The 55,842-nt window shown below is 67.4% G+C and carries 52 protein-coding genes (2 of these 52 only partly in view); 32 read left to right on the top strand and 20 right to left on the bottom strand.

Annotated features, from left to right (window positions below; all coding sequences use genetic code 11):
• Both PI990_RS14125 and PI990_RS14130 read right to left on the bottom strand, forming a co-directional pair.
• Positions 1 to 117, bottom strand: the start of a protein-coding gene (locus PI990_RS14125) for a copper chaperone PCu(A)C (protein ID WP_271661012.1). Its footprint begins 351 nt before the window's first position; only the first 117 of its 468 coding nucleotides appear in the window; the start codon lies at positions 115 to 117; the stop codon falls past the left edge of the window.
• A gap of 59 nt (positions 118 to 176) precedes the next feature.
• Complete coding sequence (locus PI990_RS14130; RefSeq protein ID WP_271661013.1) at positions 177 to 1,190, bottom strand: hypothetical protein; 1,014 nt, start codon at positions 1,188 to 1,190, stop codon at positions 177 to 179.
• A 168-nt stretch (positions 1,191 to 1,358) separates the two neighbouring features.
• On the opposite strand from PI990_RS14130, the gene PI990_RS14135 reads away from it, so the two are divergent.
• On the top strand, positions 1,359 to 2,165 hold the full coding sequence (locus PI990_RS14135) for a dienelactone hydrolase family protein (RefSeq protein WP_271661014.1): 807 nt from the start codon (positions 1,359 to 1,361) through the stop codon (positions 2,163 to 2,165).
• A gap of 19 nt (positions 2,166 to 2,184) precedes the next feature.
• On the opposite strand, the gene PI990_RS14140 is transcribed toward PI990_RS14135, so the two are convergent.
• Complete coding sequence (locus tag PI990_RS14140) at positions 2,185 to 2,349, bottom strand: hypothetical protein (RefSeq protein WP_271661015.1); 165 nt, start codon at positions 2,347 to 2,349, stop codon at positions 2,185 to 2,187.
• Positions 2,350 to 2,629: 280 nt separating this feature from the next.
• Here PI990_RS14140 and edd point away from each other — a divergent pair, with 280 nt between their 5' ends.
• The 4 genes from edd to PI990_RS14160 all read left to right on the top strand — a co-directional run bounded on the left by edd (position 2,630) and on the right by PI990_RS14160 (position 7,769).
• Positions 2,630 to 4,456, top strand: coding sequence for a phosphogluconate dehydratase (edd, locus tag PI990_RS14145; protein WP_021222500.1), 1,827 nt, complete (start codon positions 2,630 to 2,632; stop codon positions 4,454 to 4,456).
• A complete protein-coding gene (locus tag PI990_RS14150; RefSeq protein ID WP_271661016.1) occupies positions 4,453 to 5,412 on the top strand; it encodes a glucokinase in 960 nt (319 codons plus the stop codon). Before edd ends, PI990_RS14150 begins: the two co-directional genes overlap by 4 nt.
• Positions 5,413 to 5,602: 190 nt before the next feature.
• On the top strand, positions 5,603 to 6,334 hold the full coding sequence (locus tag PI990_RS14155) for a response regulator (protein ID WP_021222502.1): 732 nt from the start codon (positions 5,603 to 5,605) through the stop codon (positions 6,332 to 6,334).
• Positions 6,335 to 6,350: 16 nt separating this feature from the next.
• The gene (locus PI990_RS14160; RefSeq protein ID WP_021222503.1) at positions 6,351 to 7,769 is read left to right on the top strand and encodes an ATP-binding protein; all 1,419 of its coding nucleotides are present in this window, start codon (positions 6,351 to 6,353) and stop codon (positions 7,767 to 7,769) included.
• Between the two features lie 20 nt (positions 7,770 to 7,789).
• Here the strand turns inward: PI990_RS14160 and PI990_RS14165 are convergent, their stop codons facing one another.
• Complete coding sequence (locus PI990_RS14165; RefSeq protein ID WP_271661017.1) at positions 7,790 to 8,743, bottom strand: phytanoyl-CoA dioxygenase family protein; 954 nt, start codon at positions 8,741 to 8,743, stop codon at positions 7,790 to 7,792.
• 136 nt (positions 8,744 to 8,879) lie between these two features.
• On the opposite strand from PI990_RS14165, the gene PI990_RS14170 reads away from it, so the two are divergent.
• From PI990_RS14170 to PI990_RS14200, 7 genes are all read left to right on the top strand, one after another.
• The gene (locus PI990_RS14170; RefSeq protein ID WP_271661018.1) at positions 8,880 to 9,776 is read left to right on the top strand and encodes an AraC family transcriptional regulator; all 897 of its coding nucleotides are present in this window, start codon (positions 8,880 to 8,882) and stop codon (positions 9,774 to 9,776) included.
• A 148-nt stretch (positions 9,777 to 9,924) separates the two neighbouring features.
• Positions 9,925 to 11,178 (top strand): ABC transporter substrate-binding protein, encoded by a 1,254-nt coding sequence (locus tag PI990_RS14175; protein ID WP_271661019.1) that lies wholly within the window; start codon positions 9,925 to 9,927, stop codon positions 11,176 to 11,178.
• 143 nt (positions 11,179 to 11,321) lie between these two features.
• Positions 11,322 to 12,230 carry a carbohydrate ABC transporter permease gene (locus PI990_RS14180; RefSeq protein WP_263403046.1) on the top strand — a complete coding sequence of 303 codons (909 nt, stop codon included), beginning with the start codon at positions 11,322 to 11,324 and terminating at the stop codon, positions 12,228 to 12,230.
• Positions 12,223 to 13,068 (top strand): carbohydrate ABC transporter permease, encoded by an 846-nt coding sequence (locus PI990_RS14185; RefSeq protein WP_021222508.1) that lies wholly within the window; start codon positions 12,223 to 12,225, stop codon positions 13,066 to 13,068. Before PI990_RS14180 ends, PI990_RS14185 begins: the two co-directional genes overlap by 8 nt.
• 46 nt (positions 13,069 to 13,114) lie before the next feature.
• Positions 13,115 to 14,275: an ABC transporter ATP-binding protein gene (locus PI990_RS14190; protein WP_021222509.1), complete on the top strand. Its 1,161-nt coding sequence runs from the start codon at positions 13,115 to 13,117 to the stop codon at positions 14,273 to 14,275.
• An 83-nt stretch (positions 14,276 to 14,358) separates the two neighbouring features.
• The gene (locus PI990_RS14195; RefSeq protein ID WP_442969326.1) at positions 14,359 to 15,579 is read left to right on the top strand and encodes a maltoporin; all 1,221 of its coding nucleotides are present in this window, start codon (positions 14,359 to 14,361) and stop codon (positions 15,577 to 15,579) included.
• A gap of 22 nt (positions 15,580 to 15,601) precedes the next feature.
• Entirely contained in the window at positions 15,602 to 16,498 is an 897-nt protein-coding gene (locus tag PI990_RS14200; protein WP_271661020.1) for a D-hexose-6-phosphate mutarotase, read from the top strand.
• Positions 16,499 to 16,806: 308 nt separating this feature from the next.
• Here the strand turns inward: PI990_RS14200 and PI990_RS14205 are convergent, their stop codons facing one another.
• Entirely contained in the window at positions 16,807 to 17,676 is an 870-nt protein-coding gene (locus tag PI990_RS14205; protein ID WP_021222869.1) for a MurR/RpiR family transcriptional regulator, read from the bottom strand.
• Positions 17,677 to 17,850: 174 nt separating this feature from the next.
• Here PI990_RS14205 and zwf point away from each other — a divergent pair, with 174 nt between their 5' ends.
• The 5 genes from zwf to PI990_RS14230 all read left to right on the top strand — a co-directional run bounded on the left by zwf (position 17,851) and on the right by PI990_RS14230 (position 22,932).
• Entirely contained in the window at positions 17,851 to 19,320 is a 1,470-nt protein-coding gene (zwf, locus tag PI990_RS14210; RefSeq protein WP_271661021.1) for a glucose-6-phosphate dehydrogenase, read from the top strand.
• A complete protein-coding gene (gene pgl, locus PI990_RS14215; RefSeq protein WP_271661022.1) occupies positions 19,307 to 20,029 on the top strand; it encodes a 6-phosphogluconolactonase in 723 nt (240 codons plus the stop codon). The genes zwf and pgl overlap by 14 nt, the downstream gene beginning before the upstream one ends.
• A gap of 55 nt (positions 20,030 to 20,084) precedes the next feature.
• Positions 20,085 to 20,723: a bifunctional 4-hydroxy-2-oxoglutarate aldolase/2-dehydro-3-deoxy-phosphogluconate aldolase gene (locus PI990_RS14220; protein WP_442969334.1), complete on the top strand. Its 639-nt coding sequence runs from the start codon at positions 20,085 to 20,087 to the stop codon at positions 20,721 to 20,723.
• 185 nt (positions 20,724 to 20,908) lie between these two features.
• Positions 20,909 to 22,531 carry an NADP-dependent glyceraldehyde-3-phosphate dehydrogenase gene (locus tag PI990_RS14225; protein ID WP_271661024.1) on the top strand — a complete coding sequence of 541 codons (1,623 nt, stop codon included), beginning with the start codon at positions 20,909 to 20,911 and terminating at the stop codon, positions 22,529 to 22,531.
• The gene (locus PI990_RS14230) at positions 22,531 to 22,932 is read left to right on the top strand and encodes a DUF4952 domain-containing protein (RefSeq protein WP_271661025.1); all 402 of its coding nucleotides are present in this window, start codon (positions 22,531 to 22,533) and stop codon (positions 22,930 to 22,932) included. Before PI990_RS14225 ends, PI990_RS14230 begins: the two co-directional genes overlap by 1 nt.
• A 416-nt stretch (positions 22,933 to 23,348) precedes the next feature.
• On the opposite strand, the gene cra is transcribed toward PI990_RS14230, so the two are convergent.
• Positions 23,349 to 24,338 (bottom strand): catabolite repressor/activator, encoded by a 990-nt coding sequence (gene cra / locus PI990_RS14235; protein ID WP_271661026.1) that lies wholly within the window; start codon positions 24,336 to 24,338, stop codon positions 23,349 to 23,351.
• 210 nt (positions 24,339 to 24,548) lie between these two features.
• On the opposite strand from cra, the gene ptsP reads away from it, so the two are divergent.
• From ptsP to PI990_RS14260, 5 genes are all read left to right on the top strand, one after another.
• Complete coding sequence (ptsP, locus tag PI990_RS14240) at positions 24,549 to 27,410, top strand: phosphoenolpyruvate--protein phosphotransferase (protein ID WP_271661027.1); 2,862 nt, start codon at positions 24,549 to 24,551, stop codon at positions 27,408 to 27,410.
• Positions 27,410 to 28,366, top strand: coding sequence for a 1-phosphofructokinase (pfkB, locus tag PI990_RS14245; protein WP_271661028.1), 957 nt, complete (start codon positions 27,410 to 27,412; stop codon positions 28,364 to 28,366). Before ptsP ends, pfkB begins: the two co-directional genes overlap by 1 nt.
• Positions 28,363 to 30,078, top strand: coding sequence for a fructose-specific PTS transporter subunit EIIC (locus PI990_RS14250; protein WP_271661029.1), 1,716 nt, complete (start codon positions 28,363 to 28,365; stop codon positions 30,076 to 30,078). The genes pfkB and PI990_RS14250 overlap by 4 nt, the downstream gene beginning before the upstream one ends.
• A 109-nt stretch (positions 30,079 to 30,187) precedes the next feature.
• Positions 30,188 to 31,006: a shikimate 5-dehydrogenase gene (locus tag PI990_RS14255; RefSeq protein ID WP_271661030.1), complete on the top strand. Its 819-nt coding sequence runs from the start codon at positions 30,188 to 30,190 to the stop codon at positions 31,004 to 31,006.
• A 22-nt stretch (positions 31,007 to 31,028) separates the two neighbouring features.
• Entirely contained in the window at positions 31,029 to 31,424 is a 396-nt protein-coding gene (locus PI990_RS14260; RefSeq protein ID WP_271661031.1) for a GFA family protein, read from the top strand.
• Between the two features lie 236 nt (positions 31,425 to 31,660).
• Here PI990_RS14260 and PI990_RS14265 read toward each other — a convergent pair whose 3' ends face one another.
• The gene (locus tag PI990_RS14265) at positions 31,661 to 32,560 is read right to left on the bottom strand and encodes a hypothetical protein (protein WP_271661032.1); all 900 of its coding nucleotides are present in this window, start codon (positions 32,558 to 32,560) and stop codon (positions 31,661 to 31,663) included.
• A 210-nt stretch (positions 32,561 to 32,770) separates the two neighbouring features.
• On the opposite strand from PI990_RS14265, the gene PI990_RS14270 reads away from it, so the two are divergent.
• Both PI990_RS14270 and PI990_RS14275 read left to right on the top strand, forming a co-directional pair.
• Positions 32,771 to 33,994, top strand: a complete 1,224-nt coding sequence (locus tag PI990_RS14270) for a hypothetical protein (RefSeq protein WP_271661033.1) — start codon at positions 32,771 to 32,773, stop codon at positions 33,992 to 33,994.
• Positions 33,995 to 34,382: 388 nt separating this feature from the next.
• The gene (locus tag PI990_RS14275) at positions 34,383 to 34,712 is read left to right on the top strand and encodes a hypothetical protein (RefSeq protein ID WP_173174168.1); all 330 of its coding nucleotides are present in this window, start codon (positions 34,383 to 34,385) and stop codon (positions 34,710 to 34,712) included.
• Between the two features lie 132 nt (positions 34,713 to 34,844).
• On the opposite strand, the gene PI990_RS14280 is transcribed toward PI990_RS14275, so the two are convergent.
• The 6 genes from PI990_RS14280 to PI990_RS14305 all read right to left on the bottom strand — a co-directional run bounded on the left by PI990_RS14280 (position 34,845) and on the right by PI990_RS14305 (position 39,868).
• Positions 34,845 to 35,354, bottom strand: a complete 510-nt coding sequence (locus tag PI990_RS14280; protein WP_271661034.1) for a demethoxyubiquinone hydroxylase family protein — start codon at positions 35,352 to 35,354, stop codon at positions 34,845 to 34,847.
• Positions 35,355 to 35,392: 38 nt separating this feature from the next.
• A complete protein-coding gene (locus PI990_RS14285; protein WP_271661035.1) occupies positions 35,393 to 35,860 on the bottom strand; it encodes a hypothetical protein in 468 nt (155 codons plus the stop codon).
• Between the two features lie 76 nt (positions 35,861 to 35,936).
• A complete protein-coding gene (locus PI990_RS14290; RefSeq protein WP_333945558.1) occupies positions 35,937 to 36,443 on the bottom strand; it encodes a DUF2931 family protein in 507 nt (168 codons plus the stop codon).
• Between the two features lie 219 nt (positions 36,444 to 36,662).
• Positions 36,663 to 37,295 carry a DUF2931 family protein gene (locus tag PI990_RS14295; RefSeq protein ID WP_271661036.1) on the bottom strand — a complete coding sequence of 211 codons (633 nt, stop codon included), beginning with the start codon at positions 37,293 to 37,295 and terminating at the stop codon, positions 36,663 to 36,665.
• Positions 37,296 to 37,385: 90 nt separating this feature from the next.
• A complete protein-coding gene (locus PI990_RS14300; RefSeq protein WP_271661037.1) occupies positions 37,386 to 38,021 on the bottom strand; it encodes a DUF2931 family protein in 636 nt (211 codons plus the stop codon).
• Positions 38,018 to 39,868, bottom strand: a complete 1,851-nt coding sequence (locus PI990_RS14305) for a PAAR domain-containing protein (RefSeq protein WP_271661038.1) — start codon at positions 39,866 to 39,868, stop codon at positions 38,018 to 38,020. Before PI990_RS14305 ends, PI990_RS14300 begins: the two co-directional genes overlap by 4 nt.
• A 425-nt stretch (positions 39,869 to 40,293) precedes the next feature.
• Between PI990_RS14305 and PI990_RS14310 the strand changes: the two genes are divergently transcribed.
• The 6 genes from PI990_RS14310 to PI990_RS14335 all read left to right on the top strand — a co-directional run bounded on the left by PI990_RS14310 (position 40,294) and on the right by PI990_RS14335 (position 48,351).
• Positions 40,294 to 40,998 (top strand): ABC transporter ATP-binding protein, encoded by a 705-nt coding sequence (locus tag PI990_RS14310; RefSeq protein WP_031288220.1) that lies wholly within the window; start codon positions 40,294 to 40,296, stop codon positions 40,996 to 40,998.
• The gene (locus tag PI990_RS14315) at positions 40,995 to 42,206 is read left to right on the top strand and encodes an ABC transporter permease (protein WP_271661039.1); all 1,212 of its coding nucleotides are present in this window, start codon (positions 40,995 to 40,997) and stop codon (positions 42,204 to 42,206) included. The genes PI990_RS14310 and PI990_RS14315 overlap by 4 nt, the downstream gene beginning before the upstream one ends.
• Positions 42,199 to 43,686: a TolC family protein gene (locus PI990_RS14320; protein ID WP_043244721.1), complete on the top strand. Its 1,488-nt coding sequence runs from the start codon at positions 42,199 to 42,201 to the stop codon at positions 43,684 to 43,686. The genes PI990_RS14315 and PI990_RS14320 overlap by 8 nt, the downstream gene beginning before the upstream one ends.
• Positions 43,676 to 44,929 carry an efflux RND transporter periplasmic adaptor subunit gene (locus PI990_RS14325; RefSeq protein ID WP_271661040.1) on the top strand — a complete coding sequence of 418 codons (1,254 nt, stop codon included), beginning with the start codon at positions 43,676 to 43,678 and terminating at the stop codon, positions 44,927 to 44,929. Before PI990_RS14320 ends, PI990_RS14325 begins: the two co-directional genes overlap by 11 nt.
• A 1,280-nt stretch (positions 44,930 to 46,209) precedes the next feature.
• Positions 46,210 to 46,695, top strand: coding sequence for an alkane oxidation protein activator PraA (gene praA, locus PI990_RS14330; RefSeq protein WP_271661041.1), 486 nt, complete (start codon positions 46,210 to 46,212; stop codon positions 46,693 to 46,695).
• 195 nt (positions 46,696 to 46,890) lie between these two features.
• On the top strand, positions 46,891 to 48,351 hold the full coding sequence (locus PI990_RS14335; protein WP_271661042.1) for an outer membrane protein transport protein: 1,461 nt from the start codon (positions 46,891 to 46,893) through the stop codon (positions 48,349 to 48,351).
• 266 nt (positions 48,352 to 48,617) lie between these two features.
• Here the strand turns inward: PI990_RS14335 and PI990_RS14340 are convergent, their stop codons facing one another.
• From PI990_RS14340 to PI990_RS14365, 6 genes are all read right to left on the bottom strand, one after another.
• On the bottom strand, positions 48,618 to 48,839 hold the full coding sequence (locus PI990_RS14340; protein WP_021220774.1) for a DUF3203 family protein: 222 nt from the start codon (positions 48,837 to 48,839) through the stop codon (positions 48,618 to 48,620).
• Between the two features lie 78 nt (positions 48,840 to 48,917).
• Positions 48,918 to 49,688: an alpha/beta hydrolase family protein gene (locus PI990_RS14345; protein WP_021220773.1), complete on the bottom strand. Its 771-nt coding sequence runs from the start codon at positions 49,686 to 49,688 to the stop codon at positions 48,918 to 48,920.
• Entirely contained in the window at positions 49,675 to 50,787 is a 1,113-nt protein-coding gene (locus tag PI990_RS14350) for a DUF3182 family protein (protein WP_271661043.1), read from the bottom strand. Before PI990_RS14350 ends, PI990_RS14345 begins: the two co-directional genes overlap by 14 nt.
• Before the next feature lie 27 nt (positions 50,788 to 50,814).
• Positions 50,815 to 51,240, bottom strand: a complete 426-nt coding sequence (locus PI990_RS14355) for a hypothetical protein (protein ID WP_271661044.1) — start codon at positions 51,238 to 51,240, stop codon at positions 50,815 to 50,817.
• A 39-nt stretch (positions 51,241 to 51,279) separates the two neighbouring features.
• Complete coding sequence (locus tag PI990_RS14360; RefSeq protein WP_271661045.1) at positions 51,280 to 51,540, bottom strand: hypothetical protein; 261 nt, start codon at positions 51,538 to 51,540, stop codon at positions 51,280 to 51,282.
• A 71-nt stretch (positions 51,541 to 51,611) separates the two neighbouring features.
• A complete protein-coding gene (locus tag PI990_RS14365) occupies positions 51,612 to 51,989 on the bottom strand; it encodes a Rho termination factor N-terminal domain-containing protein (protein WP_184490209.1) in 378 nt (125 codons plus the stop codon).
• A 328-nt stretch (positions 51,990 to 52,317) separates the two neighbouring features.
• Here PI990_RS14365 and PI990_RS14370 point away from each other — a divergent pair, with 328 nt between their 5' ends.
• Positions 52,318 to 52,713, top strand: a complete 396-nt coding sequence (locus tag PI990_RS14370; protein ID WP_271661046.1) for a DUF2513 domain-containing protein — start codon at positions 52,318 to 52,320, stop codon at positions 52,711 to 52,713.
• 32 nt (positions 52,714 to 52,745) lie between these two features.
• Positions 52,746 to 55,214: a glycogen/starch/alpha-glucan phosphorylase gene (locus tag PI990_RS14375; protein WP_271661047.1), complete on the top strand. Its 2,469-nt coding sequence runs from the start codon at positions 52,746 to 52,748 to the stop codon at positions 55,212 to 55,214.
• Between the two features lie 389 nt (positions 55,215 to 55,603).
• Here PI990_RS14375 and PI990_RS14380 read toward each other — a convergent pair whose 3' ends face one another.
• Positions 55,604 to 55,842: the 3' portion of a hypothetical protein gene (locus PI990_RS14380; RefSeq protein ID WP_271661048.1), read on the bottom strand. The gene runs 196 nt beyond the window's last position; the window shows 239 of its 435 coding nt (coding positions 197–435); its start codon lies beyond the right edge, outside the window; it ends in the stop codon at positions 55,604 to 55,606.

A 55,842-nucleotide genomic window follows, 5' to 3' on the forward strand; every position in this document is an offset into this window, starting at 1 on the left:
CGCCCGCGCCTCGCCAAGCGACAGCTCGCCCGCCTGGCTGGTGGTGCAGGCCAGCAGCGTCAGCAGGAGCAGCGCGTGGCGTTTCCAGGGCAGTGAACGAAAGGGAAGAGGGCGCATCGGCAGAGTCCGGCAGGCGGTGGTGGCTGCGCACGATACCACCGCCATGCCCTGGGGCCTCAGGGCGCCGCCGGCAGGGCGACTTCCGAGAACGGTACCGGCATCACCACGGGGGTGCCTTCAGGCAATGCGGCGCGGGTGCGCGCCACCATGCCCTGTTCGTCCAGCAGGCGGATGGTCTGCGGCCGCTGCGGGTCGTTGCCGAAGAAGTCCTCCCAATGGCCAAGCACCACCAGGCGTGGGCGGCTGACCTTGAGCAGGGCGTCGGGGTAATGCTGCACCTGGTTCCAGGAGCCGACGCAAAGAATCTCCACGTCGATGGCCTTGCCGTCTTCGAGTATCGGCGGGAAGCCATAGGGTGGGGTGCTGGCGGAATCCTGGTAGTGGATGCGGTACACGGGCTTCCCGGCTTCATCCAGCAGGTCCACCAGCCAGGCCAGGGTCTGGCCTTCCTTCCAGTTCCACACCGCGGTCGGCAGCTCCTTCAGGTCCTGGTCGTAGCTACCGCGCAGAAAGGTGATCCCGGCGAAATGCGGGGCGTGCATGCTCTGGATAGGCATGGCGCGGAAGCGTCGGTCCCTGGAATAGAGCCAGGTTCCCGGTTGCGCGGCTTTCCCGGGCTCCCCGGCTTCCTTGACGTTGGCCATGGCCGGCTCGGCGTTGACGATGCGTTCCGCCGGCAGCACCGCGCGGAGGATGTGCCCGGCGGTGGCCGAACCGTAGGCGATGGCGTTCGGCGCCTGCTTCTGCATCACCCGGGGCACGTCCAGCAGGTGGTCGTAATGCGCATGGCCGATCAGCAGCATGCTGACGTCATCGGCGGGCGGCATGCGCGCATCGATGGTCGCCTCGTCGGCCTTCACCCGCAGCGGTGGCAGGCCCAGGAATGACGGGTTGCTGAAGGACGGGGCGATCAGCAGCCCCTCGCCGCGCCAGTGCATCAGGTAGCCGCCCACGCCCAGGTACTGCAGCTTCGGTGGCGGGGCGTCGCGCTCGGTGGTCAGCGGCAGGCCGACCGGGGCGCGGGCGCAGCCGGCCAGTGCAAGCAGGAGCAACAGGGCGTATCGGGGCATGCGGATTCCTCCAATGGGCGCGCGAGTATGGAGTCTCGCCGCTGCGCTTTCACCTGTCATAAGGAGGGTGCTACGCGGGTGCGACCCTATCGGCGATTGGCGAATGCCGGGAAAACCGCGACACTGCATGCTTTCCAAGCGCTTCGCTTCACCCAGGGAGAGATAGAAATGCCCAGATTGCCGCTCATTTTCGCCTTGCTGGCCTGCGCGGGTATCGCCCAGGCGGAAATCCGCACTCAGGAGATCCCCTACAAGGCCGCCGACGGCACGGCGCTGGTGGGCTACTACGCCTACGACGACGCCGTCGAGGGCAAGCGCCCCGGTGTGGTGGTGGTGCACGAGTGGTGGGGCCTGAACGACTACGCCAAGCGCCGCGCCCGTGACCTCGCCGAGCTGGGCTACAGCGCCCTGGCCATCGACATGTACGGCGAAGGCAAGAACACAGAGCACCCGGCCGACGCGCTGGCCTTCATGCAGGCCGCCCTGAAGGACGCCCCCGCCGCCAAGGCGCGCTTCCTCGCCGGGCTCGACCTGCTGAAGAAGCAGCCGCAGACCGATGCCACCAAGCTCGCCGCCATCGGCTACTGCTTCGGCGGCAAGGTGGTGCTGGACGCCGCGCGCCAGGGCGTGCCCCTGGCCGGTGTGGTCAGCTTCCACGGCGCCCTGGCCACCGCCACCCCGGCTACCAAGGGCAGCGTCAAGGCCAAGGTGCTGGTGGAGCACGGCGGCCAGGACAGCATGGTCACCAAGGCCGACGTCGCCGCCTTCAAGGAGGAGATGGACAAGGCCGAGGCCGACTACCGCTTCGTCCTCCAGGCCAAGGCCAAGCACGGCTTCACCAACCCCGATGCGGATCGCCTCAGCCACGCCGGCCACGGCAGCGAGAAGGGCCCGGATATCGGCTACAGCAAGGTCGCCGATGAAAACTCCTGGGCCGACATGCAAAGCTTCTTCAAGGACCTCTTCCCCCGCTGATACCGGGTTTGCGCCGCCCTCAGCGTGACGGGCGGCGCAGGCGCGGCGTATGCCCCTGGTTGTCGTTGCGCTGGCCGGTGCGGTCCTGTTCGCGGCGCGCTTCCTCTATCAGCGCCTCGTGATCGGCGACTTCCGTCGGTGTCTGTTGCGGGTCGTTCAGGTTGTTGCGCTTGCGCTCTGTCATCGAAGCCTCCTCGCCATGCTCTCTGTGCGCCCGTGAGCCCGTCGCGGCTGTGAGGGGCATGGTGGTGGAGTACAAGGGGCTGGGTCGGGTTCAACCTATGCTTTGACAAGGCCCCGGTTGGGCGCACCTTCGCCCCGAGCACCGGTCCAAAGCAGGACCTGCACGCCGAATCTGCTTAATGTTGTTCTAATAACAAAATAGCGCTTATGAAATGGCGTGATTCCGTGATTTTGAGTTATCTTGATGCGATTAAAACAAGATATCGCCTGGAGCCGCTGATATGCATCCCCGCATTATCGAAGTAACCGAACGCCTTATCGCCCGCAGCCGCCCCACCCGCGAGCGCTACCTGGCGATGATCCGCGAGGCCGCCAGCAAGGGCCCGCAGCGCGGCAAGCTGCAGTGCGCCAACTTCGCCCACGGCGTGGCCGGCTGCGGTGGCGAGGACAAGCAGCGCCTGCGCCTGATGGACGCCGCCAACGTCGCCATCGTGACCGCCTACAACGACATGCTCTCCGCCCACCAGCCCTACGAGCACTACCCCGAGCGCATCAAGCAGGCGCTGCGGGAGATCGGCTCCGTGGGCCAGGTCGCCGGCGGGGTGCCGGCCATGTGCGACGGCGTCACCCAGGGTGAGCCGGGCATGGAGCTGGGCATCGCCAGCCGCGAAGTCATCGCCATGTCCACCGCAGTGGCGCTGTCGCACAACATGTTCGATGCGGCGGTGTTCCTCGGCATCTGCGACAAGATCGTCCCCGGCCTGATGATGGGCGCGCTGCGCTTCGGCCACCTGCCCACGCTGTTCATCCCCGCCGGGCCCATGCCCTCGGGGCTGTCGAACAAGGAAAAGGCCGACGTCCGCCAGCGCTATGCCGAAGGCAAGGCCACCCGCGACGAGCTGCTGGAGTCGGAGATGGCGGCCTACCACGCCCCCGGCACCTGCACCTTTTATGGCACCGCCAACACCAACCAGATGCTGATGGAGATGATGGGCCTGCACCTGCCCGGTGCCTCCTTCGTCAACCCCGGCACGCCGCTGCGCGACGCCCTCACCGAAGAGGCCGCGCGCCAGGTCACCCGGCTGACCCAGCAGGCCGGCGGCTTCATGCCCATCGGCGAGCTGATGGACGAACGCGTGCTGGTCAACTCCATCGTCGCCCTGCACGCCACCGGCGGCTCCACCAACCACACCCTGCACATGCCTGCCATCGCCCAGGCCGCTGGCATCCAGCTCACCTGGCAGGACATGGCCGACCTCTCCGAAGTGGTGCCGACCCTGGCCCACGTCTATCCGAACGGCAAGGCCGACATCAACCACTTCCACGCGGCGGGCGGCGTCGCCTTCCTGGTGCGCGAGCTGCTCGATGCCGGGTTGATGCACGAAGACGTCAACACCGTCGCCGGTCCCGGCCTGCGTCGCTACACCCAGGAGCCCTTCCTCGAAGACGGCCGCATCGCCTGGCGCGATGGCCCGGCGGCGAGCCTGGACGAAAACATCCTGCGCCCCGTCTCCAATCCGTTCTCGCCGGAAGGCGGGTTGCGGGTGATGGAGGGCAACCTCGGGCGCGGGGTGATGAAGGTGTCCGCCGTGGCGCCGCAGCACCAGGTGGTGGAGGCGCCGGCGCGGGTCTTCCATGACCAGCAGGCCCTCGCCGATGCCTTCGCCGCGGGTGAGCTGGAGCGCGACATGGTGGCGGTGATGCGCTTCCAGGGCCCGCGCTGCAACGGTATGCCCGAGCTGCACAAGATGACTCCCTTCCTCGGTGTATTGCAGGACCGCGGCTTCAAGGTGGCGCTGGTCACCGACGGGCGTATGTCCGGTGCCTCCGGCAAGATCCCGGCGGCCATTCATGTGTGCCCCGAGGCATACGACGGAGGTCCACTGGCGCGCGTGCGCGACGGTGACATCATCCGTGTCGATGGCCAGGCCGGAACCCTGCGGGTGCTGGTGGATGCCGACGCGTTCGCCGCCCGCGAGCTCGCGCCGATCCAGCACAACGCCGAGATCGGCTGTGGCCGCGAGATGTTCGCCTTCATGCGTGCCGCGTTCAGCACGGCGGAGCAGGGGGCGAGCGCCTTTACATCCAGCCTGGAGAGCCTGAAGTGACCTTGGCGCTGGTCGGCGATATCGGAGGTACCAACGCGCGTTTCGCCCTGTGGCGTGACGAGCGGTTGGAGTCGGTCAAGGTCCTGGCGACGGTGGATTTCGCCACCCCGGAACTGGCCATCGAACACTACCTAGCGGGCCTCGGCCTGGCTCCGGGTGCCATCGCCGCCGTCTGCCTGGCCTGCGCCGGGCCGGTGGGGGGCGAGGATTTCCGCTTCACCAACAACCACTGGCGCCTCAATCGCCGCAGCTTCTGCGCAACGCTGAAAGTCGAGCGGCTGCTGCTAATCAATGACTTCTCCGCCATGGCCCTGGGCATGACCCGCCTGCAGCCCGGCGAGCGCATGACCATCTGCGCGGGCGAGGCCGATGCCGAGCGCCCGGCCGTGGTCATCGGTGCCGGCACCGGCCTCGGCGTCGGCACCCTGTTGCCCCTGGGCGAAGGGCGCTGGGCGGCGTTGCCGGGGGAGGGCGGCCATGTCGACCTGCCCATCGGCAGTGCCCGCGAAGCCGAATTGTGGCGCCACCTGCACGAGCGCCATGGCCATGTCAGCGCCGAGAACATCCTCAGCGGCGGCGGCCTGTTGCAGCTCTACCGCGCCAGCTGCGCCCTCGATGGCGTCGAGCCGCACCTGGACAGCCCGGCCGCCATTACGTCGGCGGCCCTGGCCGGGGACAGCGAGGCGAGGGCGGTGCTGGAGCAGTTCTGCGTCTGGCTCGGCCGTGTCGCCGGCAACAACGTGCTGACCCTCGGCGCCCGGGGCGGCGTCTACGTGGTCGGTGGCGTGGTGCCGCGTTTCGCCGAGTTCTTCAAGGCCAGTGGCTTCGCCGCTGCCTTCGCCAGCAAGGGCTGCATGAGCGACTACTTCAGCGGTGTGCCGGTGTGGCTGGTCACCGCCGAATACCCGGGCCTGGAAGGCGCGGGCGTGGCCTTGCAGCAAGCGTTGCAGCCCTGAGGCGCAAACACGGGAAGCAGACGCGTTGCACGTTCCTGCCACGGCGCCTGATGTAGGGTGGACCACGCTTCACCGGTCCACCGATGGTTATGCACCGACGCCGACAGGTGGATGAAAAGAGCATCATCCACCCTACGCCAACGCCCTGCATCCAAATGGACATGACCCATAACAACAAAGGAAGGCCCACGTGAGCCAAGCCGGTAAAACCATCCTCCTGGTCGATGACGACGAGGAAATCCGCGACCTGCTGCACACCTACCTGAGCCGCGCCGGCTTCCAGGTGCGCACCGTGGGCGACGGCGCCGCCTTCCGCCAGGCCATGGGCGAGGTGGCCGCCGACCTGGTCATCCTCGACGTGATGCTGCCCGACGAAGACGGCTTCAGCCTGTGCCGCTGGGTGCGCCAGCACCAGCGCCTGGCCCAGGTGCCGATCATCATGCTCACCGCCAGCTCAGACGAGGCCGACCGGGTGATCGGCCTCGAACTGGGCGCCGACGACTACATCGGCAAACCCTTCAGCCCCCGCGAGCTGCAGGCGCGCATCAAGGCGCTGCTGCGTCGCGTCGGCTTCGCCCAGGAGCGCGGTGCCGGCGAGGCCCAGGTGCTGGCCTTCGACGAGTGGCGGCTGGACATGGTCAGCCATCGCCTGTTCCACATCGACGGCGAGGAGGTGATCCTCTCCGGCGCCGACTTCGCCTTGCTCAAGCTGTTCCTCGACCGCCCGCAGCAGATCCTCGACCGCGACACCATCGCCAACGCCACCCGGGGCCGCGAGGTGATGCCCCTGGAACGCATCGTCGACATGGCCGTGAGCCGCCTGCGCCAGCGCCTGCGGGACACCGGCAAGGCGCCACGGCTGATCCGCACCGTGCGCGGCTCGGGCTACCTGCTGGCGGCCCAGGTCTCGCCCCATGCCTAAACGCCGCTGGAACCCCATGCCGCGCTCGCTGCTCGGGCGCATGCTATTCCTCACCCTGCTGGTGGTGCTCATGGCCCAGGCGCTGTCGAGTGTCATCTGGGTTTCGCAGCTGCGCGCCAGCCAGATGGAAGGCCTGCTCACCAGCGCGCGCAGCCTGGCCCACTCCATGGCCGCCAGCGTCGCCTACTTCCGCTCGCTGCCCCTGGGCTACCGGCCGCTGGTGCTGGACCAGCTGCGCAGCATGGGCGGCACGCGCTTCTTCGTCTCCCTCAACGACAAACCGCTGGACATGCAGGTGCTGCCCGCCACGCCGCGCAAGGCCGCGGTGCTGGATGTGGTCGACGACGTGCTGCGCGAGCGCCTGGGCAAGCAGGTGGACCTCTCGGTGCAGTTCGTCAGCCCCGACGACCTGCGCATCTTCAACGGCGAGCTCAAGCTCGACGAGCTGCCGCGCTCCTGGGCCCACTACGCCCTGAGCCTGGAGCCGCTCAACCCGCCGGTGCTGGTGACGCAGATCCAGATCGCCCCCAACGAATGGCTCTACCTCGCCTCGCTGATGCCGGCACCTTACGTCAGCCTCGAAGACCAGGGCCTGCCGGCGCAGCAGCTGTGGTTCATCATCCTCACTAGCAGCTTCCTGCTGCTGTTCATCGGCCTGCTGGTGCACTGGCAGAGCCGGCCGCTCAAGCGCCTGGCGGCAGCGGCGCGGGACATGTCCCTGGGCGCCACCGTGGAGCCGCTGGCGGAGGCAGGTGGCAGCGAGGTGGTGGAGGTGAGCCGCGCCTTCAACAGCATGCGCGAGCGCATCAGCCGCTACCTCAGCGAGCGCAGCCAGCTGTTCAGCGCCATCTCTCATGACCTGCGCACCCCCATCACCCGCCTGCGCCTGCGTGTCGAACTGCTGGAAGACGAAGCCCTGCAAGCCAAGTTCGGCCGCGACCTCGACGACCTGGAGCTGCTGGTCAAAGGCGCGCTGCAGTGCGTGAAGGACACCGACATCCACGAGAACATCGAGCCGGTGGACCTCAACCACCTGCTGCACTGCCTGGTGGACCCCTACCTGGGCAACGGCCGCGTCACCCTGGAAGGCACCGCGCGCCGGCCCTTCCCAGGCAAGCCCCTGGCGTTGCGACGCTGCATCGGCAACCTGGTGGACAACGCCCTCAAGTACGGCCAGCGCGCCCACCTGCACATCGAGGACGGCCGCGACGCCTTCGTGCTGCATGTGGATGACGAGGGCCCCGGCGTGCCCGAGCAGCGCCTGGAGCAGGTCTTCGAGCCGCACTTCCGTCTCTCCGGCCAGCAGCAGGGCTACGGGCTGGGCCTGGGCATCGCCCGCAACATCGCCCATAGCCATGGCGGCGAGGTCAGCCTGCGCAACCTGCGTGAAGGCGGGCTGCGGGTGACCCTGGAGCTGCCCCGCGTCGCCGACTGAGCACCGCTCGCCACTGCGCATCAGGGCCAGGGCTCCAGCCCCAGCAGGCGGCGCCCGTGTTCGCTGAGTTCCGCGCGGGCGAAGTGGCGGCGTTCGTACTCCCTCGGGTCGCCGGGGAAGGGGTCGCCCAACGGGTGGGTCTGCTCCGCCCAGGTGCGGATGCGCGCCTGGCGCAGGGCCTCGTTGTCGAAATCCGCCGGGAACATCGAGATGTACTGCGCCAGGCGCACGCGATCCTCCGAGCGGTTGGGGCGAACGCCGTGGGCCAGCAGGCTGTTGAAGATCAGCAGGTCGCCCTTGTCGAGGCGAATGTTTTCGATGGCGTGCGCGCCGATATCCGGCTTGAAGGGGTTGGCGCCTTCGGGCTGGCGCGACCACCACTGCTCGATCGCTTCGAAGATGCCGGGCACGCACTGGAAGCCACCGACCTCGTCGTCCTGCGGCGCCAGGGACAGCACGCCCTGGGCGGCGATGGGCAGCGGCCGTTGCGACACATCGACGTCGAAGTGGATGAAGCCGTCCTTCTTCCCGGCCGCGCGGGCCGCCTTGTTCGGCGGGTTGAGGTTGGCGCGGTCGATGGCCACCCACAGGTCCTCGCGGTCCCAGATGTCGACGAAGGCGTCGTAGATGCGCCGGTTCTGCCGGGTGTCCCACAGGCTCTGGTGGTTGTAGACCTCCACCATCCCGGTGTTGTTGAGCTCGGTCATGCGGTGTTCGCGCAGTTGCGGGCGATACCAGGTGCTCGGGTCGTTCGGGTCCATCTCCTGAAAGCGCCAGAGCATCGCCACCACCGCGTCGGCCTCGGCGGTACTGACCGCGCTGCGCACGATCACGTAGCCCTTGCGGGTCCAGTGCTGCCAGTCGGCCTCGCTCAGCACGCGCAGCGGGCGGCGCTTGTCGATGGCCTGCAGCGGGGTGGTGGCGCTCCCCGCGCCAGGGTGGTTGCCGTGCCCGTCGGTGTAGAGGGTCGCCATGTCGTTCTCCTGCGTCGTTGTGATGGGAACGCTTCGCAGGCTATCCAGCGGGGCGCGGCGCCGATGCCGCGGTTAGAGGTAGAAACCGATACTTTTATGGCGTGAGTGCGTTCACCGGTTGCGCTATCGTGCCGGCATGCGCGCATACCTCGAAACCATCATTCCCGACGACGGGGCCTCCTGGGCACTGCTGAACCGGCGCCTGGAGGAGGGCATCCCCTTCGAGTGGCACCACCACCCGGAGTACGAGCTGACCCTCACCCTCAACAGCCGTGGCCATCGCTACATCGGTGACGACATCGAGCCCTACGACGATGGCGACCTGGTGCTGGTCGGCCCCGGGTTGCCCCACAGCTGGTGCTCCCGCGAGCGGATCGACGCCGGGTCGCCCCATGTGGCGCTGGTCATCTGGTTCCACCGCGACTGGGCCAATGGCCTGCTGGCCATGTTCCCCGAGCTGCGTGACATCGGCGTGCTGCTGGCGGGTGCGGAGCAGGGGTTGAGTTTCGGTGCGGCGACCCGCGCCGGCGTGCGCCCGCTGATCGAAGCGATGCCGGAGGCGGAGCCGGGCCGGCGCCTGATGCTGTTGCTGGACGTCCTGTTGCAGCTCTGCCGCGACCCGGATGTGCTGCACCTCGCCAACGCGCCGGCCACGCCTGCCGCCATGCCCACGGCCGACCCGCGCATCCAGCGGGTGCTGGACCGGCTGCACCAGGGCTTTGCCGAGCCGCTTTCCATCCCCGAGTTGGCCGAACTCGCCTGCGTCAGCGTCTCGGCCTTCCATCGGATGTTTCGCCGCCACACGCGGATGACCGCCGTGCAATACGTCACGCGGTTGCGCATCGGTCGCGCCTGTTCGCTGCTCATCGCCACCGACCTGGCCGTGGTGCGCATCGCCGAGCAGGTGGGCTATGCCAACCTCTCGCTGTTCAACCGCCAGTTCCTCGCGCTCAAGGCCAGCACCCCGAGGGACTTCCGCCGCCTGCACCGCAAGGCGCCGAACCCGCCCCGGGTGGTGTCGGCGATGGGTTGAACCAACCGAGGCAGTTTCCGTTCTGTGTAACCGAGCTGTGACCTTCGGGCATCCCTTTGTTACCCGGCGTTCCGACCATCCTGTTTAGACTCCTGGCATGCGCAAGCACCGACTTGCACAGCCATAAAAACAAAAAGGTGATCCCCTCATGAATGCGTTCTCTCGCCTGGCCGTTGTCGTATCCCTCGCTTCGTTCTTCCCCCTTTCCGCCCTCGCCGGTGAAGTGGAGGTTCTGCACTGGTGGACCTCCGGTGGCGAAAAACGCGCCGCCGACACCCTCAAGGAACTGGTCGAGAAGAAAGGCCATACCTGGAAAGACTTCGCCGTCGCCGGCGGTGGTGGCGAGGCGGCCATGACCGTGCTGAAGACCCGCGCCGTATCCGGCAACCCGCCGTCCGCCGCGCAGATCAAGGGGCCGGACATCCAGGAGTGGGGCGAACTCGGCCTGCTCACCGAGATGGACAACGTGGCCGAGGAGGGCAAGTGGGACCAACTGCTGCCCAAGCAGGTCGCCGGCATCATGAAATACGAAGACCACTACGTCGCCGTGCCGGTCAACGTGCACCGGGTCAACTGGCTGTGGATCAACCCCGAGGTGTTCAAGAAGGCCGGCGCCACGCCGCCCACCACCCTCGACGAATTCTTCGTCGCCGCCGACAAGCTCAAGGCCGCCGGCTTCATCCCCGTCGCCCACGGTGGCCAGCCCTGGCAGGACGGCACCACCTTCGAAAACATTGCCCTGAGCATTCTCGGCCCGCAGGACTACCACAAGGCCTTCGTCGAGCTGGATTCGGCGACCCTTTCCGGCGACAAGATGGTCAAGGTGTTCGAGACCCTGCAGAAGCTCCACGGCTACATCGACGCCAACGCCGCCGGCCGCGACTGGAACTCCGCCGCCGCGCTGGTCATCAACGGCAAGGCCGGCATGCAGATCATGGGCGACTGGGCCAAGGGCGAATGGACCGCCGCCGGCAAGGTGGCGGGCAAGGACTACCTCTGCGTGCCGTTCCCCGGTACCCAGGGCAGCTTCGACTACAACATCGACTCGCTGACGATGTTCAAGCTCAAGGACGACGCCAACCGCAGTGCCCAGGAAGACCTGGCGCGCATCGTCATGGGCACCGAGTTCCAGACCCTGTTCAGCCAGAACAAGGGCTCCATCCCGGTGCGCCAGGACGTTGACATGAGCGGCTTCGACAGCTGCGCCCAGGCCTCCATGAAGGACTTCAAGGAAGCCGTCGGCAACGGCGGGCTGCAGCCGAGCATGGCGCACCTGATGGCCTCCTCGGGCTACGTCCAGGGCGCGGTGTTCGACGTGGTCACCAACTTCTTCAACTCGCCCTCGGCGGACCCGAAGAAAGCCGCCCAGCAGCTGGCTGCCGCCATCCAGGCCGTGCAGTGACCTCCGGGGCCGCGTAAGCGGCCCCTCCCTTACCGACGTTTTTCCAGGTGCCGGCAGGCGCCACGGGTTCCTGCTGCCTCGATTTCTCTCTGCTCCCTACGGGAGAGCGGGCTGTTCGCGTCACCTGTCATACGGAGTGCCCCATGAGCTCAACCGCAGTCTTCGCCAAGGCATCGCCGCTGGATGCGCTGCAACGCTGGCTTCCCAAGCTGGTGCTGGCGCCGAGCATGCTCATCGTGCTGGTCGGCTTCTACGGCTACATCCTCTGGACCTTCCTGCTGTCCTTCACCAACTCGCGCTTCATGCCCAGCTACAAGTGGGTGGGCCTGCAGCAGTACGAGCGCCTGTGGGACAACGACCGCTGGTGGGTCGCCAGCCACAACCTGCTGGTCTATGGCGGGCTGTTCATCACCATCAGCCTGGTGATAGGCGTATTCCTCGCCGTGCTGCTGGACCAGCGCATCCGCCGCGAAGGCTTCATCCGCACCGTCTACCTGTACCCCATGGCGCTGTCGATGATCGTCACCGGCACCGCCTGGAAGTGGCTGCTCAACCCCGGCCTGGGGCTGGACAAGCTGCTGCGCGACTGGGGCTGGGAAGGCTTCCGCCTCGACTGGCTGGTGGATCCGGACCGCGTCGTCTACTGCCTGGTGATCGCCGCCGTGTGGCAGTCCTCCGGCTTCGTCATGGCGCTGTTCCTTGCCGGCCTGCGCGGGGTCGACCAATCCATCGTCCGCGCCGCCCAGGTGGACGGCGCCAGCCTGCCCACCATCTACCTGCGCATCGTCCTGCCGAGCCTGCGCCCGGTGTTCTTCAGTGCGCTGATGATCCTCGCCCACATTGCCATCAAGAGTTTCGACCTGGTGGCGGCGATGACCGCCGGCGGCCCCGGCTACTCCTCCGACCTGCCGGCGATGTTCATGTACGCCAGCACCTTCACCCGTGGGCAGATGGGCCTCGGCGCGGCCAGCGCCATGCTCATGCTCGGCGCCGTGCTGGCGATCATCGTGCCCTACCTGTATTCCGAACTGAGGAACAAGCGCCATGACTAGCCTGGCCGGAAAACCCCCGTTCAGCCTCAGCCGCCTGGCCATCCACGCGACCCTGATCTTCGCCTGCGCCCTCTACCTGGTGCCGCTGGTGGTGATGCTGCTGACCAGCTTCAAGACCCCCGACGACATCCGCACCGGCAACCTGCTGTCGCTGCCGGACGTGTTCACCCTGATCGGCTGGGCCAAGGCCTGGACCCAGGTCGGCGGCTACTTCTGGAACTCGGTGATGATCACCGTGCCGGCGGTGCTGATCTCCACGCTGCTCGGTGCGCTCAACGGCTACGTGCTGTCCATGTGGCGCTTCCGGGGTTCGCAGCTGTTCTTCGGCGCGCTGCTGTTCGGCTGCTTCCTGCCGTTCCAGGTGGTGCTGCTGCCGGCGTCCTTCACCCTCGGCCAGTTCGGCCTGGCCAACACCACCGCCGGCCTGGTGCTGGTGCACGTGGTCTACGGCCTGGCCTTCACCACGCTGTTCTTCCGCAACTTCTACGTCAGCATCCCCGACGCCCTGGTGCGTGCGGCGCGGCTCGACGGGGCGGGGTTCTTCACCATCTTCGGGCGCATCCTGCTGCCGATGTCGGTGCCCACCGTCATGGTCTGCCTGATCTGGCAGTTCACCCAGATCTGGAACGACTTCCTCTTCGGCGTGGTATTCGCCAGCGGCGACAGCCAGCCCATCACCGTGGCCCTCAACAACCTGGTCAACACCAGCACCGGGGCCAAGGAATACAACGTCGACATGGCCGCCGCGATGATCGCCGGCCTGCCGACCCTGCTCGTCTACGTGTTCGCCGGCAAGTACTTCCTCCGGGGTTTGACCGCCGGCGCGGTCAAGGGCTGAACGCCGCTGCGCGTGCCCGCGACGCTACTCATTTGTGGAGATTGATATGGCAACCCTCGAACTGCGCAACGTCAACAAACGCTACGGCAGCGGCCTGGCCGACACCCTCAGGGACATCGAGCTGTCCATCGACTCGGGCGAATTCCTGATCCTCGTCGGCCCCTCGGGCTGCGGCAAATCCACCCTGATGAACTGCATCGCCGGGCTGGAGGACATCACCGGTGGCGCCATACTCGTCGACGGCGCCGACATCAGCGGCATGAGCCCCAAGGACCGGGACATCGCCATGGTGTTCCAGTCCTACGCCCTGTACCCGACCATGAGCGTGCGCCAGAACATCGCCTTCGGCCTGAAGATCCGCAAGCTGCCGGCCGCCGAGATCGAGGCCGAAGTCAGCCGCGTGGCCAAGTTGCTGCAGATCGAGCACCTGCTCGAACGCAAGCCCGGCCAGCTCTCCGGCGGCCAGCAGCAGCGCGTGGCCATGGGCCGGGCCCTGGCGCGGCGGCCGAAGATCTACCTGTTCGACGAGCCGCTCTCCAACCTCGACGCCAAGCTACGGGTGGAGATGCGCACTGAAATCAAACTGATGCACCAGCGCCTCAAGACCACCACCGTCTACGTCACCCACGACCAGATCGAAGCCATGACCCTGGGCGACAAGGTGGCGGTGATGAAGGACGGCGTCATCCAGCAGTTCGGCACCCCGCAGCAGATCTACAACGACCCGGCCAACCTCTTCGTCGCCGGCTTCATGGGCTCGCCGCCGATGAACTTCATCCCCCTGCGCCTGCAGCGCCGCGACGGCCAGCTGTGGGCCCTGCTGGACAGCGGCCAGGCCCGCTGCGAGCTGCCCCTGGGCGAGCTGGGGGAGGGCATCGAAGGGCGCGAGGTAATCCTCGGCGTGCGCCCCGAGCAGATCCTCGCCAGCGCGCCGGCCGACGCCAGCCTGCCGAGCATCCGCGCCGAGATCGAAGTCACCGAACCCACCGGCCCCGACACCCTGGTGTTCACCAGCCTCAACCAGACCAAGGTCTGCTGCCGCCTGGCGCCGGACGCCGCGCCGCAGATAGGTGAAACCCTCTCGCTGTATTTCGATCCCAGCAAGGTATTGCTCTTCGACGCGCAGAGCGGTGAGCGGCTGGGTGGGCTGGGAAAGTCACGAACCGTTGAGCGCGCGGGCAATGTCGCGCAGTTCAAGGGGCGTTGAAAGGAAGGCCGCCCCGGCTGCCATCCGAGCCCAGGGACGGCCCTGATATCCAAGGCAATACAACAATAAAAACTGGAGTGGATATGAACGTGAAGAAGAGTTGGTGGATGCTGCCCTGCGCCATGCTGGCGATGCCCGGAGCGGCCAATGCACTGGAGTTCACCGGCTACATGCGCAGTGGCGCCGGCAGCTCCACCGACGGCGGCACCCAGTCGTGCTTCCAGCTGCCGGGGGCGCAGTCCAAGTACCGCCTCGGCAACGAATGCGAGCAGTACATCGAGCTGGACCTGCGCCAGGATGTGTTCAAGCTCGACGACGGTTCGGTGATCAGCCTCGAAGGCATGGCCCAGCTGTACAACCAGTACGGCCACACGCCCAAGTTCACCGGCGACTACGGCTTTGCGCGGATGAACCAGATGTACGCCGAGTGGAGCAATATGCCCGCCCTCAATGGCGGCTCCTTCTGGGCGGGGCGTCGTTTCTACAAGCGTAACGACATCCACATCTCCGACTTCTACTACTGGAACCAGAGCGCCACCGGCTTCGGCTTCGACGAAGTGGCCATCGGCGACCTGAAGTACAGCTACGTCTTCTCGCGCAAGGACAACTACGACCAGAAGCCCTACATCAACCGCCATGACTTCAACGTCGGCGGCTTCCAGACCAACCCCGGCGGCGAGATGGAAGTGGGCTTCAGCTACATCGACAAGCCCGACAGCACCGACTCCCACAGTGGCTGGGCGGTGACCGCGCAGCACAAGCAGAAGCCCTTCGCCGGCGGCGCCAACACCTTCGCCCTGCAGTACGGCCGCGGCCCGGGCACCGGCCTCGGCTACACCGGCGACCCGACCCTGGACAACAGCGCCTCCAGCTGGCGCGCCGTGGAGTTCTTCGACTGGCAGATCACCCCGCGCTTCGGCGGTCAGTTCGAGGTCGTCTACCAGAAGGACAAGCGCCCCGACGGCGCCGACCAGAACTGGCTGTCGGTGGGCGTGCGCCCGGTCTACGCCATCTCCGAGCAGTTCAAGCTGGTCACCGAACTGGGCCGCGACCAGGTAGAAGCCCCTGGCGGCACCCGCAAACTGACCAAGTTCACCATCGCCCCCACCTGGTCGCCCGCCGGCCCGGGCTTCTGGGAGCGCCCGGAAATCCGCCTCTACTACACCTACGCCAGCTGGAACGAAGCGGCGCAGCGTTCGGCCAGCCTGCTGGCGGCCGGCTCGGCGCTCTCCGACACCGGCGCCTACGGCACCGACCTGCACGGCTCCAACGTCGGCGTGCAGATCGAGTACTGGTGGAAGTGAGCCTGCGCGGCGCGGCCCTGCGATGAGTCGTGGCGAACCGCGCCGCCATGGCCTGGAACTGGCGGCCGAGCCCGTGGAGCATCCGCTCGCCGGGCTCTTCGTCCCCGGTGTGCGCCAGGTCTTCCGTTGGGGCAGCGAGCAGGGGCGCGAGCTGCTGCTGATCGATCACCCGCGCTGCCGCGCCATCTTCGCCCGCCAGGGCGGCCAGCTGCTGCACTTCCAGCCGCGCGGCGAACGCCCGCTGCTCTGGTGCGCCGCGCGCTGGCCCAGGCTCGGCGCGATACGCGGCGGCGTGCCGGTGTGCTGGCCCTGGTTCGGTCGCCACCCGCAGGAAAGCGGCTGGCCCCATCACGGCTGGGCACGCCTCACCGACTGGCGCCTGCAGGAGCGCGAAAGCTCCGACGCCGGCGTGCGCCTGCGCTGGCGCCTGGCCCTGCATGACTGGGAGGTGGAGCTGCAGGCGGAGCTGGGCGATGAGCTGGCGCTGACCCTGACCACCCGCCATGGCGACCAGGAACCCTGCGTACTCAGCCAGGCGCTGCACGCCTATTGGAGCATCAGCGACATCGCCCGGGTCGCCGTGCTCGGTCTGGAGGGCGCCAGCGGGCAGGACCTGCTCAGCCGCCAGCGCTTCACCCAGCAGGGCGAGCTGCGCCCGGTGGAAGGCTGTCATCGCATCTTCGATCACGCCGGCCCGCTGCACCTGCAGGACGCCGGCTGGCAACGCCGCGTGCGCATCGACACCGGCGGTTCACCCAATACCGTGGTCTGGCACCCCGGCAGCCGCCCGCTCAGCGATGTCAGCTGGAAGGAAGGCCTCGGCTTCGCCAGCATCGAAGCCGCCGCCTGCGGCACCGGCAGCCAGGTCTTGGCGCCAGGGGAGACGGCGCGCATCCAGCTGCGTGCCAGGGTGGAGTGAATACCTGAGGTAGCCCGGGCTTCAGCCCGGGGGCAGGCTGAGGGCTCGGCAGTATGAGCACGTGCCGTAGGGTGTGCCGTGCGCACCTCCGCTCGGTGCTTCCGGCGAGTCCGAGGTGCGCGCAGCACACCCTACGTCCGGAGTGAACGGCGGCTGCATGCTCCGAGGCCTGGCTGTGCTCACTCCAGGGGGGGGCAAAAAGCAACGCCATGCTCCAGGAACGTGGATGTTTACTCGCGAACGCGCCACCCCTCCGACCATCGGCCCCGAATCAATCCCGCCACCCTGGGTCTGCCTTTTAAAGGGCCTTAGCCCGGCTCTTCATCCGCGGGGTAGCGGCTGGCGTTGAGGCTTTCCTTGATCTTGCGCAGGTGCGGCTGGAAGTCGACGCCGCGGCGCAGGGTCACGCCGGTGGCCAGCACATCGAGCACGGTGAGTTGGATGATGCGCGAGGTCATCGGCATGTAGATGTCGGTGTCCTCCGGCAGCGGGATGTCCAGGCTCAGGGTGCTGGCGCGGGCCAGCGGCGAGCCGGCGGCGGTCAGGCCCAGCACAGAAGCGCCGTTCTGCCGCGCCAGGCGCGCCACTTCCACCAGTTCGCGGGTGCGGCCGGTGTAGGAAATGATCACGAACAGGTCGCCCGTGTGGGCCACCGAAGCCAGCATGCGCTGCATCAGCACATCGGCATGGGCCGACACGGCGAGGTTGAAGCGGAAGAACTTGTGCTGGGCGTCCAGGGCCACCGGTGCCGAGGCGCCCAGGCCGAAGAAATGGATCTGCCGGGCCTGGATCAGCAGGTCCACGGCGCGGCTGATCAGCTGCGGGTCGAGGGCGTTGCAGGCGCTGTCCAGGGACGCGATGGCGCTGCCGAAGATCTTGCGCGTGTAGGCCTCGGGGCCGTCGTCCGCCTCTACCGCGCGGCTGACATAGGCGGCGCCGCTGGCCAGGCTCTGCGCCAGCTGCATCTTCAGCTCCGGGTAGCCGTTGACGCCGAAGGAGCGGCAGAAGCGGTTCACCGTCGGCTCGCTGACGCTGGCGGCCTGGGCGAGGGCGGCGATGCTGAAGCGCGTCGCCTGCTGTGGGTCCTGGAGAATGACTTCGGCGACCTTGCGTTCGGCCTTGTTGAGGTCTTCGAGTCGTCCCTGGATCTGCTCCAGAAGATTGCGTACGCGGTCCATGTAGGTTCCTTGCAAGGGGCCTGCAAAATCGGTGGCCTATCGTAATGAGGGGCACCGGCCAGAGCCAGAGGTAACAGGAGGGTGACAAAATGTTGTTCTTATTACTACATTTATTCTTGATATGGCCATTCTCACCGTGTATTTCTAGTTCAACCTCGTAAAAGAACAATCATTATGGCTTCCTTATCTGTAGAACCCTGCACCTTCGCCCTGTTCGGCGCCCTCGGCGACCTGGCCTTGCGCAAGCTGTTCCCGGCGCTCTACCAACTGGACCGCGCCGGCCTGCTGCATGTCGACACGCGCATCCTCGCCCTGGCCCGCGAAAGCGAGGAGGGCGGCGCGCGCCTGGCATCCATCGAGGAACACCTGCGCGGCTACGTGCCGGAGCGGGAGATCGACGCGGCCGTGCTGCAGCGCTTCATGGCGCGGCTGAGCTACCTGCCCATGGATTTCCTCCACGCCGAGGGCTACCAGGTGCTGGCCGAGCGCGTCGGCCCCGAGGAGCGGCTGATCGCCTACTTCGCCACGCCGGCTTCGGTCTATGGCGCCATCTGCGAGGGCCTGGCCCGCGTCGAGCGCGCCCGCCACACCCGCGTGGTGCTGGAGAAGCCCATCGGCCACGACCTGGAATCCTCGCGTCGGGTCAACGACGCGGTGGCCGTGCACTTCCCCGAAAATCGCATCTACCGGATCGACCACTACCTGGGCAAGGAGACGGTGCAGAACCTCATCGCCCTGCGCTTCGCCAACAGCCTGTTCGAAACCCAGTGGAACCAGCACCACATCTCCCACGTGGAAATCACCGTGGCCGAACAGGTGGGCATCGAGGGGCGCTGGGGCTACTTCGACGAAGCCGGCCAGCTGCGCGACATGATCCAGAACCACCTGCTGCAGCTGCTCTGCCTGATCGCCATGGACCCGCCCAGCGACCTTTCCGCCGACAGCATCCGTGACGAGAAGGTCAAGGTGCTCAAGGCCCTGGCGCCCATCACTGCCGCCCAGGTGGCGCAGCAGGTGGTGCGCGGCCAGTACATCGCCGGCAGCACCCAGGGCCGCCCGGTGCCGGGCTACCTGGAAGAAGAGAACTCCAACACCCAGAGCGACACCGAAACCTTCGTCGCCCTGCGTGCCGACATCCGCAACTGGCGCTGGAACGGCGTGCCCTTCTACCTGCGCACCGGCAAGCGCATGCCGCAGAAGCTGTCGCAGATCGTCATCCACTTCAAGGAGCCGCCGCACTACATCTTCGCCCCCGAGCAGCGCCCGCTGATCAGCAACCGGCTGATCATCCGCCTGCAGCCCGACGAAGGCATCTCCCTGCAGGTGATGACCAAGGACCAGGGCCTGGACAAGGGCATGCAGCTGCGCAGCGGCCCGCTGCAACTGAGCTTCTCCGACACCTACCGCAGCGCGCGGATCCCCGATGCCTACGAACGCCTCCTGCTGGAGGTGATGCAGGGCAACCAGAACCTCTTCGTGCGCAAGGACGAAATCGAGTACGCCTGGCAATGGTGCGACCAGTTGATCGACGGCTGGAAGCAGTTGGGCGACTCCCCCAAACCCTACGCGGCCGGCACCTGGGGGCCGGTCGCATCCATCGCATTGATCACCCGTGACGGCAGGAGCTGGTATGGCGATCTGTAATCTCGACCTGCCCACGCAGGTCACCGGGGTCAGCCTCGGCAGCCCCGAACAACTGGCCGGCGAACTGGCCCTGCACGTGGCCGGCGCCCTGCGCTCGGCCATCGACTCCCACGGCGTGGCCTCCCTGGTGGTTTCCGGCGGGCGCAGCCCCATTGCCTTCCTCGAGCGGTTGTCCGCCCAGGAACTGGAACTGGACTGGTCCCGCGTCGCCATTAGCCTCGCCGACGAGCGCTGGGTGCCGGTGGGCCACGCCGACAGCAACGAAGGCCTGGTGCGTCGCCACCTGCTGCAAGGCCCGGCGGCCAAGGCACGCTTCATCGGTCTCTATCATTCCGCCGCCAGCCTGGACGAGGCGGCGCGCCTGGCCGATGCCGCGCTCGCCGAGCTGCCGCAGCCCATCGATGTGCTGGTGCTGGGCATGGGCGAGGACGGCCACACCGCCTCGCTGTTCCCCAAGAGCCCCGGCCTGGACGAAGCCTTGAGCCACTCGTGCACCCGGCGCTGCGTGCCCATGCAGGCGCCGAGCGTGCCGCGCCAGCGTCTGTCCATGCCGTTGCCGCTGCTGGCCGGCGCGCGCCTCACGCTGCTGGCGGTGCAGGGGCAGGGCAAGCTCGACACCCTGGCCACCGCGCTGGCCGGTGAAGACGTGGCGGCCATGCCGATCCGCGCCTTCCTCCACCAGCCCCTCGAGATCTACTGGTGCCCTTGAGCCCGAAGGACCTGTCATGAACGCGAATCCCTCCCCAGTGCGCAACGTGCCGAGCATGGCCGAGAAGGTCGAGATGATCGACCGGCTCTGCGCCGAAGCCCGCATCCTCCCGGTGATCACCATCGAGCGCGAGGAACACATCCTGCCCCTGGCCGATGCCCTGGCCGCCGGCGGCCTGCGGGCCCTGGAAATCACCCTGCGCTCCGAGCACGGCCTCACCGCGATCCGCCTGCTGCGTGAACAGCGCCCGGACCTGCTGATCGGCGCCGGCACCGTGCTGGACGAACAGATGCTCGCCGAGGCCGAGGCCGCCGGCGCGCAGTTCATCGTCACCCCCGGCTGCACCGCCGAACTGCTCGACGCCGGCCGGCAAAGCCCGCTGCCGTTGCTGCCCGGCGTCGGCAGTGCCTCGGAAATCATGCTCGGCCACGCCCGAGGCTACCGGCGCTTCAAGCTGTTCCCCGCCGAAGTGGTAGGCGGTGCGGCGGCCCTCAAGGCCTTCGCCGGCCCCTTCCCGGGCATCCGCTTCTGCCCGACCGGTGGGGTGAAGCCGGACAACGTGCGCAGCTACATGGCCCTGCCCAACGTCATGTGCGTGGGCGGCACCTGGATGATGGAAAGCGCCTGGGTGCGCGCCGGCGACTGGGCGCGCATCGAAGCCACCACCGCCGAGGCGCTCAGGCTGCTGCAGTGATGCCTCGTCCAGTGGCCCAGCGTTCGTGGGTGGCGGCAGTGTTTACCGTCATTCCCGCGAACGCGGAAACCCACTGAACGCGGAACCCACTGAACCAGCTGAACCCACCGAGCGGGCCAGAACCCACTGAAAAGCACAGTGCAGCGACGCCCCCCAACGACAGAAACCCCAGCGAGGATCGCCCCATGTCCCGTTTCGCCCCCGAAGCCCTGTTCCCCCATGCCGACGACATCCCCGAAGCCTGGCGCCTCGGCGCACCGGTGGAGCAGCGCGAATACCTGGTGGAGGGCGAGCTGCGTCGCTGGGACGGTCCCCTGGCCACGGTGCGCAGCCCGATCTTCCTCAAGGGCGAGCAGGGTGAGGAACAGGTCATCCTCGGCAGCACGCCGCTGCTGGATGCCGACGCCGCGCTGGAGGCGCTGGACGCCGCCGTGCGTGCCTACGACAACGGCCAGGGCGCTTGGCCCAATATGCGTGTCGGTGAGCGCATCCACCATGTCGAGCTGTTCCTGGCGCGCATGCGCGAGCGGCGCCACGAGGTGGTGCGCCTGCTGATGTGGGAGATCGGCAAGAACCTCAAGGATTCCGAGAAGGAGTTCGACCGCACCTGCGACTACATGGTCGACACCATCAACGCCCTGAAGGAACTCGACCGCCGCTCCAGCCGCTTCGAGCTGGAGCAGGGCACCCTCGGCCAGATCCGCCGCGTGCCCCTGGGCGTGGCGCTGTGCATGGGCCCCTACAACTACCCATTGAACGAAACCTTCACCACGCTGATTCCGGCGCTGATCATGGGCAACACCGTGGTCTTCAAGCCGGCCAAGTTCGGCGTGCTGCTGATGCGCCCGCTGCTGGAAGCCTTCCGCGACAGCTTCCCGGCCGGCGTCATCAACATCATCTACGGCCGTGGCCGCGAGACCGTCAGCGCGCTGATGGCCAGCGGCAAGGTCGACGTCTTCGCCTTCATCGGCACCAACAAGGGCGCCAGCGACCTGAAGAAGCTGCACCCGCGCCCGCACCGCCTGCGCGCCGCCCTGGGGCTGGATGCCAAGAACCCCGGCATCGTCCTGCCGCAGGTGGACCTGGACAACGCCGTCAACGAGGCCGTCACCGGCGCACTGTCGTTCAACGGCCAGCGCTGCACAGCGCTGAAGATCCTCTTCGTCCATGAAGACGTGCTCGAACCCTTCCTCGCGCGCTTCAGTGCCAAGCTCGCCGCGCTCAAGCCAGGCATGCCCTGGGAAGACGGCGTGGCGCTGACGCCGCTGCCGGAGCCGGGCAAGGTCGACTACCTCGCCACCCTGCTGCAGGACGCCACCGCCAAGGGCGCCCAGGTGGTCAACGAAGGCGGCGGCCAGAGCCGCGAGAGCTTCTTCTACCCGGCGCTGCTGTGCCCGGTGAGCCCGGACATGCGCATCTACCAGGAAGAGCAGTTCGGCCCGCTGGTGCCCGTGGTGCCGTACCGAGACGTGCAGGTTGCCATCGACTACGTGCTGGATTCCGACTACGGCCAGCAGCTGTCGATCTTCGGCAACTGCTCTGCCGAGGTCGGCCGCCTGGTGGACGCCTTCGCCAACCAGGTGGGGCGTATCAACATCAACGCCCAGTGCCAGCGCGGGCCGGACACCTTCCCCTTCAACGGGCGCAAGAACTCAGCCGAAGGCACCCTGTCCGTGCACGACGCGCTGCGCACCTTCTCCATCCGCACCCTGGTGGCCACCCGCTTCCAGGAAGACAACAAGACGCTGATCAGCGAGATCATCCGCAACCGCGAATCCAGCTTCATCAGCACCGACTACATCTTCTGATGCGCCTGGCACCGATTCTCGCGCTGCTGTTCCTGGCCGGCACCGCACAGGCGGCGGAACCGGCCTGCGGTGACTTCCTCGAGCAGCTCGGGGTCGAGTCGCCCGGGCTGCACTTCGAAGGCTGCAAATTGGAGGAGGGCGGCCAACTGCGCCAACTGGTGGCCGAGTACCAGGTGCCCGGCCCCCAGGCCCATGGCGTGGAAAGCCTGCTGCAACAACGCTTCGGCCTGCAGCCGCTGAGGTTCATCTGCTGCGGCTGGGACACCCAGCCCGCCAACGCGCCCCACGCCAGCGGCCGGCCCTACGAGATCCACATGAACTCCGGCGAGACCCTGGAAAAGGACTGGGCGCGCATCGACCGCTTCCATGTCAGCGTCACCCTCTATCTCGAAGACCCGTGATCCCGGGGGCTGCTACGCGCCAAGTAGGGTGGATGACGCTTTTTTCATCCACCGGCGGTGTTGTTTGTGACACCGAGTTGGGGCAGCCGCAGCCACGTACCGGCTGCGGGTCTTCGCGGCTGAAGCCGCTCCCACAAGGAGAGCCCGCTGCGACGCCAACCTCGGGAGGTGGTCCGGGCGTAGGGTGGATGGCGCTTTTTTCATCCACCGGCGGTGTTGGTTTGTGACACCGAGTTGGGAGCCCTGCGGTCTGCTTGGCGACTGAAGTCGCCCCTACATCGCCCCTACGACGTCGTGCCAGGGGGGATTTCCTGTGGGAGCGAATTCATTCGCGATGGCTCCGTCCCGGGCTAAAGCCCGGGCTACAACAGCCTCGCGTGGCGAGTGAAACCAGACGGGGTAACGCGATGCGTCCTTCAGCCTCCGCTACGCACCTGCAACCTTCGCGGTATTGCCAGCACCCCTGGCTGGTAGTCCCCGGCGATGGCCTGCAGCGCCCGATCCAGCACCTGTTCGGCGATCAGCTCGTGCTGCTGGCGCATGGAGTTCACCGGCAGCGGTAGGAAGTCCAGCAACTGGGTGTCGCCGAAGGTGGCCAGTTGCAGCTGCTGCGGCCAGGCGCCCCGTTCGCGCAGCACATCCAGCACGCCGGCCAGCAGCACGTAGGCGGTGGTCACCAGTGCATCCGGCAGGTGGCCCTGGCGCTCCAGCAGGCCCAGCATCAGTTGCCGGCCGCACTCGCGGCTGAACTCGGCGCCATGCTCCACCCGCATTTCGCCCCCGAAGCCGGCGAGTGCCGCGCGGAAGCCCGCCTCGCGGTCGCGGCTGATGGGCAGCTCCGGCCGCGCGCCGAGCAGCGCCACGTGGCGCGGCGGCGGGTTCAGGAGGCTGCGGGTGAGCAGTTGCGCCGCCTGGTGGTCATCGCTCACCACCGAGCAGAAACGCCCCGGGGCCAGCTCGCGGTCGACGGCGATCACCGGCAGCCCGGCATCCAGCAGCGCGCCCAGGCTCGGGTCCTGGGGCGGCAGGCAGCTGGCGACGATCAGCGCATCGCAACGCCGCGCACTGAAGAGCTGCAGCAGCTGGCGTTCGCTCTCCGGCTCGTCGTCGGAGCTGGCGATCAGCAACTGGTAGCCCCGGGCCCGTGCCTGTTGTTCCAGCAGCTTGGCCAGGCGCGCATAGCTGGGGTTCTCCAGGTCCGGGAGGATGAAGGCCAGGGTGCGCGTCTGCCCACGGCGCAAGCCGGCGGCATGGGGATCGGGGCGGTAACCGTGGGCATCGACCACCGCGCGCACCCGCTCCACGGTGGCGGGGGAGATGCGTTTCTCCTCGGCCTTGCCGTTGACCACATAGCTGGCGGTGGTGACCGAAACCCCGGCCAGCCGGGCGATGTCACTGAGTTTCAAGGGGCGACTCCTCGTGGGGTGCGCGTTTCATCGGTCGGGCTTCAAGCGGCGAAGAATATCGAGTAACGTGCCGCCCTGGATTAGTGAAACGATTCAGCACGGCTTTTGTCCAGATAGCAACCACCCTCTGCCAAGGGTTGGGCAGCGCCTAAGCTGAAGGTTCATCGCACAACGACAACAGGGCCTGAAGGCCCGCGTGGAGGAAACGGCATGCTCGAACTGACCCCGGCTCTGGTGTCCATGGGCCTGGCGGCGGCGGACAAGGCCGCCGCCCTGCAATTGGTGGCCGGCCGCCTGGTGGGGGATGGGCTCGCCGCCGAGGGCTACCTGGCCGCGCTGCAAGCGCGTGAAGCGCAGGGCTCGACCTACCTCGGCCAGGGCCTGGCCATTCCCCACGGCACCCCGGAAACCCGTCACCTGGTCCACGCCACCGGCGTGCGCCTGCTGCACTTTCCCGACGGGGTGGACTGGGGCGACGGCCAGCGCGTTTACCTGGCCATCGGCATCGCCGCGAAATCCGACGAGCACCTGCGCTTGCTGCAACTGCTGACCCGCGCCCTGGGCGAAGGCGACCTGGGGGACGCCCTGCGCCGCGCCGAATCCGCCGACGCCATCATCGCGCTGCTCCAGGGTGGCCCTGGCGAGCTGGCGCTGGACGAGCAACTGGTGGCGCTGGGCAGCACCGCCGAAGATTTCGACGAACTGGCCCTGGAAGGCGCGCGCCTGCTGCGTCGCGCCGGCTGTGTCGCCAAGGGTTACGCCAACCAGCTGTTGCAGGGCGAGGCGCTGCCCCTGGGCGAAGGCCTCTGGTGGCTGGACAGCGACCAGGCGGTGAGCCGCCCCGGGCTCGCCTTCGTCGCCCCGCGCACGCCCATGCGCCATGAGGGCCAGCCGCTGGCCGGGCTGTTCTGCCTCGCCAGCCGGGGCGATGCCCATGTGGCGCTGCTGGAGCGTCTCTGCGCGCTGCTGATCGAAGGCCGTGGGGCCGAACTGGCCCGTGCCGCCGATCGCCGCCGGGTGCTGGAGACCCTGGCGGGCGACGCCACGGCCGACTGGCCGAGCCTGCGCGTGCCCCTGGCCAACGCCCACGGCCTGCACGCCCGCCCGGCCAAGGAGCTGGCGCAACTGGCCAAGGGGTTCGCCGGGGACATCCGCGTGCGCGTCGCCGACAGCGGGCTGCCGGCGGTGAGCGCGCGCAGCCTGAGCAAGCTGCTGGGCCTGGGCATCCGTCGGGGCCAGGTGCTGGAGCTGCTGGCCGAACCGGGCATCGCCGCCGAAGCCCTGCCGGTGCTGCGCCAGGCGGTGGAGCAGGGCCTGGGCGAGGAGGTGGAGCCCCTGGCGGACGGCGCCCCCGAACAGCCCGAAGCCGAGTTGCCGGAAGCCGCCCCCGCCGCACCGGCGCCCGGCAGCCTGCTCAACGCCGTACCGGCCTCGCCGGGCATCGCCATCGGCCCGGCCCATGTGCGGGTGGCGCGGACCTTCGACTACCCCGCCCGTGGCGAGACGCCCGCCAGCGAGCGCAAGCACCTGCACCAGGCACTGGCCCAGGTGCGCGCGGAGATCGAGGCGCTGGTGCAGCGCAGCGAGGTGAAGGCCATCCGCGAAATCTTCGTCACCCACCTTGAAATGCTCGCCGATCCGGCCCTGGGCGAAGAAGTGGAGGCCCGGCTGCAGCGTGGCGAAAGCGCTGCCGCCGCCTGGGCGGGCGTGATCGCCACCGCCGCCGCGCAGCAGGAATCCCTGCAGGACGCGCTGCTGGCCGAGCGTGCCGCCGACCTGCGCGACATCGGCCGCCGCGTGCTGGCCAAGCTCTGCGGCGTCGTGGAGCAGGCCGAGCCCGAACGCCCCTACGTGCTGGTGCTGGACGAGATGGCGCCCTCCGACGTCGCGCGGCTGGACCGTACCCGCGTGGCCGGCATCCTCACCGCGCGTGGTGGCGCCACCTCCCACAGCGCCATCGTCGCCCGCGCCCTGGGCATTCCCGCCCTGGTCGGCGCCGGGACCGGGGTGCTGGCCCTGGAGACGGGCACGCCGCTGCTGCTGGACGGCGGTCGTGGCCGCCTGGTGGTGGCACCGGAGCAGGCCCTGCTGGAGCGCGCCCGGGCCGAGCATCAGGACCGCGAGCGCCTGCTGCGCGAGGCCGAGGCGCACAAGAACGAACCGGCCCGAACCCGCGACGGCCACCGGGTGGAGGTCTGCGCCAACCTGGGCGACGCTGCCGGCGCCGTGGCGGCGGTGGAGCAGGGCGCCGAAGGCGTCGGCCTGCTGCGCACCGAATTCATCTTCATGGCCCATTCCCAGGCGCCCGACCTGGCGAGCCAGGAGGCCGACTACCGCAAGGTGTTCGACGCCCTCGACGGCCGCCCGCTGGTGGCGCGTACCCTCGATGTGGGTGGCGACAAACCCTTGCCCTACTGGCCCATCGCCCATGAGGAAAACCCCTTCCTCGGCCTGCGCGGCGTGCGCCTGACCCTGCAGCGGCCCAAGGTGATGGAGACCCAGTTGCGCGCCTTGCTGCGTGCCGCCGACGGCCGCCCGCTGCGCATCATGTTCCCCATGGTCGGCAGCGTCGCCGAATGGCGCCAGGCCCGCGACATGGCCCTGCGCCTGGCGGAGGAAATCCCCCAGGCCGACCTGCAGCTGGGGATCATGGTCGAGGTGCCGTCCGCGGCGTTGCTGGCCCCGGTGCTGGCCCGCGAGGTGGACTTCTTCAGCATCGGCACCAATGACCTGACCCAGTACGCCCTGGCCATCGACCGTGGCCACCCGACGCTCTCGGCCCAGGCCGATGGCCTGCACCCGGCCGTGCTGCAACTCATCGAGCTCACCGTGCGTGCTGCCCATGCGCGGGGCAAATGGGTGGGGGTGTGCGGCGAACTGGCCGCCGACCCGCTGGCGGTGCCGCTGCTGGTGGGGCTGGGGGTGGACGAGCTCAGCGTCGCGGCGCGTAGCGTGCCCGAGGTCAAGGCGCGCATCCGCGAGCTCAGCCTGGCCGACGCCCAGGAACTGGCAGGCGTGGCGCTGGCGGCGGAAAGCGCCGAAGCGGTACGCGCCCTGGCGGAGAAATTCTGATGGCACGCATCCTCACGCTCACCCTCAACCCGGCGCTGGACCTCACCCTGCGCCTGCCGCGCCTGGAGCCCGGTGCGGTCAACCGTGGCCAGGCGCTGGTCAGCCACGCCGCCGGCAAGGGCCTCAACGTCGCCCAGGTGCTGGCCGACCTCGGCCACTCCCTCAGCGTCAGCGGCTTCCTCGGTGCCGGCAACGCCCAGCCCTTCGAGGCGCTGTTCGCCCGGCGCGGCTTCCACGACGCCTTCGTCCGTGTCGAGGGCGAAACCCGCAGCAACCTCAAGCTGGCCGAAGACGACGGCCGCATCACCGACATCAACGGCCCTGGCCCGGACGTGAACGCCGCCGCGCGGGACGAACTGCTGCGCCGCCTCGACGCCCTGGTGCCCGGCCACGACCTGGTGGTGGTGGCCGGCAGCCTGCCACGGGGCGTGGACGCCGACTGGTTCGCCACACTGCTGCGACGCCTGCATGGGCTGGGCGCACGGGTGGCGCTGGACAGCAGCGGGGCGGCCCTGCGCGCCGGGCTCGCCAGCGCGCCCTGGCTGGTCAAGCCCAACGCCGAGGAGCTGGCCGACGCCTGTGGCCGCCCCCTCGACGAACTGGCCGCACAGGCCGAGGAGGCCGCGCGCCTGCAGGCCGCCGGCATCGAGCACCTGGTGCTGTCCATGGGCGCCGAGGGCGTGCGCTGGTTCAACCGGGGGCAGGCCCTGCAGGCGCGCCCGCCCAAGGTGAAGGTGGCCAGCACCGTGGGCGCCGGCGATTCGCTGCTGGCGGGCATGGTCAACGGCCTGCTGGCCGGCTGGCCCGCCGAGCGCACCCTGGCCCACGCCACCGCCATCGCCGCCCAGGCGGTGACGCAGATCGGTTTCGGCATCAATGACCGGGCGCAACTGGCCGCGCTGGAAAGCGCGGTGCTCGTGCAGCCCGTAGAAGAACAACACGAGGTTCCCCGATGAAATTCGCCCTTGTCACCGCCTGCCCCAATGGCGCGGTCAGCAGCCTGATCAGCGCGCGCCTGCTGGAGGCCGCCGCGCGCCGCCTGGGCTGGATGCCCCAGGTGGAAATGCCCGGCGGCGAAACTGTGCCCGCCGAAGCGCTGGCGGCTGCCGACTGGGTGCTGGTGGTGAAGACCGGCCCGCTGGACCTCGCGCGCTTCGCCGGCAAGCGCCTCTACCTGGCGACCCCGGCCGAGGCCCTGCACGAGCCGGAAGCCTTCCTCCAGCGTGCCGAGCGCGAGGCCCAGGTACCGGCCGAACAGGCCGCGCCTGCACCTGCCGTGGCCAGTGAACGGCCACGCCTGGTAGCCGTCACCGCATGCCCCACCGGCGTCGCCCACACCTTCATGGCCGCCGAGGCGTTGAAGCAGGCCGCCGCGCGCCTGGGCATGGAGCTGCAGGTGGAAACCCAGGGCTCGGTGGGTGCCCGCGACCCGCTGCCGGCCGCAGCCATCGCTGCCGCCGATGTGGTGCTGCTGGCCACCGATATCGAAGTGGACACCGCCCGCTTCGCCGGCAAGCGCGTGTACCGCTGCGGCACCGGTGTCGCCCTCAAGCAGGCCGACACCACCCTGCGCAAGGCCCTGGCCGATGCCCAGGTGCAGCAGGCCGGCAAGCCCGGCAGCACCCAGGCCGAGGGCCAGGGCGAGGCCAAGGGGGTCTACAAGCACCTGCTCACCGGCGTGTCCTTCATGCTGCCGATGGTGGTGGCGGGGGGGCTGCTGATCGCCCTGTCCTTCGTCTTCGGCATCGAGGCCTTCAAGGAGCAGGGCACCCTGGCCGCCGCGCTGATGCAGATCGGCGGCGACACCGCGTTCAAGCTGATGGTGCCGCTGCTCGCCGGCTACATCGCCTATTCCATCGCCGACCGCCCGGGCCTGGCGCCGGGGATGATCGGCGGGCTCCTGGCCGCCACCCTGGGCGCGGGCTTCATCGGCGGCATAGTCGCGGGCTTCCTCGCCGGCTACTCGGCCAAGGCCATCAGCCGCTGGGTCAGGCTGCCGCAGAGCCTGGAGGCGCTCAAACCCATCCTCATCATCCCGCTGCTGGCCAGCCTGATCACCGGCCTGGTGATGATCTACGTGGTCGGCAAGCCGGTGGCCGGCATGCTCGCCGCGCTGACCCAGTTCCTCGACGGCATGGGCAGCACCAACGCCATCCTCCTCGGCGTGCTGCTGGGCGGGATGATGTGCGTCGACCTCGGCGGGCCGATCAACAAGGCCGCCTATGCCTTCTCCGTCGGCCTGCTGGCCTCGCAGAGCTACGCCCCCATGGCCGCGACCATGGCCGCCGGCATGGTGCCGCCCATCGGCCTGGGCATCGCCTGCCTGCTGGCGCGGCGCAAGTTCGCCCAGAGCGAGCGCGAGGCGGGCAAGGCGGCGCTGGTGCTGGGGCTGTGCTTCATCTCCGAGGGCGCCATTCCCTTCGCCGCCAAGGACCCGCTGCGGGTGATCCCCGCCAGCATCGTCGGCGGCGCGCTCACCGGCGCGCTGTCGATGTACTTCGGCTGCAAGCTCATGGCGCCCCACGGCGGGCTGTTCGTCATGCTCATCCCCAACGCCATCAACCACGTGCTCGCCTACCTGCTGGCCATCGTTGCCGGCAGCCTGGTCACCGGCCTGCTCTATGCCGCGCTCAAGCGCGGCGATAGCCAGGAGTTAGTGCCCTCGTAGGATGGGTAGAGCGGAGTGAAACCCATTCGGTGGTGCCTCGCATCTGATGGGTTTCGCCGGGCTCTACCCATCCTACGGACTCGTCCACCTTCCCCAACGGAGCCACGCAATGCCCCGCACCCTGAACAAGGACACCCGCCTGTGCATGTCGCTGTCGGGCCGCCCCGGCAATTTCGGTACGCGCTTCCACAACTCGCTCTACGAGCAACTGGGCCTGGACTACGTCTACAAGGCCTTCACCACCCAGGACCTGCCGGCCGCCATCGGCGGCATCCGCGCGCTGGGCATCCGTGGCTGCGCGGTGTCGATGCCGTTCAAGGAAGCCTGCATCGCCCACCTCGATGAGCTGGACTCCTCGGCGGCGGTGATCCAGTCGGTCAACACCATCGTCAACGACGACGGCCACCTCAAGGGCTACAACACCGACTACCTGGCGGTGGCCAGCCTGCTGCGCAGCCACGGCGTCGACCCGCAGGCGGACTTCGCCCTGCGCGGCAGCGGCGGCATGGGCAAGGCGGTGGCCTTCGCCCTGCGTGACAGCGGCTTCACCCAGGGAACCCTGGTGGCACGCAACGAGGTGCGCGGCAGCGCCCTGGCCGCCACCTGTGGTTTCGCCTGGCAGGCGGAGCAGGGCGGGTTGCGCCCGCGGCTGTTGGTGAACGTCACCCCCATCGGCATGGATGGCGGCCCCGAGGCCGGGCAGCTGGCTTTCGACGAGGCCACCATCGAGGCCGCCGAGGTGATCTTCGACGTGGTCGCCATCCCCGTGGAGACCCCGCTGATCCGCGCCGCCCGCGCCCTCGGCAAGCGGGTGATCACCGGCGGCGAAGTCATCGTCCTGCAAGGGGTGGAGCAGTTCGTGCTATACACCGGCATCCGCCCCAGCGCCGAACAGATCGCCGAGGCCGCCGCCTTCGCGCGCAGCTGAGGCCGCCACGAGGAGCACGTCGATGATCAAGCAGCTTGGCGACACCCCGATCCTCCCCATCCACCGCGCCAGCTGCCACTGCGGCGCCGTGGTGCTGGAGCTGACCCTGCCGGACGGGGTGGTGGACCCGCGCCGCTGCGACTGCTCCCTGTGCCGGCGCAAGGGCGCCATCGTCGCCAGCGTGCCGCTGGCCGGGCTGCGCGTGGTGCAGGGCGCCGACGTGCTCACGCTCTACCAGTTCAACACCCTCGCCGCACGGCATTACTTCTGCTCCCGCTGCGGCATCCACACCCACCACCAGCGCCGCTCCAGCCCGGGCCAGTACGGCTTCAACGTCGGCTGCCTGGACGGGGTCAACCCCTTCGACCTGGGCGAGGTGCCCACCAGCGACGGGGTCAATCACCCGGCCGATCGCTGAGCGGGGGCGTCGGGTTTCACCCGGACCTACGCAATGCCAGGGATACACCGATCGTGGGAGCGAATTCATTCGCGATGCGCTTCCCCCACGCACCAAACACAAAGGCCGCTGTCCTCCCGGAGCAGCGGCCTTTTCGTTGTCATCCCGGCTCAGGTGAGCAGCGCGATGAGGATGATGATCGGGATCGGTACACCCAGGAACCAAAGCAGCAGCGAACGCATGGTCGTTCTCCTCGTTCAGCGAAGGGGGGCGGTGCGGTGGTAGGCGAGGCCGTCGGTCACCGTGTCGCGGCTGCGACCGCCACGGGTGGCGGCGAAGCTGGCGGTGAAGGCACCGATGAGCAGGGCGACGAACATCCACAGCGAGGCATGGATGCCAGCCTTGCGGGCCGCATCGGCGGCCTGGCGGGCGTCGTTCACGGCCTGCTGCGCCATGGCGTGGACCTGTTCGACGCGGGCCTGGGCTTCGGCCTGGGTCAGGTTGGTGCGCTGGGCCACCAGGCGCACCAGGTAGTCGTGGTCCTCGGGGCTCAGCTGGCCACCGTCGGCCAGGCTGCGGACGAAGATGCGCGACACCACGCCGTGGGCGGCATCATCGACGGTGGGGGCCGGACGGTCGTCACGGAACAGCGTGTCGATGTAGTAGCCGTAGGGGGTCTGTGCATCGTCGCTGGCGCCGGGCGCGGTTCCGGTGCTGGCACCGGCGGCGATCGCCGCACCGGCCTGCACGCCACCGCCCACCAGGTTGCCGACGGTGCCTACCAGCAGCGCGGCGGTCACCAGCGTGGCGACGGCCCAGGCGAGGAAGCCATGGGCGGTGTCGCGGAAGAACACCTCGTCGCCGTGCAGGCGGCTCCAGCGCAGCCTCAGGCGCCCGGCGAGGTAACCGCCGAGGCCGGCGGCCGCCAGCTGGGTGAAGGCCAGCCAGGCGATGCCGGCGAAGCCCAGCCCCTCGGCACCTATGCCCTCGTGTTGCCAGGGCGAGATGGCCGCGAAGCCGAGGCCCAAGCCCAGCAGCACGAGGATCAGGGACAGCGCGGCGGCGGCCGCCGCGCCAGCGAATACCGCGCTCCAGGAAACGCCGGGGGCGTCGTTGACTTCCAGGGCGGTTGCGTAGGCATCAGAAGTGGTGTTCATCGTCGTGTCCTTGTTCGGGAAGGCTCAACGCCGTGACCGCCAGGGGCGACGGTCACCGTGCCTTATTTGCCGGCACTCATGGAATTGGGTGCCGGACGGCGGGCAAAGGTTCAGGGATTATCTTGCGGGCTCGACGTGCACCGGCGTGCTGGTGCGGCGGCATTGGCTCCTCTAAAGTGCGGCGACGCGTTTTCATCGTTTGGTATCGCCATGGGATTTCTGGATTTCCTCTTCAACCGCAAGCCCTCCCCGGATGACTTCGCCGTGCTCTTCGAGTCCGCTGCGCGCAAGGCCGGCTTCAAGGGCGAAATGACCTATCGCCCCCGGGAATTCCGCCTGGTGTATGGCGACAGCGCCTTCTTCAACCTGCACAACGCCTACCGTGAATATTGCGGGCAGCGCGGTGCCAAGCGCCGGCAGGCGTTGCAGAGCTACATCACGGCGCTGTGCGAGAACCAGCGCAGCCTGGCGCTGCCGCTGGACGAGGCGCGGCCGCTGCTGCTGCCGGTGGTGCGCAGCCGCGGAATGATCGAGGACCTGCGCCTGCACCACCTGCGCACCGAGGGCAACGACCTCGAATTCGATCCGGTCTACCTGCCCATGGGCGACGACGCCGTGGTGCTGCTGGCCATCGACCACCCCGAGTCCACCGCCACCCTGGTGCAGGGCCCCGACAAGAGCTGGGGCATCACCCTCGAAGAGGGGATGGCCATCGCCCTGACCAACCTGCGCGACAGCACCGGCGACAGCTTCGTCGAGGTGGTGCCGGGGCTGTTCCGGGGCAACTGGAACGACAGCTACGACATCAGCCGCATCCTCCTGCCCGACGTGCTCGAGCGCCTGCCGCTCAAGGGCCGGCCGCTGTTCATGGTGCCCAGCCGCGAGACCCTGCTGGTGACCGGCGACCGTGACGGCCACGGCCTCGCGGCGATGGTCGAGCTGAGCCTGGAGGCCGCGACCGAGGGCCGCGCGATCTCCTCCGGGCTGTACTGCTACCAGGACGGCAAGGTGGCTCCCTACACCGTGCACAACCCGCTGCTGCAAGCCCGCCTGGAGCGTATGCGCCGTCTCGCCACCAAGGCCGAGTACGACACCCAGAAGCACGCGCTGGACCTGATCCACGAAGAGAACAGCACCGACATCTTCGTCGCCACCTACCAGCTGTATGCCGTCCAGGAAGACCCCGACATGCTCTTCTCCATCGCCAGCTGGACCGAGGGCGTGGACAGCCTGCTGCCCCGCGTCGACCGCCTGGTGCTGGTGCGCCCCAACGAAGACTGCAGCGACGCCGAGACCCGCGCCGTTTCCTGGGAGCAGGCCATGGCGCTGCTGGGTGATCTGCTCGAAGAAGCCCCCGGCTTCTACCCGCCGCGCTACCGCACCCTGGGCTTCCCCGAACCCAGCCGTGCCGAGCTGCTGGACGAGCTGGGCTAGCTGGCTTCCCGGGCTGAAGCCCGGGCTACCGGTAGGTTGGCGCCGAGCTCGCGAGGCCCAACGCTGCTGGGCTCGATGGGGCACCGCTGCTACAAGGGCTTCTCCTTATGGAAAACGCCTACAAGGCAACGCCGTTGCGGGCCTACAAGGGGCTTGGATAGGGTTCCGCCGCTGCTTTCCACAGAAAGCAGTCGGGTGTGGAAGCCCGGCATCAGAAACAATGACCCATGCCATAGCGACGCCTGGCGTCGGCAGTCTATGGCGGACCGTGTGAGTGGGCTCGCGCCCAGCCGGTTTTGGGTCGTTTCCCGGTACTTCCACCTCGCACGGTCCGCCACCCTTCATGCAGTGGGTGGCGGCTCTATCACAGGATGGATGGAGTACTGCCATGAACCTTCCCGAGATCACCCCTCGCATCTTCCTGCGTCACCAGCGTCAACTGCGCGCTTTCCTGATGGGCCACGAAGCCTGGTTTTCCACCCGCGACCTGCGCCGCCTGCTCAACACCGATATCAACCGCCGGACCCTGTTCCGCCTCTGCGACGACCAGCACCGCCGCGTGCGCCTACGCACCGCCAACGGCTGGTTCGAGGAAGAAGCGGTGGTGAGCGAATCCGGCCTGCACGACCTGCTCAGCGTCTACTGCTTCCACCCGGAGAACCGCATGCTGCGGCGTTGGGTCAGCCAGGAGGTGGTGGCGGTGCTGCGCATCGGTTGAGGGGGCTGCCAGGCAACGCACCAGCGGTGCGTTGCCGAGCCTGCCCCGGGCTGAAGCCCGGGCTACGTCGCCGGCGTGGCATACCCGTAGGTTGGCGCCGAACCTGCGAGGCCCGACGCAGCGGTGCATCGATCAGAGACGCAGGCCGAGCTGGATGACCGCTTCGGTACTCAGCCGCACCAGTGGCGCCAGCGAATAGGCCCAATGACCGCCGGCGAGGCCTTCCCACTCATCGTGATGCTGTTGCTCTTCCACGAGGATCGAGCCGATACAGGCGCTGGCAGCGGGGTCCTGATCGGCCAGGGTCGCCAGCTGTTCGTCGAGATGCCGCAGCACCACATGCTCCACAGCCGCTGTCGTCGTTGCGATGGCGCGCTGGCCCAGCAGCCCGGTGATCAGCCCGAGCAGCCATCCACCCCCTGCGCAGAGCCAGTAGCTGCGGCAGCGTGGGACGCCTCGCTGTGCCAGTTCGGCGCGAAACACTTCACGGTGGCCGCGCTCGTGTTCGCGGAACTCCTGCAACCGGATGACCAGGGACGGCGCCGTCAGGCGCGCCATGAAGATCTGCCCGCTGTAGATGCATACCGCACCCATTTCGCCGGCGTGGTTGACCTTTAGGAAGCGGCTACCGGTATTCAACACGGGGGGCTCCGAGAGGTGGGAGGTGAGATGAGGTCGGTTCAGAACAGCGTTCGCAGCCGGTGTCCCCTGGGCGCACCACAGCCACCGTAGTTGCACAGGATGCTGTTGCCCGCCTCGGTGGGCAGCAGCTGCACATTGGCCTCGACGTCGAAGGCGATTCGGTAGCGGCTTGCAGCCTGGTCGGACAGCGGCACCATGAGCTGCGCGCGGCCGCAGTCGCCGGCGTCAACAGCCAGGTCCCACTGGCCGTAGGGAAGCTGGAAAGCGGCCGACTCTGCCGTCTCCAGCTGCACGGCGAGCTTGCCATTGATGTAGACGCTGGCCAGGCATTTGCGCCCCCACCAGGCATCGTCGCGGTTGACGATCAGGTACTGGCTCGGCTCGGCCGGTGTTTCCTGATAGGCGAACAACCGCTCTGGCGGAACCGGCCAGGTCTGGTTGGCGGGGATCTGTTTGCTTTGGCAAGCGGTGAGCAGCAGGTAGCAGAGCAGCAGGAGAGGGCGCATGGTTCATCCTTGAATGGGTGTTGCCGGGCGTGAATATATACGGCGGCCAGGCGCCGGAGAAATGGATCGCTAACGATTACCAGGATTCATAAGGGATGCCGTGTTGTTCGATATAGGCCGCCGATTCAGGCTCAAGCGCGGGCCAGGCGTACTGCCCATTGGTTTCGCCTTGGGACGGCCCCAGTGGTTCGACCTTGGCCTGGTAGCGCCCGATCTCGATATTCGACAGGCATGGCCCACCCACCCATGCCTTGGCGATGCCACCGGGAGCCATGCCGATGGAGATGTCGTATCGATAGAGGTTATCGACCCATTGGCCATCGGCTCGGCAGAAAGCCCGTTGTGGTTTGAGCATCTCGTCGCGTACCCATTGCGGGATATCGATGCGCAGCTTGTAGGTCTGGGGCTCCACCAGGGACTGCCAGCGCACGAACAGGGTTTCGGGCAAGTCGACATTGCTGACCGGCATCATCTTCCCACCACCGTCGTACCAGCCGGGCGTCTTGTCGTTGTAGGCCACTACACCGCCGTGGATATCGAAGTACGCGTAACCACGGCGATCGATGACATCCACGCTTTCCACCCAGACCTCCATGAAGCGGGGTGCACCTATACCTACACGCCAGCGTTTGTATGGGATGTCTGGAGGGCCATATGCACCGGCACATCCAGATAGGACAAAGATCAGAAAGGCGAGAAGGGGGCGCTTTATTGCGGGTACCCCGCTTGCGGTTTGTTGTCGAGGATGAAGCGGGCGTCGGGGAGCCGGTCTGCCAGCCGGCCCCCTGCCCAGGCGTGGCGATTACCAGGATTCATAAGGGATGCCGTGCTGCTCGATATAGGCCTGCGCGGCCCCAGTGGGTGGGCGGTAGTAGCGCCCATTGGAGTGGCCCTCGTAGGGGCCCCTCGTATCGACCGTGGCCTGGTAGCGCCCGATCTCGATATTCGACAGGCAGGGCCCACCCACCCAGGCCTTGGCGATGCCACCGGGGGCCATGCCGATGGAGATGTCGTATCGATAGAGGTTATCGACCCATTCGCCATCGGCTCGGCAGAAAGCCCGCTGCGGCTTGACCATCTCATCGCGTACCCATTGCGGGATATCGATGCGCAGCTTGTAGGTCTGGGGTTCCACCAGGGACTGCCAGCGCACGAACAGCGTTTCGGGCAAGTCGACATTGGATGCCTGCTTCATGGCGCCACCGCCGTTGTGCCAGCCAACCGGGTTGCCGGTGTAGCTGACGACTCCACCGTGGATATGGAAGTACGCCAGTCCTCGGCGATCGATGACATCCACGCTTTCCACCCAGACCTCCATGAATCGTGGCGCGGCAAGACCGACGTACCAGTAGTCATAGGGCAGCCTCGGCTGGCCGGAGCCTGCCGCGCAACCGGCCAGGGAGAGGATAAAAAGGGCTAGCAACAGGCGCTTCATTGCGGGTACCCCGCTTGCGGTTTGTTGTCGAGGATGAAGCGGGTGTCGGGGAGCCGGTCTGCCAGCCGGCCCCCTGCCCAGGCGTGACGATTACCAGGATTCATAAGGGATGCCGTGTTGCTTGATATAGGCCGCCGATTCAGGCTCGAGCGCGGGCCAAGCGTACTGTCCATTGGTTTCGCCTTGGGACGGCCCCAGTGGTTCGACCTTGGCCTGGTAGCGCCCGATCTCGATATTCGACAGGCATGGCCCACCCACCCAGGCCTTGGCGATGCCACCGGGGGCCATGCCGATGGAGATGTCGAAGCGATACTGGTTATCTCGCCATTGCTTTCGTCCCGAGCAGTAAGCCCGTTGTGGCTTGAGCATCTCGTCGCGCACCCACTGCGGGATATCGATGCGCAGCTTGTAGGTCTGCGGCTCCACCAGAGACTGCCAGCGCACGAACAGGGTTTCGGGCAAGTCGACATTGGATGCCTGTTTCATGGCACCGCCGCCGTTGTGCCAGCCAACCGGGCTACCGGTGTAGCTGACGACTCCACCGTGGATATGGAAGTACGCCAGTCCTCGGCGATCGATGACATCCACGCTTTCCACCCAGACCTCCATGAATCGTGGCGCGGCAAGACCGACGTACCAGTAGTCATAGGGCAGCCTCGGCCGGCCGGAGCCTGCCGCGCAACCTGCCAGGGCGAGGATGACGAGGGCCAGCAACAGGCGCTTCATTGCGGGTACCCCGCTTGCGGTTTGTTGTTGAAGACCAGCCGCTGGTTGGGTGCGGGTTTGCTGATCAGCAGCCCCTTGCTCGGTGTCCAGTGGGCTGACAGGTGGATATAGCGTGCCCACAGGTGGCGCTGGTCGTCGGGGCTCAGCCGGGACGGGGCACCTTGTACATAGGCGAGGATTTTCTCGGCAATAGGGGCAAGGTCATCCGGAATGGCGAACTCCGGTGATGAGGGCAGGGATTTGAACGGCACCCCATGCTTCACCCCCAGCTCACGCATGGCGCGCAAGGCCACCCGCGATAATTCGCCACGCACCTTTCGCTGTAGCACGACACCGACCAGGGCCTGCAGGCCGGTTCGCTCCTGATCGGGGTGGGTGCCCTGGACCGGCCAGGCGTTGATCCGGATTTCGCCATCGCCGGGCAGGCCGAGGGACCGGAGGCGGCTGACTTCGTGCTGCGCCTCCAGCCACGCCGGGGTGGCGTCCAGCGGTTGGCCGGGGCGTTCTGTTGCCAGGCGCGGTTGGGAGGCCAGCAGGCGTTCTTCCATCAGCGGCGGATAGCCACCCCCGATATCCGAATGGACGCCTGGCAGGCTGATTTCCTGGTGATGCGGGGCCACGCTGTTGAGCGCGAAGTTCCAGCGCCGCTCGGAACCTGCCACCAGCTGGACCACCTTGCGCGCGCAGCCGGGAGGCAAGTAGAGGTTGATGCCGGGGTTGGCGACGTTGGCCGGGCTCCAGTCGCCCCGCAGCGGGTCGACCGTCGCCGCCACGGTATCGAACAGGCCGATGAAGTTGAGGCGGGTATCGCGCTGCCAGTCGAAGCTGCTGGCCAGGCCGAACCGGCCGGCCTGGAGCACCTCGGCCAGCAGGCCGCCACCGGGCTTGAGCACTTCGTTGGCGAAGTGCCGAGCCGCCGCCGCGCCGCGACTGAAACCGAATAGATCTAACTCCAGCCCCCGGATCTGGATGCCAGGGTTGGTTTTATCAAAACGATCCAGCTGATCGGCAATCAGCCCTGGGCTCTGTGCAACCCGATGCAGGATGCCGGTCTCGCCTCGCCCACTCACCTGGGCCGGCAGTACGGAGTCCGATCCGCCGCTGGTGGTGCCAATGCCTTCAAAATAAAGGCGCGCGAAGCCTGTGGCGGCGTCTGCAGAAATGGGTGTGGCGGTGTTGTCCGGATACAGCGCATAGAGATACGCCACATTGCTCGGCGCATTGCCGTAGCTGTCGTCAGGCACTTGGCGGAAGAGGCCACCCTCGTCGGGGTCGCGGTAACCGTAGCGGGCGCAATGGCTGATGAGGGCGCTCAATGCTCCTTCGTCGAACTGCTGGCGATCTTCGCGCCGGCACTGTTCGGTGAGCGCCGAGTTGGCCTGGTTGTTACCGGTGCCATCGAAGAACAGGCCCAGGCGCAGTGTGATGCCGATGTCCTTCCGTTCTTTCTCGGCTGTCTTTTCCGCCAGTTGGTTTTTTCCGGGGGGAGGGCCAGCAGGGCGCACGGCGGCAAGCGGGGCTGCGGCCAGAGCGGGGGCGGCGCGTGTTGCGGTCGGGCTGGCGGTGGTCTCTTTGCGGTAGACCGCGTCGTACAGCGTAGGGATGAAGGTGGCACGGCAGGGGCAACTGCTGATGCTGTCCAGGCTGCCCGCCACCAGGCGACCGCTGCTTTGGATGAAAGAGACCCCTCCCATGATCGTGTAGATGCCCGGGTGCTTGCCGCAGGTGACGCGGTCCCCCATGCGGGCGTGGGCAATTCCGAACATGTTGACGAGGTTGTCCGCCTCGATCACCACACCCCCACAACTGGTCTTGTCGCCTCGGCGAATGAAATAGCCGGTTGCCATGTCGATTTCCTATCCCCTGTCGTTGAGCGGAGCCCGCGCGCCTGGAACGCCCTGCCGTGAACCGCGCCAGCAGCCCGCAATCGGGACAGGGCGCGAGGCCTCAAGGCTCGGGATGTGGCAAGGGAAAGGAAATCGGAAAGGGCTGAAGGTGGGGCGTGTTCTGTCCGTAAAGGCTCGACGCATCCGGCCGGGCCTGGAAGGCACGCAATGCGCTGAAGGGTTGGCTGTCACGCGGGGTGGGGCGATTGAGACCCTTCGCCAAACTAAAGATTGGCTATACCTGCTGTGGGTTCCTGGCCTTACTGGCGGGTGTTAATTATCTGAGCCAGGGCTCTGGCATCCCGAGTGGCCTGCCTTTTCCACGGGATGGGAACGGAACCCCTGTATCGGTCCGCTAAAGGATGCAGGTCAGCGGAAACATGGACATGTTGAACAACAATAACGAGCGGCTCATCCGCCTGCGGGATATCGAAAAGCGCTATCGGCTCGCCGAGCAGGAGCTGCGCATCCTCAGTGGGGTCTCCCTGGAGATCGCCCGGGGCGAGAGCTGCGCCATTCTCGGCAGTTCCGGCTCGGGCAAGAGCACGCTGCTGAATATTCTCGGCCTGCTCGACCTGCCCAGCAGCGGCTTCTACCACCTGGGTGGCCACGATGTGTTCACGGCCAGCCCGGATGACCTGGCGGCGCTGCGCAACCGCCTGATCGGCTTCGTCTTCCAGAGCTTCAACCTGCTGCCCCGGCTCAGCGCGCTGGACAACGTCGCCTTGCCCCTGAGCTACCGCGGCGTGGCCCTGCGCGAGTCCCGCGAGCGGGCCCATGCCATGCTCGAACGGGTCGGCCTGGCGGCGCGGGCCGGGCACCTGCCGGCGGACCTTTCCGGCGGCCAGCGCCAGCGCGTGGCCATCGCCCGTGCCCTGGTGGGCGAGCCGGCGCTGATCCTCGCCGACGAGCCCACCGGCAACCTCGACGCCGCCACCGCCGAAGACATCATGCAGCTGCTGCTGGAGCTCAACCGCGCCAATGGCGTGACCCTGGTGATCGTCACCCACGACCCCGGCATCGCCGCCCGCCTGGAACGGCGCATCCGCGTGCGCGAGGGCAGGGTGGTGGACGAGGCGGTCCCGGCATGACGCTGCTGGAGTCGGCCCCGGCCCCCTCGCTGACGCAGTTGCTGCACGAGGCGCTCGGCAGCCTGCGCAACCTCGGGCGGCGCTCGTTGCTGGCGCTGCTGGGCATCGTCATGGGCAGCTGCTCGGTGATCGCCCTGTTGAACATCGGCCAGAACGCCGCCGACCAGGCCATGAGCGTGTTCCGCGAGATGGGCACCGAGGCGGTGGTGGTGCAGCTGCCTTCCGTGGCGCGGGGGAGCGACGGCCTGCCATTGGTGCTGGACGGCCCGACCCTCGAGGCGAGCGTGCCCGGCATCGAGCATGTCAGCCCGCTGGTGCTCTACAGCGGCCAGGTGGTGTTCCACGGCCGCACCCGCAGCCTGGCCCTGGTGGGCGCCGATGCATCCCTGGGCGATGCGGCGCGCTTGCGGGTGGCCCAGGGACGCTACTTGTCGGCTTTCGACGCCCGCCAGACTTTCGTTGTGGTCGGTGCCCAGGCAGCCCTGGCGCTGGGGGTTCCGGGCGACCCGCTGCAGCTGGGCGACCGTGTGCGCATCGATGATTACCAGTTCCAGGTGATCGGCATCCTCAAGCCCCAGGGCGCTGGCGGCATCATTCCCTTTACCGCCGACGACGCGCTGTTCCTGCCGCCGGCGGGCATGGCGCGCATCAATCCGGCGCCGAGCATCAGCACGCTGATCGCCCGGGTGGTGCCGGGCAAGGACGTGGCCACCATCGGTGAGCGCCTGCTGCAACGGGTCAACCGCGAGATCGCCGGCGAGCAGAAGGGCACCTTGCAGGTGGCCCAGCAGATGATCGACGCCATGCAGCAGCAGACCCGCACCTTCACCTACCTGCTGGCGGCCCTGGGCGGCATCTCCCTGGTGGGCGGCGGGGTGGGGGTGATGAACGTGATGCTGATGAACGTCAGCGAGCGGCGCCGCGAGATCGGTGTGCGCATGGCCCTGGGTGCGCGGCGGCGCGACATCCGCAACCTGTTCCTGCTGGAGGCGGTGACGCTCACCGCCGCCGGTGCCGTTTCCGGCGCCTTGCTCGGCGTGGCTGCCGCCTGGGGCTACGCACGCCTGTGTGGCTGGGACTTCGCCCTGGCGTCCTCGGCATTGCCGCTGGGCATTGGCAGCACGCTGCTGGTGGGGCTGTTCTTCGGCCTGCACCCGGCCATTTCGGCCGCGCGCCTGCAGCCGGTGGAGGCCCTGCGTGATGCGTAGCCGCCTGCTGCCCTTCGCCCTGCTGATGGTCATCCTGCCGGCCCAGGCCAAACCCTGGGGCGAGGAGCGCCTGGACCCCTCGGCGCCGACCATGGAGCGCCAGGGTAACGGCCCGCTGCTCAGCGAGCAGATGGCCGACCTGTCATTGCTGGATGCGGTATTCCTCGGCCTGCGCAACAACCGCAGCATCCAGAGCAGCTACCTGCGGCGCATCGCCGAGAAGTTCGACCTGCGCGTCTCTGAAGACGTGTTCAACCCCAAGCTCTATATCACCGGCAGCTACCGGGCCAACCGCAACCACGAGGACCGCTACCGCGACGGCCGCATCGGCCCCACCGCGACCGTTCTCAACGAGTACGGCACCCAGTTCGCCCTGGGCTGGAGCAAGGGCTACAACGATGCCGACCGGGCCGGGCGCACGCGTAACGATGGCGTCGACCTGAGCATCATCCAGCCGCTGCTGCGTGGCGCCGGGCGCGAGGTGAACACCGCACCGGTGCGCCTGGCCCAGCTGTCGGAACAGGCCAACCGGCTCAACCTCAAATCCAGCGTCTCGCAGACGGTCACCGCCATCATCAGTGCCTACCGCAACCTGCTGCGCGCCCAGGAGCAGCAGCGCATCGCCCGCGCCGCCCTGGAGCGCACTCAGCAATTGGTTACGGTCAACCGCTCGATGATCGAGGCTGGGCGCATGGCCGAGTTCGAGATCGTGCAGACCGAAGCCGACCTCGCCACCCAGGAGCTGAGCGTGGAGGAGGCCGCCAACCAGCTGGATTCCGCGCGCCTGGAACTGCTGCGCCTGCTGGCCCTGGACCTGTCCTCGCAGGTGCGCGCCAGCGATGCCCTGGAGGCCGAGCGCATCGAAGTGAACCGCGAGCAGGCGGTGAAGCTGGCCGAGCAGCAGCAGCCGGATTACCTGCGCCAGCTGATCACCCGCCAGCAGGCGGACATCAACCTGGTGGTGGCGAAGAACCAACGGCTCTGGGACGTTTCCCTGGAGGTGGGGGGCAGCCAGACCCAGGACCGCTACGACTACCCGTACAGCAGCGGCAGCAACCGCTCCTGGGACAGCTACGCCGGGGTGCGCGTGGACATCCCCATCGGCGACCTGACGCGGCGCCAGGGCGAGGTGCAGGCGCGGGTCAATGTCGAGGACCAGGAGCTGCAGGTGGCCGATGCTCGCCAGGCCCTGGAACGCAACGTCACCGATGTGGTGCGCGATGTCGGCACCCGCTGGCGCCAGCTGGAGATCGCCAGCCGCGCCCTGGACCTGTCGCGGCGCAAGCTGGATATCGAGCGCGACAAGCTCAACGCCGGACGCTCCAGCAACTTCCAGGTGCTCAGCTTCGAGAGCGACCTGCGCAGTGCCGAGAACGCCCGCCTCAATGCGCTGATCGCCTACCTCGACGCGCAGACGCAACTGGACCTGGCCCTGGGCATGACGCTCGACAGATGGGACATCTCGCTCAATGACTACTGACCGCTCCCCGCTGGCCCGCCGTGGCCTGCTGCTCGCCGTCGCCGTGCTGGCCATTGCCGGCATCACCTGGGGCCTGCGTGATGCGCCGGGCGCGGCACCGGCCGCCCTGCGCTGGCAGCGCGTGGACCCGGCACCGCTGGAACACAGCATCGGCCTGGTGGGGCGCATCGAGCCGGAGAAGACCCTGGCCCTGGGCGCGCCCTTTGCCGGCATCGTGGCCGAGTCCCTGGTGGAGGCGGGGCAACGGGTCAAGGCCGGGCAGTTGCTGCTGCGCATGGATGTCGCCGAAACCGAGGTGCAGCAGCGCGATGCGCTATCGGCCCTGCTCAAGGCGCGGCGCGCGGTGCAGGAGCTGAAGGACTGGGACAGCGGCGAGGAGATGTCCCGCGCCCGCCGGACCCTGCGCAGCGCCCAGCTGGCCCTGGCCAGCACCGAGAAGAAGCTCGGCCAGACCCGCGCGCTGTTCGACCGCGGCATCATCCCGCGCAACGAGCTGGAAGACCTGGAACAGCAGGAGCGCCTGCAGCGTTTGGACCTCAGCGCCGCCGAGCGCGACCTGGCCCGTTCCCAGGCGCGCGGCAGTGGCGAATACCTGCAGATCGCCGAAATGGAGCTGGCCAATGCCGAGGTCAAGCACCAGGCCCTGCGCAAGCTGTTGGAGGCCAAGGACATCAAGGCGCCGTTCTCCGGCATCGTTGTCGCGGCCCCCGGCCTGAGCCTGGAGGACGCCGCACGCGGCCCGGTGCAGGCCGGCTCCCAGGTGACCCAAGGCGCGCCGCTGTTCGGGTTGGCCAGCATCGAGCAACTGAAGATCGTCGCGCGGGTCTCCGAGCTGGACGTCAACCAGCTGCGCGAAGGCATGGCGGTGGACGTGCAGGGCGATGGCTTCGAGGGTGAGGCGTTGCATGGGCAGGTGAGCGTGGTCGGCGGCCAGGCGCTGCCGAGCACCCAGGGTGGCGCACAGTTCGAGGTGATGGTCGCCATCCCCGACCTCAGCGAAGAACAGATGCGCCGGGTGCGCCTGGGCATGAGCGCACGGCTGTCGATCCTTGCCTACCGCAACGAAGCGGCCATGGTGGTGCCGCCTGAGGCCCTGCGCAACGCAGAAGGGCGCTGGCTGCTGGATTACCGCCCCACCCTCGAACAACCCGAGCGCGAAGTGGAAGTGCGCACCGGCCGCTCCACCCCCGCCGGTGTCGAAGTCTTCGGCCTGGAGCCCGGCTTCGTCGGCGTCTCCGGCTGAGCCTCCGCGTTTCGTCATCCCCGCCGGGTTTCACCCGGCCTACGCCGAACCCTCATGCAAATTCCCGTAGGTTGGCGCCGAGCGTAGCGAGGCCCAACGCCGTGGAGCCCATTGAGGCGCGGATGTGTTGGGCTTCGTGCCTCAGCCCAACCTACAAGGCGTGCTTACCCGGCCCACGCCTAACCCTCATGCAATCCCCGTAGGTTGGCGCCGAGCGCAGCGAGGCCCAACGTTGCTGTGCTCATTGGGGCTCCGATGCGTTCGGCTTCGTCGCTCAATTCAACCGGCGAGATGCAACGGTTTTCAGCCTCCAACTCGCACGATCGCGCGTATTACCCGGCTTTCTGCCTGCAGATTCGCCGTGGATGGACGCGGATTCATTTTTCGAACAATCAATTCATGCACCAGAACGATGCGGCGGATGGGCGAGTGTCCGTGATGGAAACACCCGTCAAGCCCCGAGTTGTCGGGATAGTCAGCTATATGGCGTGCGACCTTTGACGCAGGTGTGTAGGAAGTTCCCGCTTTTGCGGCTTCGCTGGCAGGCTCTGGAGCGGGGGTACCCAACCTTTTGCTAGGTATGAAATGCGGTCCAGCAACCTAATCTCGTTCCCGGCGCTACCCACTGGGAAGTCACCCACAAGGGCACAAGCCCGGGTCCCACAGGTAAGACGCCGATGAGTAACAACCCCTGGCGAGTCGGTAAAGATCGCTACGCATTGGAACGCAGCAGGGAGGTGGCAACGGATGCTCCATTTTTCGCCTGTATCAGGCAACGCCCCTATCACTCGCCGGGAATCTGCCGCCCGGCTCCCTCGCCTCGTATCGAGCCTTGTGCCCGAGCCGATGCGTCCTTTTCGCCCTGGTGGCGGAAGCGGTGGAAACCCTCTCGCAGGCCGTCGTGTGTCCATGGCCCTGCATCGAAACGAGCGTGACTGAACAACAGCGTTGAGGAACTCGTCCGGCACTTGCTTCGGCAAGTACCGGCCCGATCAGTGCCATGCGGACGTTGTTGGATGGATGACATGACGCAGCCTGGATAGCTGCACTTCGATTGTTATCTGCCCGCAACGGAAGTTGGCCTGGGAACTTGCCCGGAAACAGTGTGGCGTCGCCGATTGAAACCGGAATTGGAATAACGTCCGCCGGTAACTTGAAGCAGCGGGTGACTGGGCAAGTTTGAAAAGCGGTCATGGGTTAAACAGGAAGGTCTTCGTGGTGTATTCCCAGTGACCAAAAACAAAACCATGTTTTGCTTATTCAACCAAGGAACGAAAACAATGAAAATGTCCAAAATCTCCGTTGCTACCGCTGCTCTGGCTCTGTGCATGGGCGCTTCCTCGGCCATGGCCGTAACCATTACCCCGGCCAACACCGCCTTCTCCGCCAAGGGTGTTTCGGTGGTCAAGCCTGGCTTCCTGTCGCCCGTGACCTGCAACGTGGAATTCATCGGCACCACCTCCGTGGGCGGTGCTGACAAAGCCACCATCACTGCCGTGAACATCACTGGCGGCGGCTTCTGCGGTGCAGCCAGCGCAGCCGGCCTGCCTTGGACCCTGACCGCTTCCAGCCTCACCGCTGGCAACGTCAGCGGCGTCAAGTTCACCGTGGCCGGTATCAACTGCAGCTCTTCTCCGGTCACCGTGACCGGTGGCTGGAGCAACGCCACCAACACCCTGACCCTGACCCCGAACCAGCCGGTTGGCTCCTGCACCATCCAGAGCCTGTATGTCAGCCCGACCCCGGCATTCACGCTGGTTCCGTAAGCGTGAACGGCCTTCCCATCCCAGGGTGGGAAGGCCGCTTTCATTGTGATTGGAATACTGTCGCTATATGGGTTCAGCACATTCGGCAAGTAAGAAACGTTTCGAGCCATTAGTGAGGAAGTTTGATTTTCTGAACTATTAGTTGTGCAGGACGCGCCCCGTGAGGCAGAAAACTATAATAAGCAAGGAGTTGTCATGAAGACGTATTCGAAGCGCCCCTCTCTTTTCAATTTCACGTGCAAACGCAGTTTGCTGAGCCTGGCCGTACTCAGTGCCGTTATCGGTGTTCAACAAGCCGAAGCCGGTGCCTTTGCCGTACCTACCTATGGCACGCCCGGTTGGGGCCGTGCCTTCGCCGGTGGCTCGGTGTGGAAGAACGATCCCAGCGCCGCCTTCAACAACCCGGCTGCCATGGCCTTTATCGAGCGTCCCATCGGCCAGGTGTCGGCGATCTATGCCGATATCGACATGAAATTCAAAGGGGAGGCCTATGACTACGCGGGCAACCCCCGTAGCGAACTCATCGATGTTAACGGGCCCGAAACTCGGGAGCTGGGTGATGGCGGTAACGGCGGGTTCAGCAAGTGGTTGCCCACCCAGTTCCTGGTCATCCCTGTCGGTGATCGCTTCGCTATTGGCCTTGGTCAAGTTGTCCCCATGGGCATGCGCAGCACGTGGGACAAGAACTTCAAAGCCAAAGACTTCGCCCTGGATACCAAGATCGAGACGGCGGCCCTGGCCGGCTCGCTGTCCTTCAAGATCGATGATCAGTGGGCGGTCGGCGGTGGGGTTGTGATTCAGCGTACCCAGGGCTTCGTGAGCCAGAACGTGGACCTCATGGCTGCCGCTGCGGCAAACCCGGGTTCCATTTTCGCAGGTGGCTTACCCAGTGGTGTCACCAGGGCGACGATGCGTGTGAAGGTCGACAACGTATCCCCGGGCTGGTTTGCCAGCGTTGCCTGGAAGCCAACCGCCCAGGACACCTTGGGCCTGGCGTACCACGCCAAGATCAAGAACGAGCTGGACGGGGACTACAACTGGCATTTCTCGGATGCCAATGGATTGAACTTCCTCACCTCGCCCGAATTGATGAACCCCGATGCTTTGGCACAGGCGGGCTATGCAGGGCTGATATTGAATCCCAATGGTGACCACGCCGAATCGCGCATGGACATCCCGGCCATGGCCACCTTCGACTGGGTGCACGATTTCAACGACAGCTTTAGCCTGGGCGCCAGCGTGACCTGGACCGAGTGGTCGTCCTTCAAGTCCCTGAAGCTGGAGTCCCACGGCAACCTGATCGTCGACATTCCCTACAACTACAAGGACACCTGGATGTACTCGGTGGGCGGTGACTACCGTCTCAACGACCAGCTGACCCTGCGCGCGGGCGTGGCGTTGGACCAGACGCCGACCCGCAACTCCACCCGCGATGCGCGCATCCCCGACGGTGACCGTACCTTCGTCTCCCTGGGTGGCAGCTACCGCTTCGCCTCCGACCCGAACCTGAGCGTGGATGTGGCCTATTCCCGCCAGTTCGTCGATGAAGGTCGCCTGCGCACCCAGAACCAACCGCGTCTGGGCGGCGGCAGCGTCGATGGCAAGGTGGAATCCAAGGGGCAGATCTTCAGCGTCTCGGCTACCTACATGTTCTAAGGCTGGAAATTCCCCATCTGTGCTCTCGATCGTCACCCGGTTCCCGGGGCATCGGGCCGATCAGAACAGGTGGGGAAGTTGGGGCGGGTCCGGGCTCGTGTCCTCACCACGGGTGGGCCTGCCCCCTTTTTACGTCGGCCGCCGGAAGGAATCAGCGGCCTTTCTCTTTTCCCTCGGGGCATTTCCTGTGCCCGTGCAGGGTGTCTTTGTTCGGGAGCGCCTGGGCCCTCAGCCCCTCCACCCCTCTGGGCAACACGGCGGCAAACTCAATCAGCGATGACGTTGTGTCGATCATCCTTGGCGCCAGCCCCCACCAGCACCTGGGCTTCGTCTTCGCTGATCAGCGCGTCGCCCGCCGGGCTGCGGATTACCGAAGCGCGCAGGCCATCATCGGTGCTGATGACGATGTCGCGGATCGGCATTTCGCTGTGGTTGCCGTTCAGTTCGATGGCGCAGGTGCCGCCTTCCAGATCGATGTTCACGGACATGTCGTTCTCCTTGCATGGCTGGGCCTGTTGGGTAGAAGCGCCCGAGCCCCTAAAGGTTCAGGCCGGGCGACCGGGGGCTCAGGAGTAGAAGGCCGAATGGTGGGGAAAGTCGCCCACCCGCTCGCCGATCACCATCTCGCTGATCCAGTCGGTCAGCAGGCCGGTGTAGGCCTTTTGGCTGCGGTCGCCGCTCAGCGCGTGGTCGGCGCCGTCGAGGATGCGGTGGGTCAGCGAGTGGGCGCGCTCGAAGGCGGCGCGGTAACTCATGATGGTCGGGTGCGGCACGAAGTCATCGTGTTCGGATTCGACGATCAGCACATCGCCCTCGAAGGCGGCGCAGGCCGCCAGGGCGCGGTTCTCGCTCGGGCGCACGGCGGTCAGCCGGTAGCTCGCCAGGCGTTGGCGGTCGAGGGCGTGCTTGGGCGTGTCCCACTCATCATCCCAATACAGCGCGGGTACCCGCAGGGCCAGCCAGCGCACCGGGCGCAGGGTGCTGAGGATGGTCGCCAGGTAGCCGCCGTAGCTGCTGCCGATCACGGCGATGGCCGAGGTGTCGGTGGCGGGGTGGCTGGCAAGCATGTCGTAGGCGGCGATCAGGTCGTCGAGGTTGTCGGCGCGGGTCACCGTCTGCTTCTGCACCTCGGTCTTCTCGTGGCCGCGCAGGTCGAAGGTCAGGCACACGCAGCCGAGCCCGGCGATGCCCTTGGCCCGTGCCAGGTCGCGCTGCTGGCTGCCGCCCCAGCCGTGGACGAAGAGGATGCCCGGCACCTTGGCGGCGGGGGTGAGGAAGGTCCCGGCGATCTGTTCGTTGGCGACCTGGATATCCACGCTTTCGCTACGCGACGCCATAAGGTTCCACCCTCGCGAATTTACTGATGGGGCCGACTTCGGCATCGTCGCCCTGGTAGAGCAGGGTGGCCCCGCCCGGTATTTCGAACCCCGCGCCGTAGCGCTCGACGGTCGCCGCGCGGATGCACGTCAGCTGCGGATCGCCGGCGAAGGCTTCGATCGCCAGTATTTCCGCCGCGCTGGCCCCGCCGATGCGCCAGGATTGCTCCAGCACCCCCGAGCGCAACTGGCCCCGGGCATTGATGCCCTGGGCGATGTCGTAATTGCGCCGCGAGGCGAGAAAGCCCGGGAAGCATGCCTGCGCCGCCTGCTCATAGGCCCGGGCCTGTTCGATGGCCAGGTGCACCGGTTCGTCACCGGCTAGGTCCAGCAGATCCTTCCAGCCACCGCGTGCCACCAGCAGTTCCGAGCCGCCGTAGACGGAGACACCGCCGTTGTCCTCGGTCAGCCCCTGGGTGCCGAAGTAGCTGGCGGTGATGCCGGCCACCTGCACCTGGCCGACGCTGTAGGTGAGGACGTCTTCCAGGTGCTCTTCCAGCACCAGGCCCCAGGTGGCGATCTCGTCGAGGTCCTGGGCGGCGATGGCCTCGCGCAGCTGGTTCTCGTCGGTCACCCGGCACTGGCCGCGCCCGGCGGTGGCGCGCACCGGCTTGACCCGCACCGGCCCGGACAGCAGCAGGCGGATGCCGGCCTGCATGGCGTCGTCGATGTTGAAGGCGCTGTAGCCGCTGAGCACCGCGCGCCCGGCGAGGTGGAAGAAGCCTTCCGACCAGCCTGGCGGCGCATGGGCGGAAGGGCCGGGCAGGGGATGGGTGATGGCCTTGGTGGCCATGAAGGGTTCGGCGACCATGCCGCCGAAGAAGTCGGCATCCGAACGGATGCCCAGTTCACGGGCCTGGCCACGGCCGATCAGGGTGTCGTTGGGGATGAAGTAGCGCGCCCGCGTAGCGCTGTCTTGTCGATCTGCCAGGAAGGGCGTGTCGAGCAGGGCGGCGATATGTTCGCCGAGCCAGTGGTGCACGCGGCGTTCATGCTCGGGCGCGTCATGGCGGACATCGAGCAGGGCGACCCCTTCGCGGGGTGGTGGGGATTCAGGCATGGGGCTGCTCCTCGTGGCGACGGGTGATCAGGGGGCCTGCCAGGTGCCGCCGCCGCTTTCGCAATCGATCTTCGCCTGCGCCGGGTCCTTGGCCGTGTAGTGGTAGGTGACCACCTTGGCGTCGGCGGGGATGTTGGCCGGGTCGCTGCCTTCTTCGCCGCTGGACTGCGGGTTGGCCAGCGCCTCCTGGGTGAGGGCGCCCGTACAGCGGCCGAACCAGCCGCTCTTGCAGCTGGCTACCTTGCGCTTGTCGCTCTGCAGCATGTCCTTGCTTTCGTTGCTGCAGGACCAGTCGACCGCGCCGGCTGGCATGCCGGAGTACTCGTAGCAGGTCTCGGTTTCGACGCCGGGTACCTGGCGGCTCACCGGGTGGGTCTCCACCTGGCAGGCATCGGCCAGCGCAAGGGGCGAGGCCAGGCAGGCGGCCAGCAGCAGGGGCATCCTCAGGGTCATGACGGTTCTCCTCGCGCACCCTTGGCGCGCCGTGTGCGACTACTGCTGGAAGGGCGTTTTCACCAGGCTGGCCGGATTGACCAACTGCTTGCCTGGCGGCACCCGCTCCACCACTGGCAGGGGGTGCAGCTGATGCACGCTGGCGCGGGGGCGGGTACGGCTGATGCCGCGGTAGATGGCGGCGGCGCCGACCAGGATGTCGGCCAGCCCGAGCAGGCCGCGGGTGGCGACGCCCTTGCGGATCAGCAGGATGCCGCCGCCGATGGCGACCAGGCGTTCCATGTTGGAAGGTTCGGCCATGGGGTTCTCCTTGGTGGGCGCGACCGGGAAGGCCGGCCGCGCGTGATCGTCGTGGGTGATCAGGGGGGCGGTCAGGCGGCTTTCTTCAGGGCCTTGACCAGCTCGTCCTTGCGCATCCGCGAACGGCCGGGAATCTTCAGCGCACGGGCGCGGATCATCAGGTCGGCCTTGCTGGTGTCTTCCAGGCGGGTGCCGGGGCGTGGGGCGCCATGCTTGGTCGCCACGGCACGACGGGCCGAGGAACGACGCGCCGCCGCCTTGCTTGCCGGCGAGGTGCTGCGGCCCGAGCCGCCGGCCTTCTCGCCGCCGCCGGATTGCTTGTTGACCGTGGCCCAGGCGCGGGCCTCGGCTTCGCCCTGGGGCACGCCCTGGCGCTCGTAGCCTTCCTCGATATGGGCGGCCTTGCGCTTCTGGGCTTCGGTGTATTTGTCTTTGCTTCCGCGTGGCATATGAACCTCCGTGCGTCGCGTTCGACTCGCCCCGTGCGGCCTGTGCCGCTCCGGGGCCCTCAGGTTTTCTGAATGGCCCCGGCGGGCAGAGTTCAGGTTTTTGCCGGCGGGCCATGACCGGCGGTCGCGGTGCAACGTGCGAAATGCACGATTAGGTTGAACTCTCTCCGCCCCCCGGCGGACTCACCTCCTAGGGGATGGACGCGCGCTCCGCACCGGCTCCGGTGCACCACCGCACGACGTTGCGCAGCTCCGGCCGAACCGTGCCGGGCGGCACCTCCTCGCACGCATGCAATCGCGCACCGATAGGGCATAAGGACACCGCGACATGAAAAGAGACTGGGACCTGATCAGGGCCTTGCTGCTGGAGATCGAATCACTCGGAACCGGCCAGCACTTCCACCCCCAGCCCTACGCCGGGCACACACTGGAGTCGGTCAGCCACCACCTTCACCTGATGTGCCAGGCGGGCCTCGCCGAGTGCACCGCGCATCACCCGTGGAACGGTGACCCGGTGATGATCGCCAAGGGCCTCACCCTGGCCGGCCACGACCTGCTCGACCCCATCCGTGATGACGACGCCTGGGGGACGACCAAGGCCTTCCTGCAACAGCGCATGGGTGGCATCAGCCTGGAGACGCTGCGCTCCACGGCCCGGCCGCCCGCCACGGGCGACACCGCGCGTCACCTGCGCCTGGCGCACAACGACGCACTGTTCAACTGAGGGCTCGCGCCTCATCAGCCAAGGAGCAGGACATGTCCACCGAGAAAGCCGCCACCCCGGCCGGCCCCACGCCGGTCGAGGCCTTCAAGCAGAACATCCTCGCCAAGCTCAAGTACGCGGTCGGCAAGGACCCGCGCAATGCCTACAGCCACGACTGGTTCGAAGCCGTGGCCCTGGCCGCCCGCGACCACCTGGTGGACAACTGGGAGGAGGCCGAGGCGCAGGTCGACCGCAAGCAGCACAAGCGCGTCTATTACCTGTCCCTGGAGTTCCTCATCGGCCGCCTGCTGGTGGACTGCCTGAGCAACCTCGGGCTGCTGGAAACCGCCCGCGCGGCCCTCGCCGAGCTGGACGTGGACCTGGACACCATCCGCCAGGTGGAGCCCGACGCGGCCCTGGGCAACGGTGGCCTGGGGCGCCTGGCGGCCTGCTTCATGGAAAGCATGGCGACCCTCGGCCTCGCCGCCCACGGCTACGGCATCCGCTACGAGCACGGCCTGTTCCGGCAGGTGGTCAGTGATGGCTGGCAGCAGGAGCACACCGAAACCTGGCTGGATTTCGGCAACCCCTGGGAGTTCGAGCGGCCCGAGGTCAGCTACAACATCGGCTTCGGCGGCAGCGTGCTCACCGAGGATGGCGAGGGCGAGGTGCCGCGCCAGGTCTGGCAGCCCAACGAAACCCTGCGCGCCATCGCCTATGACACGCCGGTGGTGGGCTGGCGCGGTGCCAGCGTCAACACCCTGCGCCTGTGGCGCGCACGGGCCATCGAAGACCTGCAGCTGGAGCGCTTCAACGCCGGCGACCACTTCGGCGCGGTGGCCGATGTGGTGCGTGCCGAGAGCATCTCGCGGGTGCTGTACCCGGCCGACAGCACCGAGGCCGGGCAGGAGCTGCGCCTGCGCCAGGAATACTTCTTCGTTTCCGCCTCGCTGCAGGACCTGCTGCACCGCCACATGACCAGCCACGGCGACATCCGCTCGCTGCCGGAGAAGGCGGCGATCCAGCTCAACGACACCCACCCGGCCATCGCCGTGGCCGAGCTGATGCGCCAGCTGGTGGATGTCTACCAGATCGAGTGGTACGCGGCCTGGGAAATGACCGTGGCGACGCTGTCCTACACCAACCACACCTTGCTGCCGGAGGCGCTGGAGTCCTGGCCCGTGTCGCTGATGGAGCGCCTGCTGCCCCGGCACATGCAGATCATCTACCTGATCAACGCCTACCACATCGACTCCCTGCGCGCGCAGGACATCCACGACTTCGCCCTGCTGCGCTCGGTGTCGCTGATCGAGGAAGACCACGGGCGCCGGGTGCGCATGGGCAACCTGGCGTTCCTCGGCTCCCACAGCATCAATGGCGTTTCGGCGCTGCACACCGACCTGATGCGGGAAACCGTGTTCCGCGACCTGCACCGGCTCTACCCGCAGCGCATCGGCAACAAGACCAACGGCGTGACCTTCCGCCGCTGGCTGTACCAGGTGAACCCGCTGCTCACCGGGTCCCTGGTGGACGCCCTCGGCGAAAACCTGCTGGACGCCCCCGAGGAGCTGCTGCGCAACCTCGAGCCCCATGCCGACAAGGCCGGCTTCCGCAAGCAGTTCGCCGCCCACCGCCAGCAGAACAAGGCGGCCCTGGCGCGGCTGGTGCACGAGCGCCTGGGCATTCACCTGGACACCGAGGCGATCTTCGATGTGCAGGTCAAGCGCATCCACGAGTACAAGCGCCAGTTGCTCAACCTGCTGCACACCGTGGCGCTGTACCAGGCCATCCGCAACGAGCCGACCACCGACTGGGCGCCGCGGGTGAAGATCTTCGCCGGCAAGGCGGCGGCCAGCTATCACCAGGCCAAGCTGATCATCAAGCTGGCCAACGACATCGCCCGCACCATCAACGCCGACCCCACGGTGCGCGGGCTGCTCAAGGTGGTGTTCATCCCCAACTACAACGTCAGCCTGGCGGAGGTGATCATTCCCGCGGCGGACCTGTCCGAGCAGATCTCCACCGCCGGGCTGGAAGCCTCCGGCACCAGCAACATGAAGTTTGCCCTCAACGGCGCGCTGACCATCGGCACCCTGGACGGCGCCAACGTGGAGATGAGCCAGCTGATCGGCGCCGAGCACATGTTCATCTTCGGCATGACCGCCGGCCAGGTGGAACAGCGCAAGCGTGCCGGCGAGCTGGACATGAGCGCGGTGATCGCCGGCTCCGAGCGCCTTAGCGGGGCGCTGGAGGCGGTGCGCCGTGGGGTGTTCTCGCCGGATGACCCGCACCGCTACGAAGCCCTGGTGGCGGGCCTGGTGCGGGACGACCGCTTCATGGTCTGCGCGGATTTCGACGCCTACTGGCACGCCCAGCGCCGCGTCGACGCCGCCTGGCAGAAGCCCGCGCAATGGTGGAAGTCGGCCGTGCTCAACACCGCCCGTGCCGGCTGGTTCTCCTCCGACCGCACCATCGGCGAATACGCCGCCGACATCTGGAAGGTGCCCACCAACCGGGATTGACCGGAGCAGAGCAGGGGGCTGACGCGGGTGGACGACGCCCCACCCGTCCACCATTCGTAGCTCGTGGTGGCACCGCAGTCATACCCTGGCAGGTGCTGTGTAGGGGCGACTTCAGTCGCCAAGCGACGCGCAGCGCCGCCGCTCTTGTAGGAGCGAATTCATTCGCGATCGAGAGGGCACCGCGCGCCGGGTTTCACCCGACCTACCTGTCGCTCAACCATCGGGCTCACCTGCGACACCGCCTGGTGGAGGTAAAAGCGACCTCCACCCCACACCCCTGTGTGAGAGCGAGCTCATGGGTGAGGCGCAGCGGTAGGGTGGACGACGCTTCACCCGTCCACCACGCGGACCATCCGTAGGCAGGTTGTTTGGCGGGCGGCGCGACGGCCCTACCAGAACCCCGCCTGGCGGCGTTCGGTGACGTAATCCAGGGGCAGGGCGAAGGCCTTGAGGAAGAAGGCGGCGAGGCGGGTGTCGATCACCGTTTCGTTGATCGAAGCCAACTGCGCGGGCAGGGTGCGGGTCTCGTCGTTGAAGGCGTAGAACTCTTCATGCACCAGGCCCAGGTTGGCCGCGTCGGCGATGATCCGGTAGTGGCTGGTGCGCGTCCCCGGGTTGCTGGCGGCCA

The sequence above is a fragment of the Pseudomonas sp. TUM22785 genome (genome assembly GCF_028198105.1).
GTDB lineage: Bacteria > Pseudomonadota > Gammaproteobacteria > Pseudomonadales > Pseudomonadaceae > Metapseudomonas > Metapseudomonas solani.

What these genes read in the sequence shown, in the direction of transcription:
- PI990_RS14130 (WP_271661013.1), bottom strand. Translation starts at nt 1,190, where the DNA reads ATGCCCCGATACGCCCTGTTGCTCCTGCTTGCACTGGCCGGCTGCGCC.
- PI990_RS14135 (WP_271661014.1), top strand. Translation starts at nt 1,359, where the DNA reads ATGCCCAGATTGCCGCTCATTTTCGCCTTGCTGGCCTGCGCGGGTATC.
- PI990_RS14140 (WP_271661015.1), bottom strand. Translation starts at nt 2,349, where the DNA reads ATGACAGAGCGCAAGCGCAACAACCTGAACGACCCGCAACAGACACCG.
- edd (WP_021222500.1), top strand. Translation starts at nt 2,630, where the DNA reads ATGCATCCCCGCATTATCGAAGTAACCGAACGCCTTATCGCCCGCAGC.
- PI990_RS14160 (WP_021222503.1), top strand. Translation starts at nt 6,351, where the DNA reads ATGCCGCGCTCGCTGCTCGGGCGCATGCTATTCCTCACCCTGCTGGTG.
- PI990_RS14165 (WP_271661017.1), bottom strand. Translation starts at nt 8,743, where the DNA reads ATGGCGACCCTCTACACCGACGGGCACGGCAACCACCCTGGCGCGGGG.
- PI990_RS14170 (WP_271661018.1), top strand. Translation starts at nt 8,880, where the DNA reads ATGCGCGCATACCTCGAAACCATCATTCCCGACGACGGGGCCTCCTGG.
- PI990_RS14175 (WP_271661019.1), top strand. Translation starts at nt 9,925, where the DNA reads ATGAATGCGTTCTCTCGCCTGGCCGTTGTCGTATCCCTCGCTTCGTTC.
- PI990_RS14180 (WP_263403046.1), top strand. Translation starts at nt 11,322, where the DNA reads ATGAGCTCAACCGCAGTCTTCGCCAAGGCATCGCCGCTGGATGCGCTG.
- PI990_RS14185 (WP_021222508.1), top strand. Translation starts at nt 12,223, where the DNA reads ATGACTAGCCTGGCCGGAAAACCCCCGTTCAGCCTCAGCCGCCTGGCC.
- PI990_RS14190 (WP_021222509.1), top strand. Translation starts at nt 13,115, where the DNA reads ATGGCAACCCTCGAACTGCGCAACGTCAACAAACGCTACGGCAGCGGC.
- PI990_RS14195 (WP_442969326.1), top strand. Translation starts at nt 14,359, where the DNA reads ATGAACGTGAAGAAGAGTTGGTGGATGCTGCCCTGCGCCATGCTGGCG.
- PI990_RS14200 (WP_271661020.1), top strand. Translation starts at nt 15,602, where the DNA reads ATGAGTCGTGGCGAACCGCGCCGCCATGGCCTGGAACTGGCGGCCGAG.
- PI990_RS14205 (WP_021222869.1), bottom strand. Translation starts at nt 17,676, where the DNA reads ATGGACCGCGTACGCAATCTTCTGGAGCAGATCCAGGGACGACTCGAA.
- zwf (WP_271661021.1), top strand. Translation starts at nt 17,851, where the DNA reads ATGGCTTCCTTATCTGTAGAACCCTGCACCTTCGCCCTGTTCGGCGCC.
- pgl (WP_271661022.1), top strand. Translation starts at nt 19,307, where the DNA reads ATGGCGATCTGTAATCTCGACCTGCCCACGCAGGTCACCGGGGTCAGC.
- PI990_RS14220 (WP_442969334.1), top strand. Translation starts at nt 20,085, where the DNA reads ATGGCCGAGAAGGTCGAGATGATCGACCGGCTCTGCGCCGAAGCCCGC.
- PI990_RS14225 (WP_271661024.1), top strand. Translation starts at nt 20,909, where the DNA reads ATGTCCCGTTTCGCCCCCGAAGCCCTGTTCCCCCATGCCGACGACATC.
- PI990_RS14230 (WP_271661025.1), top strand. Translation starts at nt 22,531, where the DNA reads ATGCGCCTGGCACCGATTCTCGCGCTGCTGTTCCTGGCCGGCACCGCA.
- ptsP (WP_271661027.1), top strand. Translation starts at nt 24,549, where the DNA reads ATGCTCGAACTGACCCCGGCTCTGGTGTCCATGGGCCTGGCGGCGGCG.
- pfkB (WP_271661028.1), top strand. Translation starts at nt 27,410, where the DNA reads ATGGCACGCATCCTCACGCTCACCCTCAACCCGGCGCTGGACCTCACC.
- PI990_RS14250 (WP_271661029.1), top strand. Translation starts at nt 28,363, where the DNA reads ATGAAATTCGCCCTTGTCACCGCCTGCCCCAATGGCGCGGTCAGCAGC.
- PI990_RS14255 (WP_271661030.1), top strand. Translation starts at nt 30,188, where the DNA reads ATGCCCCGCACCCTGAACAAGGACACCCGCCTGTGCATGTCGCTGTCG.
- PI990_RS14260 (WP_271661031.1), top strand. Translation starts at nt 31,029, where the DNA reads ATGATCAAGCAGCTTGGCGACACCCCGATCCTCCCCATCCACCGCGCC.
- PI990_RS14265 (WP_271661032.1), bottom strand. Translation starts at nt 32,560, where the DNA reads ATGAACACCACTTCTGATGCCTACGCAACCGCCCTGGAAGTCAACGAC.
- PI990_RS14270 (WP_271661033.1), top strand. Translation starts at nt 32,771, where the DNA reads ATGGGATTTCTGGATTTCCTCTTCAACCGCAAGCCCTCCCCGGATGAC.
- PI990_RS14275 (WP_173174168.1), top strand. Translation starts at nt 34,383, where the DNA reads ATGAACCTTCCCGAGATCACCCCTCGCATCTTCCTGCGTCACCAGCGT.
- PI990_RS14285 (WP_271661035.1), bottom strand. Translation starts at nt 35,860, where the DNA reads ATGCGCCCTCTCCTGCTGCTCTGCTACCTGCTGCTCACCGCTTGCCAA.
- PI990_RS14295 (WP_271661036.1), bottom strand. Translation starts at nt 37,295, where the DNA reads ATGAAGCGCCTGTTGCTAGCCCTTTTTATCCTCTCCCTGGCCGGTTGC.
- PI990_RS14300 (WP_271661037.1), bottom strand. Translation starts at nt 38,021, where the DNA reads ATGAAGCGCCTGTTGCTGGCCCTCGTCATCCTCGCCCTGGCAGGTTGC.
- PI990_RS14305 (WP_271661038.1), bottom strand. Translation starts at nt 39,868, where the DNA reads ATGGCAACCGGCTATTTCATTCGCCGAGGCGACAAGACCAGTTGTGGG.
- PI990_RS14310 (WP_031288220.1), top strand. Translation starts at nt 40,294, where the DNA reads ATGTTGAACAACAATAACGAGCGGCTCATCCGCCTGCGGGATATCGAA.
- PI990_RS14315 (WP_271661039.1), top strand. Translation starts at nt 40,995, where the DNA reads ATGACGCTGCTGGAGTCGGCCCCGGCCCCCTCGCTGACGCAGTTGCTG.
- PI990_RS14320 (WP_043244721.1), top strand. Translation starts at nt 42,199, where the DNA reads ATGCGTAGCCGCCTGCTGCCCTTCGCCCTGCTGATGGTCATCCTGCCG.
- PI990_RS14325 (WP_271661040.1), top strand. Translation starts at nt 43,676, where the DNA reads ATGACTACTGACCGCTCCCCGCTGGCCCGCCGTGGCCTGCTGCTCGCC.
- praA (WP_271661041.1), top strand. Translation starts at nt 46,210, where the DNA reads ATGAAAATGTCCAAAATCTCCGTTGCTACCGCTGCTCTGGCTCTGTGC.
- PI990_RS14335 (WP_271661042.1), top strand. Translation starts at nt 46,891, where the DNA reads ATGAAGACGTATTCGAAGCGCCCCTCTCTTTTCAATTTCACGTGCAAA.
- PI990_RS14340 (WP_021220774.1), bottom strand. Translation starts at nt 48,839, where the DNA reads ATGTCCGTGAACATCGATCTGGAAGGCGGCACCTGCGCCATCGAACTG.
- PI990_RS14345 (WP_021220773.1), bottom strand. Translation starts at nt 49,688, where the DNA reads ATGGCGTCGCGTAGCGAAAGCGTGGATATCCAGGTCGCCAACGAACAG.
- PI990_RS14350 (WP_271661043.1), bottom strand. Translation starts at nt 50,787, where the DNA reads ATGCCTGAATCCCCACCACCCCGCGAAGGGGTCGCCCTGCTCGATGTC.
- PI990_RS14355 (WP_271661044.1), bottom strand. Translation starts at nt 51,240, where the DNA reads ATGACCCTGAGGATGCCCCTGCTGCTGGCCGCCTGCCTGGCCTCGCCC.
- PI990_RS14360 (WP_271661045.1), bottom strand. Translation starts at nt 51,540, where the DNA reads ATGGCCGAACCTTCCAACATGGAACGCCTGGTCGCCATCGGCGGCGGC.
- PI990_RS14365 (WP_184490209.1), bottom strand. Translation starts at nt 51,989, where the DNA reads ATGCCACGCGGAAGCAAAGACAAATACACCGAAGCCCAGAAGCGCAAG.
- PI990_RS14370 (WP_271661046.1), top strand. Translation starts at nt 52,318, where the DNA reads ATGAAAAGAGACTGGGACCTGATCAGGGCCTTGCTGCTGGAGATCGAA.
- PI990_RS14375 (WP_271661047.1), top strand. Translation starts at nt 52,746, where the DNA reads ATGTCCACCGAGAAAGCCGCCACCCCGGCCGGCCCCACGCCGGTCGAG.